45 protein-coding genes and 1 tRNA gene are annotated in these 48,500 nt (G+C 38.1%); 27 read left to right on the top strand and 19 right to left on the bottom strand.

Features of this window, described 5'->3' with window-relative positions; translation table 11 throughout:
* Nucleotides 1–384 precede the first annotated feature (384 nt).
* Together HRT50_RS05625 and HRT50_RS05620 are read right to left on the bottom strand one after the other, a co-directional pair.
* Complete coding sequence (locus tag HRT50_RS05625; RefSeq protein ID WP_291612195.1) at nt 385–1,056, bottom strand: GNAT family N-acetyltransferase; 672 nt, start codon at nt 1,054–1,056, stop codon at nt 385–387.
* 171 nt (nt 1,057–1,227) lie between these two features.
* Nucleotides 1,228–1,620 (bottom strand): DUF3192 domain-containing protein, encoded by a 393-nt coding sequence (locus tag HRT50_RS05620; RefSeq protein WP_291612193.1) that lies wholly within the window; start codon nt 1,618–1,620, stop codon nt 1,228–1,230.
* Nucleotides 1,621–1,812: 192 nt separating this feature from the next.
* Here HRT50_RS05620 and HRT50_RS05615 point away from each other — a divergent pair, with 192 nt between their 5' ends.
* Nucleotides 1,813–2,181, top strand: coding sequence for a hypothetical protein (locus HRT50_RS05615; protein WP_291612191.1), 369 nt, complete (start codon nt 1,813–1,815; stop codon nt 2,179–2,181).
* Nucleotides 2,182–2,200: 19 nt separating this feature from the next.
* Here HRT50_RS05615 and syd read toward each other — a convergent pair whose 3' ends face one another.
* Nucleotides 2,201–2,797, bottom strand: a complete 597-nt coding sequence (syd, locus tag HRT50_RS05610; protein WP_291612189.1) for a SecY-interacting protein — start codon at nt 2,795–2,797, stop codon at nt 2,201–2,203.
* A 55-nt stretch (nt 2,798–2,852) separates the two neighbouring features.
* Here syd and queF point away from each other — a divergent pair, with 55 nt between their 5' ends.
* Nucleotides 2,853–3,713 (top strand): NADPH-dependent 7-cyano-7-deazaguanine reductase QueF, encoded by an 861-nt coding sequence (queF, locus tag HRT50_RS05605; RefSeq protein ID WP_291612187.1) that lies wholly within the window; start codon nt 2,853–2,855, stop codon nt 3,711–3,713.
* A 93-nt stretch (nt 3,714–3,806) separates the two neighbouring features.
* Here queF and HRT50_RS05600 read toward each other — a convergent pair whose 3' ends face one another.
* Entirely contained in the window at nt 3,807–5,639 is a 1,833-nt protein-coding gene (locus HRT50_RS05600) for a M61 family metallopeptidase (RefSeq protein ID WP_291612185.1), read from the bottom strand.
* Nucleotides 5,640–5,894: 255 nt separating this feature from the next.
* Here HRT50_RS05600 and HRT50_RS05595 point away from each other — a divergent pair, with 255 nt between their 5' ends.
* The 6 genes from HRT50_RS05595 (at nt 5,895) to HRT50_RS05570 (ending at nt 14,467) form a co-directional block, all read left to right on the top strand.
* Nucleotides 5,895–7,505 (top strand): GGDEF domain-containing protein, encoded by a 1,611-nt coding sequence (locus tag HRT50_RS05595; protein ID WP_291612183.1) that lies wholly within the window; start codon nt 5,895–5,897, stop codon nt 7,503–7,505.
* Between the two features lie 93 nt (nt 7,506–7,598).
* Nucleotides 7,599–8,945 carry a nucleotide 5'-monophosphate nucleosidase PpnN gene (gene ppnN / locus HRT50_RS05590; protein WP_291612181.1) on the top strand — a complete coding sequence of 449 codons (1,347 nt, stop codon included), beginning with the start codon at nt 7,599–7,601 and terminating at the stop codon, nt 8,943–8,945.
* Nucleotides 8,946–8,947: 2 nt separating this feature from the next.
* On the top strand, nt 8,948–9,820 hold the full coding sequence (gene xni / locus HRT50_RS05585; RefSeq protein WP_291612179.1) for a flap endonuclease Xni: 873 nt from the start codon (nt 8,948–8,950) through the stop codon (nt 9,818–9,820).
* Nucleotides 9,821–9,840: 20 nt separating this feature from the next.
* Nucleotides 9,841–10,266, top strand: a complete 426-nt coding sequence (locus HRT50_RS05580; RefSeq protein WP_291612177.1) for a DUF3192 domain-containing protein — start codon at nt 9,841–9,843, stop codon at nt 10,264–10,266.
* Between the two features lie 305 nt (nt 10,267–10,571).
* Complete coding sequence (locus HRT50_RS05575; RefSeq protein ID WP_291612175.1) at nt 10,572–11,579, top strand: isocitrate dehydrogenase; 1,008 nt, start codon at nt 10,572–10,574, stop codon at nt 11,577–11,579.
* Between the two features lie 566 nt (nt 11,580–12,145).
* Complete coding sequence (locus HRT50_RS05570; RefSeq protein ID WP_291612173.1) at nt 12,146–14,467, top strand: methyl-accepting chemotaxis protein; 2,322 nt, start codon at nt 12,146–12,148, stop codon at nt 14,465–14,467.
* 115 nt (nt 14,468–14,582) lie between these two features.
* Here HRT50_RS05570 and rlmM read toward each other — a convergent pair whose 3' ends face one another.
* The 4 genes from rlmM to HRT50_RS05550 all read right to left on the bottom strand — a co-directional run bounded on the left by rlmM (nt 14,583) and on the right by HRT50_RS05550 (nt 17,907).
* Nucleotides 14,583–15,689, bottom strand: coding sequence for a 23S rRNA (cytidine(2498)-2'-O)-methyltransferase RlmM (rlmM, locus tag HRT50_RS05565; RefSeq protein WP_291612171.1), 1,107 nt, complete (start codon nt 15,687–15,689; stop codon nt 14,583–14,585).
* Between the two features lie 78 nt (nt 15,690–15,767).
* A complete protein-coding gene (locus HRT50_RS05560; protein WP_291612169.1) occupies nt 15,768–16,208 on the bottom strand; it encodes a DUF423 domain-containing protein in 441 nt (146 codons plus the stop codon).
* Nucleotides 16,205–16,975 carry an alpha/beta family hydrolase gene (locus tag HRT50_RS05555; RefSeq protein ID WP_291612166.1) on the bottom strand — a complete coding sequence of 257 codons (771 nt, stop codon included), beginning with the start codon at nt 16,973–16,975 and terminating at the stop codon, nt 16,205–16,207. The genes HRT50_RS05560 and HRT50_RS05555 overlap by 4 nt, the downstream gene beginning before the upstream one ends.
* Complete coding sequence (locus tag HRT50_RS05550; protein WP_291612164.1) at nt 16,975–17,907, bottom strand: transcriptional regulator GcvA; 933 nt, start codon at nt 17,905–17,907, stop codon at nt 16,975–16,977. Before HRT50_RS05550 ends, HRT50_RS05555 begins: the two co-directional genes overlap by 1 nt.
* 320 nt (nt 17,908–18,227) lie before the next feature.
* On the opposite strand from HRT50_RS05550, the gene HRT50_RS05545 reads away from it, so the two are divergent.
* Entirely contained in the window at nt 18,228–18,515 is a 288-nt protein-coding gene (locus tag HRT50_RS05545) for a hypothetical protein (RefSeq protein WP_291612163.1), read from the top strand.
* A 278-nt stretch (nt 18,516–18,793) separates the two neighbouring features.
* Here the strand turns inward: HRT50_RS05545 and kdsA are convergent, their stop codons facing one another.
* The 7 genes from kdsA to hemA form a co-directional block, all read right to left on the bottom strand.
* Complete coding sequence (gene kdsA, locus HRT50_RS05540) at nt 18,794–19,636, bottom strand: 3-deoxy-8-phosphooctulonate synthase (RefSeq protein ID WP_291612161.1); 843 nt, start codon at nt 19,634–19,636, stop codon at nt 18,794–18,796.
* Nucleotides 19,637–19,744: 108 nt separating this feature from the next.
* The gene (locus tag HRT50_RS05535) at nt 19,745–21,022 is read right to left on the bottom strand and encodes a DUF819 family protein (protein ID WP_291612204.1); all 1,278 of its coding nucleotides are present in this window, start codon (nt 21,020–21,022) and stop codon (nt 19,745–19,747) included.
* Between the two features lie 26 nt (nt 21,023–21,048).
* A complete protein-coding gene (locus HRT50_RS05530) occupies nt 21,049–21,870 on the bottom strand; it encodes a tetratricopeptide repeat protein (RefSeq protein ID WP_291612159.1) in 822 nt (273 codons plus the stop codon).
* Nucleotides 21,871–21,931: 61 nt separating this feature from the next.
* Nucleotides 21,932–22,297, bottom strand: coding sequence for a SirB2 family protein (locus HRT50_RS05525; protein ID WP_291612157.1), 366 nt, complete (start codon nt 22,295–22,297; stop codon nt 21,932–21,934).
* Nucleotides 22,298–22,416: 119 nt separating this feature from the next.
* The gene (prmC, locus tag HRT50_RS05520; RefSeq protein WP_291612201.1) at nt 22,417–23,274 is read right to left on the bottom strand and encodes a peptide chain release factor N(5)-glutamine methyltransferase; all 858 of its coding nucleotides are present in this window, start codon (nt 23,272–23,274) and stop codon (nt 22,417–22,419) included.
* Between the two features lie 17 nt (nt 23,275–23,291).
* Entirely contained in the window at nt 23,292–24,380 is a 1,089-nt protein-coding gene (gene prfA, locus HRT50_RS05515) for a peptide chain release factor 1 (protein WP_291612155.1), read from the bottom strand.
* A gap of 396 nt (nt 24,381–24,776) precedes the next feature.
* Nucleotides 24,777–26,045, bottom strand: a complete 1,269-nt coding sequence (hemA, locus tag HRT50_RS05510) for a glutamyl-tRNA reductase (RefSeq protein WP_291612153.1) — start codon at nt 26,043–26,045, stop codon at nt 24,777–24,779.
* 194 nt (nt 26,046–26,239) lie between these two features.
* On the opposite strand from hemA, the gene lolB reads away from it, so the two are divergent.
* The 8 genes from lolB (at nt 26,240) to HRT50_RS05470 (ending at nt 32,570) form a co-directional block, all read left to right on the top strand.
* Nucleotides 26,240–26,884: a lipoprotein insertase outer membrane protein LolB gene (gene lolB, locus HRT50_RS05505; protein WP_291612152.1), complete on the top strand. Its 645-nt coding sequence runs from the start codon at nt 26,240–26,242 to the stop codon at nt 26,882–26,884.
* Between the two features lie 44 nt (nt 26,885–26,928).
* Nucleotides 26,929–27,825 (top strand): 4-(cytidine 5'-diphospho)-2-C-methyl-D-erythritol kinase, encoded by an 897-nt coding sequence (ispE, locus tag HRT50_RS05500; RefSeq protein ID WP_291612150.1) that lies wholly within the window; start codon nt 26,929–26,931, stop codon nt 27,823–27,825.
* A 160-nt stretch (nt 27,826–27,985) separates the two neighbouring features.
* Complete coding sequence (locus HRT50_RS05495) at nt 27,986–28,930, top strand: ribose-phosphate pyrophosphokinase (RefSeq protein ID WP_291612199.1); 945 nt, start codon at nt 27,986–27,988, stop codon at nt 28,928–28,930.
* A 305-nt stretch (nt 28,931–29,235) separates the two neighbouring features.
* The gene (locus tag HRT50_RS05490; RefSeq protein WP_291612148.1) at nt 29,236–29,865 is read left to right on the top strand and encodes a 50S ribosomal protein L25/general stress protein Ctc; all 630 of its coding nucleotides are present in this window, start codon (nt 29,236–29,238) and stop codon (nt 29,863–29,865) included.
* Nucleotides 29,866–29,895: 30 nt separating this feature from the next.
* Nucleotides 29,896–30,480 carry an aminoacyl-tRNA hydrolase gene (pth, locus tag HRT50_RS05485; RefSeq protein WP_291612147.1) on the top strand — a complete coding sequence of 195 codons (585 nt, stop codon included), beginning with the start codon at nt 29,896–29,898 and terminating at the stop codon, nt 30,478–30,480.
* Nucleotides 30,481–30,542: 62 nt separating this feature from the next.
* A complete protein-coding gene (gene ychF, locus HRT50_RS05480) occupies nt 30,543–31,634 on the top strand; it encodes a redox-regulated ATPase YchF (protein ID WP_291612145.1) in 1,092 nt (363 codons plus the stop codon).
* 313 nt (nt 31,635–31,947) lie between these two features.
* Nucleotides 31,948–32,289: a DUF3718 domain-containing protein gene (locus HRT50_RS05475; protein ID WP_291612143.1), complete on the top strand. Its 342-nt coding sequence runs from the start codon at nt 31,948–31,950 to the stop codon at nt 32,287–32,289.
* A 204-nt stretch (nt 32,290–32,493) separates the two neighbouring features.
* Nucleotides 32,494–32,570: transfer RNA gene (locus tag HRT50_RS05470), tRNA-Met, on the top strand.
* A gap of 272 nt (nt 32,571–32,842) precedes the next feature.
* Here the strand turns inward: HRT50_RS05470 and HRT50_RS05465 are convergent.
* Nucleotides 32,843–34,036: an FAD-dependent oxidoreductase gene (locus HRT50_RS05465; protein WP_291612141.1), complete on the bottom strand. Its 1,194-nt coding sequence runs from the start codon at nt 34,034–34,036 to the stop codon at nt 32,843–32,845.
* A gap of 471 nt (nt 34,037–34,507) precedes the next feature.
* On the opposite strand from HRT50_RS05465, the gene HRT50_RS05460 reads away from it, so the two are divergent.
* From HRT50_RS05460 to lnt, 7 genes are all read left to right on the top strand, one after another.
* A complete protein-coding gene (locus tag HRT50_RS05460) occupies nt 34,508–34,993 on the top strand; it encodes a hypothetical protein (RefSeq protein WP_291612139.1) in 486 nt (161 codons plus the stop codon).
* On the top strand, nt 34,950–37,757 hold the full coding sequence (locus tag HRT50_RS05455; protein WP_291612137.1) for a hypothetical protein: 2,808 nt from the start codon (nt 34,950–34,952) through the stop codon (nt 37,755–37,757). The genes HRT50_RS05460 and HRT50_RS05455 overlap by 44 nt, the downstream gene beginning before the upstream one ends.
* 163 nt (nt 37,758–37,920) lie before the next feature.
* Nucleotides 37,921–39,363 carry a tRNA (N6-isopentenyl adenosine(37)-C2)-methylthiotransferase MiaB gene (gene miaB / locus HRT50_RS05450; RefSeq protein WP_291612135.1) on the top strand — a complete coding sequence of 481 codons (1,443 nt, stop codon included), beginning with the start codon at nt 37,921–37,923 and terminating at the stop codon, nt 39,361–39,363.
* Between the two features lie 147 nt (nt 39,364–39,510).
* Entirely contained in the window at nt 39,511–40,518 is a 1,008-nt protein-coding gene (locus HRT50_RS05445) for a PhoH family protein (RefSeq protein ID WP_291612197.1), read from the top strand.
* Nucleotides 40,518–40,982 (top strand): rRNA maturation RNase YbeY, encoded by a 465-nt coding sequence (ybeY, locus tag HRT50_RS05440; RefSeq protein ID WP_291612133.1) that lies wholly within the window; start codon nt 40,518–40,520, stop codon nt 40,980–40,982. The genes HRT50_RS05445 and ybeY overlap by 1 nt, the downstream gene beginning before the upstream one ends.
* A gap of 102 nt (nt 40,983–41,084) precedes the next feature.
* Complete coding sequence (locus HRT50_RS05435) at nt 41,085–41,963, top strand: HlyC/CorC family transporter (RefSeq protein ID WP_291612131.1); 879 nt, start codon at nt 41,085–41,087, stop codon at nt 41,961–41,963.
* Nucleotides 41,956–43,554 carry an apolipoprotein N-acyltransferase gene (gene lnt, locus HRT50_RS05430; RefSeq protein WP_291612129.1) on the top strand — a complete coding sequence of 533 codons (1,599 nt, stop codon included), beginning with the start codon at nt 41,956–41,958 and terminating at the stop codon, nt 43,552–43,554. Before HRT50_RS05435 ends, lnt begins: the two co-directional genes overlap by 8 nt.
* Nucleotides 43,555–43,641: 87 nt before the next feature.
* Here lnt and HRT50_RS05425 read toward each other — a convergent pair whose 3' ends face one another.
* Together HRT50_RS05425 and HRT50_RS05420 are read right to left on the bottom strand one after the other, a co-directional pair.
* Nucleotides 43,642–44,613: a GGDEF domain-containing protein gene (locus HRT50_RS05425; protein ID WP_291612127.1), complete on the bottom strand. Its 972-nt coding sequence runs from the start codon at nt 44,611–44,613 to the stop codon at nt 43,642–43,644.
* A gap of 89 nt (nt 44,614–44,702) precedes the next feature.
* Complete coding sequence (locus tag HRT50_RS05420; RefSeq protein ID WP_291612125.1) at nt 44,703–45,818, bottom strand: response regulator; 1,116 nt, start codon at nt 45,816–45,818, stop codon at nt 44,703–44,705.
* A gap of 183 nt (nt 45,819–46,001) precedes the next feature.
* On the opposite strand from HRT50_RS05420, the gene tpx reads away from it, so the two are divergent.
* A complete protein-coding gene (tpx, locus tag HRT50_RS05415) occupies nt 46,002–46,679 on the top strand; it encodes a thiol peroxidase (RefSeq protein WP_291612123.1) in 678 nt (225 codons plus the stop codon).
* A gap of 335 nt (nt 46,680–47,014) precedes the next feature.
* Entirely contained in the window at nt 47,015–47,467 is a 453-nt protein-coding gene (locus tag HRT50_RS05410; RefSeq protein ID WP_291612121.1) for an Hsp20 family protein, read from the top strand.
* Nucleotides 47,468–47,599: 132 nt separating this feature from the next.
* Here HRT50_RS05410 and HRT50_RS05405 read toward each other — a convergent pair whose 3' ends face one another.
* The gene (locus tag HRT50_RS05405; protein WP_291612119.1) at nt 47,600–47,953 is read right to left on the bottom strand and encodes an MGMT family protein; all 354 of its coding nucleotides are present in this window, start codon (nt 47,951–47,953) and stop codon (nt 47,600–47,602) included.
* A gap of 86 nt (nt 47,954–48,039) precedes the next feature.
* Here HRT50_RS05405 and HRT50_RS05400 point away from each other — a divergent pair, with 86 nt between their 5' ends.
* Nucleotides 48,040–48,495, top strand: a complete 456-nt coding sequence (locus tag HRT50_RS05400; RefSeq protein ID WP_291612117.1) for a YaiI/YqxD family protein — start codon at nt 48,040–48,042, stop codon at nt 48,493–48,495.
* Nucleotides 48,496–48,500 lie beyond the last annotated feature (5 nt).

Raw genomic sequence — 48,500 nt, 5'->3', positions numbered from 1 at the left:
AGTAAGTCCTTATGTCGCTGCAATTCCATTTTAGCAACATTGCATCTTCCCTAACCACGTTACAAGTAACGCTGAAGCCCCCTGCTCCTTGTCTTCCTGACACGGTTAATAATACACGTAAATCTTAGTTATCGAGGCTGGTTAACGGCCACTATTAGTATGTAAAAAAAATGTAACAAGTGAGAATAAGAATAACTCAATAAAAATCAATCATATAAAAAATTAACATTCTCGATTTCAGCAGGGATTGCCAATATGTCTCACAGTGACGTAAGACATGTCTCACAAAAAAAATAGCACTTTATCGGTGCTATTTTTTATTGGGGAAGTAAACAGGGGGAGATAAGGCTAAATATAGCCCTAGAGTAAGTCAATAAAGTGCAGTTATTCCGCTTTATCTCGATAATGAACCATGACAGAGCCACAAACATTTCCGACGGTGACTTCTTTTACCGTTTGATAATCAACATGTTTAAAGAACTCTTTAAATTTTCCTGAGGTAGCATAAACGGCAACCCCTTCACTATCTGGGTGTTCATCTAGCACTGTATTAACGGCGGCCATTAAGTAATGGCCAAAACCATGCTGCTGATGTAAAGGGTGAACAGCAATAAATGATAGAAAATGGAAAACCTTCATTGGTACTGCTGCCAATACGGTTTGCTCTTTTTGCATCATTTGCTTAGTACTAAAGTAACCAGAATTTAGCAGCATTTTAAGGCGCCAATGCCAAAAACGATCACTTGCCAACGTTTCATCTGGGCTGTTAATACAAGCAACGCCAACCATGGCTTCTCCAAGATACAAGCCAACCATGGGTTGTTTTGCTTGCCAAAAAGCATTTAGCTCTTCTCGAATAGCACCACGAAGGCGCTGTTCATAATCTTCTTTATCACTATTAAATATTTCTAAAAAAACAGGGTCATCATGATAGGCTTGATACAAAAGTGACGCGGCTAACTTTAACTCATGAGCACTTAAATACGTTGCTCGAATATTAACGTCTTGATCTAGGTTACTATCAACATTTTTTTCTACCGATACTGTTTCACTCATTATCTTCTCCTACTCTGACGGCGGATTATTTTTTAATCTAACAGTTCACCATAACAGCATAATTTAAAGTAGGTCAAATATAATGAGTTTAAACACTCATGATGGCCATCTTTTTTACATAAAAAAATACCCCGCTAAGCGAGGTATTTAGGGCTAAATAGCAGTAACTAATTAGTTTGCTTTAACCTTTTGAGTTTTCGAATAATCTCCACCATTACCCGTCTCTATTAACTTACCATTAATAAATTGTAAGTACGTACACTCATCTTTTGTGGTTAAACCATCTTTATGCTTTCGTTGAGTACGATAATATAAAACGCGTACCGTGTTATCACCGTCCGTATAAGTCTCAGAAAAATCAGCAACGCCTAACTTTTCCTGCATATCCATAAAAGAGCTACCTAGTTGTACTTTGGCAATTTTCTTACGGTTTTTGTAAGTTCGGTCTTCACTATCGCTGACAAAACCATGGTCAATACCGTCATCGTTTATTTTTATAACACAACCAGATAATGTCATGGCTAGTGGCGCTGCAATGAGTAAAGCAAGTATTGATTTTTTCATGTTTATCTTCCCTAGAGGTATAATGTAATAGTTATAATTTTTCTTTACTAATAACAGCAAAAAACAAGCCAACAACCTAAGTCGTTGAATTAAATTATTTTAAAAAATAAACTTTATGAAGTTAAAGACATTTTTAGTTATATTGGCTAAAATATAGTTAAATTAATTTATTATTTTTAATCAGTAAGTAAAATGACAATTATCGATGAAATTTTGACCTGTGCCAATCAGCTTGCCAATGCAGGAAAAAAGCCAACAGTGGCATTAGTAAAAGGAAAGCTGAGTCAAACTGTGCCATTAGCCACTTTAATAACCACCTTAAAAAACTGGCAGCACCAACCCGACTTTATTACGCCAATTAATGATAAGAAGGAGCAAGTTAATCAAGAGTTATCAACAAAAGATACCTCAGCCCTAATCGACTCTCTTCTTAAAAATGGTGCAATAAAGAAGATGATTCAACAGTCATTGGCGCAAGAGTTAACAGAGATGAAAAATGACTTAGCAGAAGTAAAAATTCTCATACTAAACTTAACTGAGCAACTTAATCAAAAGAGATAACCTTTTAGTTATTTAATTGCTACTCATTAACTAAACTCTTTGGTGTTAACTGAGCGATAAAGCTGGCTAATGAATCACTGAGTTTTTTATGTGGTTTACAGCCAACACGTTCCACCCAAACTTCGCCATTACTATTATCAACCGATATAATCATATCTTCTTCATCGGTAACAGCAAAGAAAACAGTTTCAGCTTGCTTCAATCTTTGCTTCATTAAAATATGACCAATGATATTTTCCTGTAATCGGTCAAAATCGTCCCTATTCCAAGCAAAAAGAAGTGACAACTCTCCTTCCTCACACACGGCTTCTATATCACCACTGAAAATAGTAGTGAAATAGGTCTTAATATCCTGATGCAGTGTCAGATCTAATGCCGACTCAACATTGTTAAAAGAGAGAGTTTCAGCATTTTGATCTGTTGCTGGCTCATCTTTCATAGCAACGGGTTGCCAATAATGGTGACTGTTGTCATGTGGACCGACTTCACAAGGAGATAGCCACTGTTCATCATGCTCCCTCGTAGGTAAGTGTCCAAGTTGCTCTATGTGCTGTTGACTAAAGTCTTCACTAAAGTTTAAAAGTGATTGCACTAAAGTTTTATTTGTAGATGTCATATAAAGAAAAGATCCTTTAAAATAGCAAGATACTAGCTCACTACTGAAAAAATTTATGGCCAATTATCAAAATGCGACAGAACTAAGCAAGTTAACACTGGGTAAAAGTACAGAATATTGCAGCGAATATACCGCAGAATTGCTGCAAGGAGTACCTAGAAGTTTAAATAGAGATGACTTAGCACTAGAATCAAACAATTTACCCTTTGTTGGCGAAGATGTTTGGTATGGCTATGAGCTTTCATGGCTCAATGAGAAAGGTAAGCCGGTAGTCGCTGTTGCTGAGTTTCGCTTTGCTTGTACCAGTGACAATATTGTTGAATCAAAGTCCTTTAAGCTGTACTTAAATAGCTTTAATCAAACGCGCTTTGCCAGCATTAAAGAAGTAGAACAAGTATTAACGAAAGATCTATCAAAAATTGCTGGCTCGCCAGCGAAAGTAAGTTTATTTGGTGTCGATCACTGTCCCGCTTTAGTGATTGCTAAAAACTTAGACAATTGCTTTTGTATCGACGGTGAAGATATCAGCATCGATAGCTATCAATATGATGCTCAACTACTGATACAAGCGCAGGAAAAAGGAGACAGTGCTCAAATTGAGGAGCATTTAGTGAGTCATTTATTAAAATCAAATTGTTTAATAACCAATCAGCCCGATTGGGCAAGTATTTATATTCACTACCGTGGTAAAGCCATAAATCATGCAACACTATTAAAGTATTTGATTTCCTTTCGCCAACATAATGAATTTCATGAGCAATGTATCGAAAGAATATACTGTGACTTGCAACAATATTGTCAACTTGAAGAGCTAACCATTTTCGCACGCTACACTCGACGTGGAGGTTTAGACATCAACCCGTTTAGAAGTAGTAATATTGAGCAAGCTCCCTTTGCCAGAACCTTGCGTCAGTAGCCTTTATACCTGCCTTTCTACATCCCTGCAGAAAAAAGCATTAAGCATTAAAACGAAATTATTTTATCGTTTTAATGCTTGCTCTGTTTATTATTATTTTTTTTCTGGAAAATCAATTCCTGTCCATGCTTTGAAAAAGGCTTTTTGTGTATTATTAGCTTTCTTCATCGGAATTATTTTTAACTTGTTTTTAGCAATGCTACCGAGTTTTATCGCAGCCGTTGCTAACTTATCTCGGCGAAAATATGTGATTTCAATGGTTTGCTCCGTTTTAAAATCTTTTAAACGATTTAGCAGATCTTTTTCTACCATGCGTAAGCCATCTACAGCGACAATAACATCCTCTGTAGTTAAGCCAGCATGCCATGCCGGACTATTCTTCTCTACCGAAGTAATCACTAAACCATGAGTACCTTGTTTAGTTTTAACGCCAGTCCATACTTTACTTTGTTTACTCGACTTGTCATCGCCATTTTTGGCATAACTCATTTCAAGACCGGCTTGAGCCAATAATGGGCTGAAGTCAATATTAGCTGTGCCGTGAATATTGTCTTGCCACCAAACTTGATAATCGCTAGCCGTAATTTGTTTTAGTATAGTGAGTACATCAGCTTCTTTATAACTTTGTGGTAAGCGATGTTGTTGATATAACTGGTTATGCACATTACGATAACTTTTGCTTAAATCAGTTTTAGTTAAAATATCAAAATCGAGTAACCAAGAAGCTAAAAATCCCTCAGCATAAATATTTACACTATGATTATTTCCGTAATCGCCCCCCTCGCTAATCCAAGCATCAAAACTTGCCTGCGCCACGCTTTGGCTAGTTTTTCCAGGTTTGTGAATATGTGCAGTAATACGTTTAGCCAGTGCAGTAAAAAACTCATCTGTCGTCATCAAGTTACCGCGTAATAGCAGTTGGTATTGTAAATAGCTTGTTGAGCCCTCTACCAGCCATAACAAGTTAGAATAGTTTTCTTGCTGATAATCATAAGGCACAATACCTTGAGGACGGTACTGTTTTACATTCCAAGTATGAACAAACTCATGGGCAGCAACGGCAATAAAGCTAAGGTAATCTTTACGGGTCGAAAATTTGAAGCGCGAGCGTTGAATAATAGTTGAATTAACATGCTCTGTTGCGCCGCGAGCACCGCTGGTTGCATGCACCATAAATACATAACGCTTAAAAGGGTAGTCTTGCCAAATATGCTTACTTTGTTTTACTAAAACTTGTAAGTCTTCTACCATTTTAGCACTGTCATAATTACCTTGCCCCCAGATAACCAATTCATATTGTCGATTATCAACACGAAATTCGTGGTGCTCGTTAATACCACTTTCAATGGGTGAGTCAATTAATTGGTCATAGTTACTGGCAATAAACTGATGACTATTATCACCTGCTTCAAGGCCAGAGAAACTGCGCCACAATTTAGGTACCAAAAGCTGGACAGTATGTTCTAAATCTCGACTGGCTTCACTGTACATAACCACGGCAGAGCTGTCTAAAAAGGCATGACTATCATCAATGTGACGAGTTCTCTTTGCTAGTTCATTGGCATAAACTTGATAAGTTAAATGCACTTTTTTATTTTTGGTGCCACTAACTTGCCAGGTATGTTTATCAATTTTACGCCAGCTAAGTACATTACCTTGGCTATCTGTAGCATTAAAATCACGAATGCCATTCGCTAGGTTTAGCGTCTGATATCGTCCGGTTCGCCACGTAGGTAAATAAAAATCGACCTGTTCTATATTATTTTTGCCGAATTGAAGTTCTACTTTAGCTAGATGATGCTCAGGTTGATCTATGTTAATGCTAACTTTTACGCTCGCATAAGCAGATATTAGTTGTGCAAAAAATAAAGATATTGCTATTATTAATTTGGTTTTATAGTTAAACACGCAAGTAAGTTCTCTCATTATTGGTAGACAAAGTACTGCCTTAAGATTTAGTTATTTTAACAACGAAGAAATACTCAATGCTATTAAAAGTTAACATCAAGTAATAAAAGTTGCTTTTTTTTCACATCAAGATTGATAAATAACGTTTTTATGGTATAAATTGTCTTATACTAAGAGCAAGTTACACGCCTTAAACTATTTCAATGGCGAAACAATAAACAAAGTAAATTACTTAGTACTAGACCTCACTCGACATTAGGATGAATCGGTTTTATGAATGACAGTTCTGTTGCCCAAAAGCAACTAGTTGCATTAAAAAGAAAGCTTGATGCCGCAATTGAGTCTCGAAGTTTACTAGAAGAAGATTTTAATCTGCAATCAAGTCTGCTAATTCAATTCATTGCTAAACTATCCCTCGTTTCCAAAGGTGTTGATCTTGAATTAGACAACCGCTTAGCTCAGTTAAGAACGTTATTCACCAAATCGGCTCCCATTAGCGATATAGAAGCTAAGATTGCTGTTATAAGTAAATTATTACAGCAACACAGCGTAACCAATGAGAAAAATATTTCTCATATGCATGAACAATTTAACCTAGCAGGTGAGAATTTACAGAAGATCAATGGACTACCGGGTGATTTACGCAGAGATCTGCGGGCGTTGTTAACCAAAACAAAACAAAGTAAAGACGCCTTAATCCAATATATTCCTTTACTAAGTCAATTATTAGCTTTTTATGATCACGCGCTAAAAGCCAAAAACGGTTTACCTAAGCAAGGCCTTTTACAGGCGCCTCAACTAACATCACCAGTTGCTCAGTTACCTAATGAAAATGAAGTCGCTATTTTTGACGCCAGTATTCTTGAAAAAATATCGGTATCACTTAGCTCTTTGCCATTATCGAAAGTACATACCAATGAGTTATTAGTGATTAAGAAAAAGCTAATGACTGATAAGTCAACTGATGAAGTACTCAATCACCTTATCGATATATTTGATGTCATAGTTGCCGACTTTAAAGATGAACATAATAGCGCAAAGAGTTTTTTAACGAATTTAAGTGCGACACTAACAACGGTGCAAAGCGCAGTAAAAGAAACGATAGTTACGCAAAAAAAATCTCAAAAAACCAATGAAAAAATCAATCAGAAATTACAAAGTCAATTGATTGATATGACGGGCACAGTAGAAAAAGCATTATCATTAAATCAAGTTAAAGAAGATATAAATGAAAAGCTACAGTTTATCGCCAGCACATTGGAGCAAAAATCAAAGTTTGAGCAACAAAGTCACCAAGAATTAGCGGATAAACTTAATGATATGTCTGCAAAAGTAGATCAACTAGAAGCGCAAAGCAGAATATTCGAAGAAAAGCTGATAGCGCAACAAAGAAAAAGTATGCTCGATGCGCTGACAAAATTGGCAAACCGAGCTGCCTTTGATGATTACTTTGCTAAAGCAATGGTACGTTTTCATCATAAGCCGTTCCAGCTAGCGTTAGTGGTGCTAGATATTGATGACTTTAAAAAGATTAATGACACCTATGGTCATACGGCTGGCGATAAAACGCTGCAAGTCATTGCTAATACCATTGTGAAAAATGTCAGTAAAGGGGTTTTTGTTGGCCGCTATGGTGGTGAAGAGTTCGTCTTAATTTATTCTAAAACCCAAGAGAAAGCCTTAACCCTAGAGCTAAATGCGCTGAATAAATACATAGCTCGGCTACCTTTTAAGTTTAAAAATAATAAGGTAAGTATTACCCTTTCAATTGGCGCGACCCATATAAAATCGGATGATAACATCCATATTGCTTTTGAACGTGCCGACCAAGCAATGTACAAAGCAAAAAAACAAGGTAAAAACCAAGTTATTTACGTTAAGTAACTAAAAAAAACAGTGACTTAAGTACCGCTTTCAATACCTCAAAAACAGCGATATTTTCATAATAATTGATAATCAGCATAAAAGGAGTGAGTTATGCATACTCAAATTAACCCTGTTGGTAATATGAACTTGCTTTCACAAGCCGAAGTAGATCAACTGCAGAAATCTGTTAGTAGCCCTTTATATACACTTTACCGAAATTGCTCTCTCGCCGTACTTAACGCAGGTTCAAATACTGATGATGCCGAAGAGATATATCAAGAATACCTTACCTTTGAAATACAGGTATTAAGGCGAGAACGTGGCGTAAAGATTGATTTAAAAAATCCTCCCACGCATGCTTTTGTCGATGATAAAATTATTCGAGGCATTAGAGAACATCTTTCCGCTGTATTACGCGACATCCTCTTCCTTCATAGCCGTTACAGAGCAATGCCAAGCTCGTCAGAAGCTATTACTGATGCAACCTTCGATATCCTAAGAAATGCCAATGCTATCCTACCCGAGACCGAGCCTAATCTAGTGACCTGCTGGGGCGGTCACTCAATCAAACACAATGAGTATAAATATACTAAAGCTGTCGGTTACCAACTAGGTTTACGAGGTTTTAATATATGCACCGGTTGTGGCCCTGGGGCCATGAAGGGCCCAATGAAAGGCGCTACTATTGGTCATGCTAAACAACGTAATAAAGAAGGCCGCTATATTGGCTTAACCGAGCCAAGCATTATTGCGGCTGAGCCGCCAAACGCCATAGTGAATGAATTGGTCATTATGCCGGATATTGAAAAGCGTTTAGAAGCCTTTGTCCGTATGTCACATGGCATAATAATTTTTCCTGGCGGCGCAGGGACTGCCGAAGAATTGTTATATATTTTAGGTATTATGCTCAACGAAAAAAATGCTGAACAGCAATTACCTATTATTCTTACCGGTCCGGCAAGTGCCATTGAGTACTTTAATGAAATAGATGCTTTTATTGGCGCTACCTTAGGTGAAAAAGCACAATCCTTGTATCAAATAGTGGTTGACGATGCTGTTAAAGTTGCCCAAGTGATGAAAGGCGGCCTAGATAAGGTACTTGCCCACAGAAAAAAAACCGGCGATGCTTATCACTTCAACTGGTCACTTTTGATAGCCGAGGACTTTCAACACCCCTTTGAGCCAACCCATGAGAATATGGCCAACCTAACCATTAGCCATGAACTTTCTACGGCTGAGCTAGCGGCTAATCTACGCCGTGCTTTTTCGGGTATAGTGGCAGGTAACGTAAAGTCAGGTGGCATCAAAGCCATCCGAGAATTTGGCCCTTTTGAAATATCAGGGGATAAAAAAATAATGGCATTAATGGATAAGCTACTTGCTTCCTTTGTAAAACAACAGCGGATGAAATTGCCTGGCAGTGAATATATACCCTGTTATAAAGTGATTGAGGGTTAACATTGGCCGCTCACTTAATACTTATTGATGCGCTAAATTTAATTCGTCGTGTGTACGCCGTTCAAGAGCGTCCCTTTATGCAAATAAAACAGCAACACGGCGATGAATTATCAACTAGCACACAAGAGCAGGTACTCTTTAACACGCAAAAAAACTGTGTAAATGCCTTGGTTAAGATTATCAACCAGCATGAACCAAGTCATGCGCTAGCTGTTTTTGATAGTCAACAGCCCTGCTGGCGTTACCAGCTTTTCGACGGTTATAAAAAAGGCCGAAAAAAAATGCCTGAGCACCTTGCACAGAAACTGACAAGTATTCAAGACGCTTTTATGGAGCAAGGTGTCGATTCACTAACCTCTGATGAAGATGAAGCGGATGATCTTATTGCTACCTTAGCGGTAAAGATGGCATTTCATGGACAAAAGGTAACTATAATTTCCACAGACAAAGGCTTCCTGTCTCTACTTAGCCCTAATATTTACCTTTATGATTATTTTAATCGCCGTTACTTAGATGAGGAACATGTGCAAAGTAAATTTAATGTTAAGTCTTCGCAGCTGATAGATTTTTGGACGTTAACGGGAGATAACACCAATAAAATTGAAGGCGTAAGCGGTATTGGCCAAGTTAATGCGGCTAAATTACTTAACCAATATGGTTCATTAAAGGCCACACTTAACGCCACAGACCTAAAGCCATCGCTTAAAGAGAAGTTAATAAATAGCACTGAGCAAATGGATTTAGCCAGAAAACTACTAACGTTAAAACAAGATATCCCTTTAGGATTTAATTTAAAAGATATCCGCTTAACTACGTCTTCACCTATCCCCGGAATTAATGATAATATAATTGCCATTAATGGCGATAGAAACTAAATGCAGAAAGATAAAAAACTATGAATAAAAAAGTAATCGGCCGAATTTTACTTGCGCTTGCAGTTTATGGCATATTTGTCGCTCTTGTTGTCACTTTTTACGATGACAGTCCGGATAAAATGAAGTGGGATGACAGAGAGGCGTATAACCGTCAGTTCATTGCTAAGGTTAAATTGGAACAATTCACTTTTGAACAAGCATTAACTCAGTTAGGTAGCCCTGATATTACCGAGGCGAGAACGGTTGATGAGGTTAGCTATCAAGTGATGTTTTACCGTACTCAGCATGTAAAATCTGATGGTATTACCACACAAGATGAATGCACCTTCTTGCTCTTTGTTAACGGCATTCTCAAAGAAATTGGTTTAGGTGATAATTACCCTGAGCAATGGGGCATCATTAAAAACCACCTTAGCATAGGTAACAACCTACCCATTATAGACTAAAGTCAAATTGATACTGACTTAGTAACCCTCTACTATCATTAGTTAACTTGTTAGTCCTGCAAAAGACACTACTCTTTTGCAGGTAACAATAAAAACATTCAAGCTCGCATACATAGCATTTCCATGATATAAAACGCCCAATTACGCACTGAGCGGACCACTTAGTTCCTCAGTTTTAACTGAGTGAATTTTCACTCAGCTATGTATTATGCATTTAATAAATATATGTCGTTGTTAAATAAATATAAGTAGACGACGTATTATTTCAAAGACTTCTTTCAAAATATGATGACAAGGTGAACTTAATGACTAAAAAAACCATCACGGTAATTCCTGGCGACGGTATAGGTCCGAGCATTATTGATGCCACTATTAAAGTATTGGATAAAGCAGGTTGTAATTTTGAATATGAATTCGCAGATGCTGGCTTAACTGCCTTAGAAAAGCATGGTGAATTAGTACCAGAAGAGACAATTAAGCTAATAGAAAAAAATAAGGTTACCTTAAAAGGGCCGTTAACGACCCCTGTTGGCGAAGGTTTTACTTCAATCAATGTAACCTTGCGTAAACAATTTAAATTATACGCAAACCTTCGTCCGGTATTGTCATTTAAAGGCACTAAAGCACGTTATGAAAATATTGATATTCTAACCGTACGTGAAAATACCCAAGGTATGTACTCAGGTGTCGGCCAAATCACCTCCGAGGACGGTACAGAAGCGCAAGCGATGAGTATCATTACCCGAGATGGTGCTGAAAAAATATTAACCTTTGCTTATGAAACTGCTCGCAAAGAAGGTCGTAAGAAGGTCACTGCGGTTCATAAAGCAAACATTTTAAAATCAACTTCAGGCTTATTTTTAAAGGTTGCCCGAGAAGTTGCTCAGCGTTACCCTGATATTGAGTCAACGGAAATGATTGTCGATAATTGCTGTATGCAGTTGGTGATGAACCCTGAGCAGTTTGATGTCATAGTAACAACGAACCTATTTGGCGATATTTTATCTGATTTATGTGCAGGTTTAGTGGGTGGTCTTGGTATGGCACCAGGCGCTAATATTGGTGAAGACTGTGCAATTTTTGAAGCTGTACATGGTAGTGCACCTGATATTGCTGGTAAAAACTTAGCTAACCCAACGTCGGTGATCTTAGCGGCAATTCAAATGCTTGAATACTTAGAGATGAGTGATAAAGCAGAAAAAATTAGAGCGGCTATTACCGATGTTATTGCCTCGGGTGATAGAACAACAGGTGATTTAGGCGGTACTCATGGTACTACCGACTTTACTGATGCTGTGCTTGAAAGACTGTAAATTTCGTATTTAAGTTTACCCCTGATCATAGGAGAGATAAACAAAGTAAGCACAATAAAAACGACCGATATTTATAAATTTAAGTATTGGTCGTTTTTTATCATTATACAGTCTCTAACCGCTATCACTTTTACCTTCCTATGTAGCCTCAAACCAGCGTAGAACATACTTATATAACTGTTATTTTCCACCTCCTTAACAAGTGCAGTTCATGCACTACACCGATTTTCAGCTAGCTAAAGTAATTCAAGTTTTATAAGAATTATTCATTAATTTTTTGTCTGCGTCGAATTCACTTACGATAGGAACTTTGCAAAGTATCTATCGCGACTTCAATAAGCTTATTACCTCTTAAGCCGAGTCAAGGTTTATTAAAAATAGCATCTTGCATGCTTTGTTACAGTTTCATGACAAAAACATAGTGTTTTTATTACAAACTGAAGATATAACAGACAGCAACTTTTCCATTACTCGGCTATACTTCCCAACACACCAAATACGAATAACAATCACTTACAAGATTGCGTAATTCTTCACTCCATGGAAAGTGAACTAAAGGACTTCTCATGAAAATCAAACATAAACTATTATTACAAGCGGTATTACTTGCACTAATTCCAGCAACAATCATTGCCATTGCCATCACGTGGCAAGCAAACCAGTCTTCATTTTCGGCGTTAGAAGAAAAAACCAAAGGACAATTAATCTCTCTCAGAGAACTAAAAAAATCACAAATAGATGACTATTTAAAGTTGGTTACTGGGCAAGTATCCACACTAGCTAAAAACCATTCGGTAAAAAATGCAGCGACTAGTTATATAAAAACATTTAAGCAACAGTCAATTTCGCCAACAGAATTAAGTGCTGCCGAGATGACATTACAACAATATTATCAAAATGAATTTACCCAGACATTTAATGAAAAAAATTCTGAAAAAGCCTATGCCAAAGGCAAATTCTCACAGCTAAGTAATAAAGCAAAATATTATCAAGCTAAATACATTGCTGATAATCACTTTGAGCTGGGAAATAAAGACAAATTATTAAATGCTGGTGATTCTGCTTATGATCAAAGCCATCAGCAATACCATCCAATGTTCCGTGAGTATTTACAACAATTTGGCTACTATGATATTTTCATTGTAGATGCCCAGTCTGGTCATATTGTCTATAGTGTTTTCAAAGAGCTTGATTATGCTACTTCCTTAAAGTCTGGCCCTTATGCAAATTCAGGTATTGCTAAAGCTTTTAAAAAGGCATTAACCCTTAGAGGCAATGATACTAGCGCTCTAGTTGATTTTGAAGGTTATTATCCATCATACGATCAAGCAGCTTCTTTTATTGCCTCACCAATAAGAGATAATAATGGCGTAGTCAATGCGGTATTAATTTTTCAAATGCCTATTGATGGCATTAACAAAATAATGACCAATAATAACCAATGGCAGCAAGTTGGTTTAGGTTTATCTGGAGAAACCTACTTAGTTGGCTCTGACAATAAATTACGCAGCGAAAGCCGCTTTCTAATAGAAGATAAAGAAAGTTACTACAAAGCACTTGCAACAGCTTCTCATCAACCTAACCTTAACAAGATAAAGGGTTATGGCTCTGCCATCGGCCTACAATTTGTAGAAACCTTAGGCACACAACGAGCATTAAGTGGCAGTACTGATTTTACTCAATTTATTGATTATCGTGGTGTCGAAGTGCTATCTGCTTATACACCGATAAAATATGGCGAATTTACCTGGGCATTGATGGCAGAGATTGATGTTTCAGAAGCTTTTTCCGCTGCAACAAAGTTAAGTAATAATTTATTATTCAATTGTTTAATTCTATTAGCCATTATTGCTCTGATCAGCATTATTATCGGCCTAATAAGTACTAATAAATTAGTACAACCGATTAACTCACTAGTCGCTAGCATTACTAACATAGCGCAAGGTGATGGCGATCTTACCGCCAAGCTTGATATAGCAAAACGCTCAGATGAAATTGGTGATATAGGTAAAGCCTTTAACCAGTTTGTCAGTAAAATTCGTCATATCATTATTGATATTGATCATCATGCCGTACAACTGGCTTCTTCATCTGAAGAATTATCTGCCGTGACCTTAGAAAGTAATAATATTGTGGTATTACAAAAAATAAAAACTGAGCAAACTAACCAAGTGATGTCTGAGTTTGGTGCTAGCATTAATGAAATTGCCGATAACTCCTTGCACACAGCCGAGCTAACCAATGAGGCGAGTGGTGAGTCTTTGAGAGTTGCCGATCTATCAGCGAATGCCCATTTAGCAATTAATGAGTTAGGAGAGTCAGTTAGCAGCGCTGCTAAAGAATTACAGCAGCTTAATAGTCAAGTTGAAGATATTAGCTCGGTATTGAGTGTTATTGATAATATTGCCGAGCAGACCAATTTATTAGCCCTTAACGCCGCTATTGAAGCTGCGCGTGCTGGTAAATCTGGCAGAGGATTTTCAGTGGTTGCCGACGAAGTACGAACGCTAGCAGGTAAAACACAAGAATCTACCATAGAAATTCAAGAGAAAATTAAGCGCTTAAAAGCATCATCTAGTCGGTCTGTTGCTGCAATGAAAAATGCCTCAGAAGAAGCTAATAAGGGCATAAAACTGGTGATGGAAACAGCGAGAAGCTTAAAAAACATTTCAGCGTTAGTTTCAAATGTTAGTAGTAAAAACAGTGCAAATGCTACGGTAGCAAAACAACAGAGTGTCAGTGTTAATGAGGTTCATCAAAATATTATTGATATTGCCGAATATACCGATAGTAGCTCAAGTGCCGCCCAACAAACCTCACAAGCATCTGAAGAGTTGGCAAAACTTGCCGTTAATATGTCTAACATAGTGCAGCAATTTAAGTACTAGTCGCGCCCAGCGAAAACTATGGACACAAAAAAACCATCAAGCTTATTTATAAACTTGATGGTTTTATATTATTTACCATTAGATTAGTTGTTAAATGTACAAACAATACTAATAATTAATCATTTTCCCTAAGCGGTGCTGGAGAAAGTAAACGTGCATGGACAGTGATTTCTTCACGATCATAATACAGGTGCTTGGCATAAAGTTCATATTTGACATTATGTTTAACAAACGCATCTTTTATCGCCTGTAGATCATTAGTCACTTGCTGGTAACGCCCTTTCATCGGCAATTTCAAGTTAAACATCGCCTCTTTGCAATAACCTTTAAGTAACCATTCACTCATCAGCTTAGCGACTCGCTGAGGCTTCTCTATCATGTCACACACCATCCAATGGACATTGTGCTTCATTGGTCTGTATTTAAAGCCATCCATCATTTTATGCTTTACTTGACCGGTTTCCATTAAAGACTCTGCCATAGGGCCATTATCTATTGCGGTAACCATCATACCACGGCGAACTAATTGATAAGTCCAACCGCCTGGAGCTGAGCCTAAATCCACGGCGTTCATACCCGATGTTAACCGTTCATCCCACTCATCACGAGGAATAAAATATAAAAAGGCTTCATCAAGTTTCAACGTAGAACGACTCGGTGATGCACTAGGAAACTTTAATCTCGGAATACCCATTACATGGGGTGAACTATTACGGGCTAATGAAAATCCTAAAATGACTTCCTGTCCAGTAAGAAATAGCGCATGTAAAATAGCACCATCGGGGTCATCTGCTGAATTATTACTTTTCTGAGTAAGCACTTTATTTTTACGCAATGCTTGACGTAAAGGCACAGAAAGTTTTCGACAAAATTTACTTAAAGCTTTACCGTCATTATCATCAGCCATTTCCATACGTAAATCGCTATATTGCCAATCAGAGCCTAACGCTTCAATAATAGCTTCAACACGATTGTAGTCAGGTAATGCTATTGTTTCAGTTACCGTAACAAACCACTGACGAGCGAAAATAAGTCGCTTAAGCGGCAGCTTATTCATTAATTCTTCGCCATGTTTACTTTCTTGTAGGTGAAAAAAAACGATGCCTTTATTTTTCTTTAGCTCTAAATAGCCATACATTTCATTCCAAGCAGCTTTTTCTTGGATTTCTGCGCCACACTCTTTTTCAAAGCCTGGACGACAAAATAATACGATGGAAGTCATATGTTGTTTTTACCTTGTATATCTTTCGGCCAAAATAGACAGTGAGCCAAAAGAGTATTAACACTACAACGAGTGTAGTTAAAAATTATTTTTACTTTCAATTGCGAGTAATAGCCAAGCTAACGCAAACGCAATACCACCGAAGGGGGTTAACTTACCGATAAGTGCAAGTTCAAAAAATGATTTAATATATATTACGCCGCAAAAAAGCAAAATTCCGGTAACAAAAGCAATACAAGCACTAAGTAATACCTTAGAAGGCTTAGTTACTTTCAGCCAAACTAATGTTACTAATAACGCAAGTGTATGAAAAAATTGATATTGTAGTGCGGTTGCTAAGCTAGATTGTACCTTTACTGGTAATGATTGACCGCCATGAGCCAGCCAAGCGCCGAATAGTACAGAAAAACAGCCACTGATACCAACAAAAATCATCATACTTTTGAGTAAAGTACTGCTAGCCGCTAATTTTAGCTGCGGCTTCTTTATATTAGTGCTGCTTATATTAGTACTGCTCATAACTTTTCCTCATTCACGGCTTTATTATCGACAAGCACCTGATTAATAAAGTGGACAATTTCCTCAACAGCGAGCTTCATATGAGCCTGAAAAGTAAAACCTGACTTAACTCTAGGTTTGAAGCTGTGATCGCCATCGGGCAAAAAGACACACTGACAGTGCTCAGCCAGTTGATAGCTGATAATTTCTTCTTTATTTCCCAAGGTATCGCGGTCACCCTGAACAATGAGGACTGGCTTACGCGCACCAAACAAAGGTTCAAGACGAAGATTTTCTGGTTTTTTCGTCGGGTGAAACGGATAGCCTAAACAAATAACAGCAGAGATTTTATTGAGTAAATTGGCTTTTAATACCTCAGGATCCGCCACTAAACTTGCAGCTACTCTAGATCCCATTGATTTTCCGCCAATAAACAAAGGCAGACCCTTACAATTGCCATGTTTAACTACATGCTCAATAACAGCTTCATAGCAAGGTAACAACTTAGGCATTCTATCTGGGGGATATTTTTTACCCGTGAGTGCCCTTTTATCCATAAAGGGAAAATTAAAACGTATTACATTGATGCTTGCCTTATTAAGTAATAAAGCAATTTCAGCCATAAACTCGTGAGTCATATTAGCACCAGCACCATGAGCAAAAATCACCTGTGCTGTAGGGTTGTCGACAGTATCCCAAATTATATTGATATCACTGCCATCGACGCCACTTATAACTTGTGGTTTTACTTGAATATTTATTTGTCTCTTTTCTTGCATTGATGCCATTAACTTATTTGTCCATCGGTGATTTGCTCTTGCTCTGCTTCAACCATGTCTAACATCCACTTTCTAAAGGCAGCAATTTTACCATTATCTTTCTGGTTTTCACGACAGACAATAAAATAAGCATTTTTACTCACTAACACATCATTAAAAGGACAAACTAATCGTCCCGAATCAATATCGGGCTTAGCTAATACACTATAAGCCAAAGCAACCCCTTGCCCGTGTAAAGCTGCTTGTAAAACCATAGCTGAATGACTAAAAATAGGCCCGTGATTAACATTAGCTCCTTTAACGCCAACTTGTTTGAACCAGCGTTTCCAATCTCTACGAGAGGTGTCATGGAGTAAATTGTGTTTTGATAAATCATCTAATGACAACAGTGGTGGTTTACCATTAGCAGCATTTTCTTGCATTAATAATGGCGAACAAACGGGAATAAGATATTCAGTATTCAACTTATCAGCATGAATGTTTGGCCAACGTCCCCGACCATAATAGATCGCAACATCAACATCTTCGGTAAGTGAGTTCTCCGCTTGATCGACAGCTTTAATCCTAACATCAATATCTTCATGTAGAGCATTGAAGGTCGTTAACCTGGGCACTAACCATTGAATAGCAAAACTCGCTTGTGAACTGACCGTTATCGCCCCTTTAGCACCACGCGCTAATAAACGCTCAGTGGCTTCATGTATAGCGCTGAAAATATCTTTTATATCCAAATAATATGACTGCCCTTCCTCGGAAAGGAGCAGGGCTCGATTTTTTCGCATAAACAATTTAATGCCTAAATGCTCTTCTAAAGATTTAATTTGATGACTTATTGCCGCTTGGGTGACAAAAAGCTCTTCTGCAGCTCGGGTAAAGCTCAGCTGCCTTGCCGATGCTTCAAATGCGCGCAAAGCGTTTAGTGGTGGGAGTCTATTAGCCAAAATTCACCTAGAACCTTTCCATATAATTAAAAATTCGCACTTTAAAAGTGCATAAAAACCTACAAACTAAGCATAACAATTATCCATTAGTTTTTCTAATGAATAACATTAATTTAAGTCATTTTTATTTTTTCATCAACTTGCGTATTATTCACACCGTAGATGAAGGACATCATCTCAACGTTTTATGAAACTCAGGTACGGCGTGTGCTCCCAACCCACGCGCTTTATTTTGAAGAGTAAAACCAGCGCGAGAAAAGGTCCTAATAAATCTACAGGGAATAAAAAATTTATTATTAGGTTATATACAGGACATAAACATGAAACAAAGCATTAAAAAAACTAACTTACTTGTCGCATTATTCGCCACTACTTTATTGAGTACTGCAGCCACAGCTGCGCTACCAAAATCGGCACTTGTTAAAGCTGAGCCAATTAATCAAACTCAACTGACTAGTGCCGCACATAACAGCCTAAAGCTTTATTTAGCGCCAATTAAAATCAGCTTTACTCAACAGACAACAGACTCCGGCCTTGCTAAACAAAAGCAAATGGCGAACCAAAATAAGTCTGTTACCTTAACTAAAGCAAGTTTAATTGCTGAATAATTAGATTGAGCTACACTGTGATGATAGCAACATTAGCATCACAGTATTGGTTCGACTAATGTAGTTATCCTCGGCTACCAGAGCCCTTTGAAAGGTACTCTTGAGCCTTAATTAAAAGTAAACATACTAACATATTTCACAATGCTCGCACATTACTGAAGTAAGATCTTAATATTTAAGATCGACCAATAAAAAAGGTGTCCTAGGACACCTTTTTTATTGGCTGGATTATTCTTCACTCCAACCTTATTTACTCAAAGCTCGGCTAGCCCGTTAAGCTAATCTGTAATTAGTGGCTTAAAACCCTTCACTAAATCATCTATGGCTTTCATTTGAGCTAAGTAAGGTTCAAGCTTATCAAGAGGTAACGCACAAGGACCATCGCATTTAGCTGCACTAGGATCAGGGTGAGCTTCAATAAACAAACCTGCTATACCTATTGCCATGCCACTACGGGCTAACTGTGCGGCTTGAGCACGACGACCATCAGCACTATCACTGCGACCACCAGGTTTTTGTAAAGCGTGGGTAGCATCAAATATCACTGGCGCGTAACTTTTCATCTCATCCATTGCTAACATATCAACGACAAGGTTGTTATAACCATAACAACTGCCACGCTCACATAAAATAATGTTCTCGTTACCCGCTTCAGAAAATTTGGTGATGATATGTTTCATCTCATGAGCGGCAAGAAATTGTGGTTTCTTAACATTAATGACAGCACCTGTTTTAGCCATGGCGACCACCAGATCGGTTTGTCTGGCTAAAAATGCTGGTAATTGAATGACATCAACAACTTCACTTACCGGCTGAGCTTGGTAAGACTCATGTACATCAGTGATAATCGGTACATTAAAGGTTGCTTTGATTTCTTCAAAAATTTTTAAACCTTCATCTAAGCCTGGACCACGATAAGAGTTTACCGAAGATCGATTAGCTTTATCAAACGAAGCCTTAAATACATAAGGAATGCCAAGTTTCTGGGTAACTTCAACATAATGCTCAGCAATTTTCATGGCAAGGTCACGTGATTCAAGTACGTTCATACCACCAAAAAGTACGAAAGGTTGCTCATTAGCAACCTCAATACCTTTAACCGAAACTGATGTAATTGTCATAATTTAATCCTAGATATAACAAAGCGTAAAATATCACTCTATTTTACGCTTTTAGTAAAAGTCATTCAGTAGTTGTTAGCTTACTGTAACACGTTAAATAGTTAAAGATTAACTACCAATAATTCGTAATAGTTGTCCACATATCCAAGCCATGTAAGTACCTAATGCATAGCCTAGTACGGCAAGTAACACACCAACAGGCGCTAATGATGGATGGAAAGCCGAAGCAATGACCGGAGCCGATGCTGCTCCACCAATATTTGCTTTACTGCCTACGGCTAAATAGAAGATTGGAGCTTTAATCATTCTACCGACGATAAACAATAAAATAATGTGTATTGCCATCCAAATTAAACCAATAACCACGTATTTAGGTGCTTCGGCAATTTGCGTGATATCCATGTGCAAACCGATGGTGGCAACTAAAATATATAAGAAGCTACTACCCACTTTTGAAGCACCAGCATGTTCAAGCTGTCTTACTTTAGTAAATGACAATGTTAAGCCGATAGTGGTTACTACGACAATAATCCAGAATAACTTGCTGTGTAAGCTGAATTTTTTCAACTCTGGGTAGTTAAGTTGGAAAAATGGTACCAATAAGTCAGCTAAGAAATGTGCAAAACCAGCCGCACCAAAAGCGACGGCAATAATAAGCATAAAGTCTTTTAGCTCTGGCGTTCTTTTATGCTCTCGTTCATTGGCTTCCACTGTGGCAATAAGTTTGTCAATACCAGAGGTATCAGCGCCACTTTTAGCATCAATAGCCTTATGGTTAGCCGCAATATAAAGTAAACAAGCCATCCAAAGATTTGCCACGACAATATCTACAGTTACCATGATGGTAAATATTTTACCGTCGGCTTCAAAAATTTCTTTCATCGCCAACATGTTTGCGCCGCCACCAATCCAGCTACCGGCAAGTGCAGCCATACCACGCCAAACAGCTTCAGGACCGGTAACACCTATTAACTCTGGCCAAATTGCCGAGACAATTAATAAAGAAATTGGCCCACCAATAACAACGCCAACGGTACCGGTTATGAACATAATTAACGCTTTACTACCTAGCCCTACAATAGCTTTAATATCAATACTTAATGTTAACAGCACTAAACAAGCTGGTAGCAGGAAGTATTTTGCCACGTCATCAACTTTACTAACTTCGGCACTCACGATGCCAAAGGTATTTAATAGCGAAGGCAATAAGTAACACATTAATAATGCAGGTACGTACTTATAAAATTTTTGGCAAACAGAGTTTTTACTATTAGAGGTATAGAATACAAAGCCCAGAATAAGGGTCAAAATACCGAGTACTACTGCGTCATTGGTAATGAGTGGCGCATTCGCCACAATATTGTCTTGCATCATTTTACCTTTTATTTTTATTTTTGATGATGTAAAAAAAATTAGTGAAGGACGTTATTACCGACATCAATTTTTTCAAGTTGAATTTTTAATATTTTCGCTGCGGGATCTTTAGGACATTGCTCAACAAAGTATCGGTAATCATCCACCGCCACTTTAAAACAATCAAGCTGGTGGAGCAAAAAACCACGATCTCTACGTTGCAATGGGTCGTCCGGAGTTAATGACAAGATAACGTCAACACAAGTTAGCGCCTTATCAAATACCTGCTCACGAATGAGAGTGTTTTTCAGAGCAGAAAGGTGTTCAACCAAGGCGACATTATCATCTATAGCTTTTAAATCTTGCTCGCCTGGGTCACCGTCTAAGTCCTCTAAACGTATATCCAACTCAGTCCAGTCTAGTGACTCGCCCGTTACCGCATCAAAAATAATAGCGTACTGCTCATCACAGCATAGGCGCATCATAATTTTATTTGGAATAAACACTAAGTCAATTTCAAAGCCACAAGCGATAATGATCTCTTTGACCAAAGCTGCCTTAACAATGGGTGACATAGCGCGTTGATTCAAACCTTTGGCGACACTGTAAGCAGAAATAGGCCAACGAGTTTGATACCTATCAATAAATAAATGCTGAAAGTACAATTCATTAAGTAAAGCTTCAGCTTTCTCTACTGGCGATTCAATTTCACTAACGACAGCAACACACTGACTGATAATTGTTTCTAAACTATCGAGTGATGCCTCCGTTTGGTCCGGAACTTGCCCATTACCGGCAAAAATATGCTCTTCAAGTAAAACAAGTTTTTGCAGTAAATCTTTATCTACTGACTTTAATTCTGATAAAAACAATTCATTCATAACAGCTTATTACATGACCCCGTTCTTTACTTGTTTTATAGACTCTGCTGCACGCTAACAATTAGATGAAAAAAACCGACTCTCTGGTCATAGCTAGACGTACTATCAGCATTACCCAGCCGATTGCGCCGAGAAAGCCAAGGATTCTCATTGGCTTATTACGCGCTAATTTCAAGGTGTAATATCCGGTAAAGATATAAGCAAACAAAGCTAAAATCTTTTCAGCTAACCACATTTGCTCCATTGGATTGAAATGTAGCTTTACTGCCAACGAAATACCGGCAATAAGTAAAAAGGTATCAATAACATGAGGGCTAATCTTCAGCCACTTACGATCAAGCTTTTCGGATTCAATTAAAGTTAAAATAAAGCGATAAGTAAATAAAGCGACGCTTAGTACTGCTAGGGTTATATGTAAGTGTTTCAATGGTTTTCCTTTATTGCTCGCCTATAAATGTGCAAGCTTAAGTTATCAAATTATTTAAGGTTAAAACGTTAAATGATTTATAAATGATGAATAAATGATTTAAAATCGATAAATCCATACTAAGAATCAGGCGAAGTAGCCCAAGTAATGCGTTCATGGCCGTTCAGGTCTCTTACCGTTTGGGCATTAGCATACCCTAAATCGGTTAATATATTGCGTACTGCTTGACCTTGTTCAAAACCATGTTCAAAAAAAAGTGCACCTTGAGCTTTAAAAAATCTTAGTGCTTGTTGCGCAATATGCTTAATATCACCGAGGCCATGTTCACTAGCAACCAAGGCTGATTTAGGCTCAAAACGCACATCGCCTTGACTTAGGTTTTCGTCCAAGTCATCGATATAGGGAGGATTGGAAACAATCACCTCATACTTACGCTCATTAACTGCACTAAACCAATTACTCTGAAAAATATTGACTTGCGTTAATTGTAAATTCTCAGCATTTTTCTTGGCAAGTTGCACCGCATCAAGGCTAAAATCGATAGCATCAATTTCCCAGTTAGGTTGCTCTGATGCAAGTGCTAGTGCTATTGCGCCAGTCCCCGTACCAAGATCTAAGCATTGTAATGATTTTACCTCGCCAAAATTCTCGAGCACTGATTCAACCAAAATCTCAGTGTCTGGACGGGGAATAAGTGTTGCGGGTGAAACCCAAAAAGGCAGTGACCAAAACTCCTTTACTCCAACGATATAGGCAATTGGCTCACCTAAAAAACGTCTTTGCAATAAGGTTAGGTACTGCTGTTCAACTTGCTTAGCAAGCTCTTTTTCAGGCCAAGTAAGCAAGTAACTGTGTTCTTTATTTAGCACAAAAGCCAAGAGGATTTGCGCATCGAGCTTAGCACTATCTGAACTATCAGCTAATTGCTTCTGCCCATGCGCTATGCAATTGGCTATGGTGATATTTTTCTCTGGCATGACTGACAAAAGTAAAACTAATTTTGGCTAGCTAATTCAGCTAATAAGTCAGCTTGGTTTTCCTGCATTATCGGTTCCATAATCAAATGCAAGCTGCCTTCCATAATTTCGTTTAAACGATATAAGGTTAGGTTGATACGATGATCACTCATACGACCTTGCGGGAAGTTATAGGTACGAATACGTTCAGAACGGTCACCACTGGCAACTAAATTACGACGTGATGACTCTTCCGCACTACGGCGCTTTTCATCTTCAGCTTGTTGAAGGCGTGCTTGCAGCACAGACATCGCTTGAGCTCTGTTTTTATGCTGTGAACGTTGTTCTTGACACTCAACCACAACGCCCGAAGGGATATGGGTAATTCGAATAGCAGAATCGGTTTTGTTAACATGCTGACCACCCGCGCCTGAAGCACGGAAAGTATCAATTTTCAAATCTGCTTTATTGATTTCAATGGCATCTGCTTCTGGCATTTCAGGCATAACAACCACGGTACAAGCGGAGGTATGTACTCGACCTTGAGATTCAGTTTCTGGTACACGTTGTACACGATGACCACCCGATTCAAATTTCATATGGCCGTAAACGCCTTCGCCATTGATTTTCATGATCATTTCTTTATAACCGCCCTGCTCACTTTCGTTGCAGTTCATTACCTCAATTTTCCAGCCTTTCTTTTCTGAATAACGACTATACATTCTAAATAAATCGCCAGCAAAAAGAGCTGCTTCGTCGCCACCAGCACCGGCACGAATTTCCACAAAACAGTTGTTATCGTCCTTTGGATCGCGTGGTAGTAATAAGATTTGTAATTCATCGGCAATATTCGCAACCGCTTTTTTCGCGTCTTTGTATTCTTCCTGGGCCATTTCTCGCATATCAGGATCTTCATCTTTAAGCATCATCTCAGCAGTCTCGAAATCACCTTCAGCACTTTTATAATTATTAAAAACTGAAGTCACGGCATCAAGCTGTTTAAACTCTTGGGATAAAGTACGAAACTTGTCTTGATTGCTAATAGTTTCAGGATCGGATAATAAGGCTTGCACTTCTTCGAAACGCTCTACTAGCACTTCAAGTTTTTGATAAACTGATGATTTCATTAAAATGTTCTTATACTTAAAATAAGGAAAAACTAAATTATTGTTATTCTAACACAGTAGTAATGCAATCCACCATGCTCGAGTAAAAATGTAGCTAGATAGACTGTTGCCTGAGTCAGTAATACTTACACTAATTCCATTAAGTTTGTGGTCTTGTTGTGCACCGGAAAAACAAATCAAAGCAAGGCACTCGATTACTCACTCAATAGCTCAATAGCTGACGTGCGTGAAGAAAGCAACACCGCTTTGAGTATTTTACCCCGCACAAGTGGGTAATAATTTATTGGTATTAGCTTGTATAGCCGTTACCCGTCAAAATCAAGGGGATAAGTGGCAATTAAAATGACTTTTGCCAAGAAGTGTATTTAAGTAATAGTAAGGATAGTGGCTAAGGTACTAGTCTTGCGGATCAATATTAAAAATATCGCGCAAATAAAGTAGTTTATCAAGCTCACCACCTTGGGCAGCGGACTGGAGAGCACTGGTAGGAGCGTGCATAAATTTATTAGTGAGTTTAGTGGCAAGTTCACCTAGAACGGCTTCAGAATTTTTACCATTTTTTAATTGAATCAGTGCTTTTTCAAGTAAAACATCACGATTGTCTATACATTGTTTACGATAACTAATAACCGTATCTTGAGTATTTAAACCACGTAGCCAAGCCATAAAATTATCAGACTGGCTATTAACGATACTCTCTGCTTCTACAGCGGCTTTACGGCGATTTTCTATATTTTTGGCAATAATGCCTTGTAAGTCATCAACGGTATATAAAAATACATCTTCAAGCTCTGAAACTTGTTCTTCTATATCACGAGGTACGGCAAGATCAACCATAAATATAGGTTGATGTTTACGCGATGCTAAAGCTTGCTCAACCATACCTTTACCAATGATAGGTAAAGTAGAACCAGTAGAGCTGATAACAATATCTGCATGACACATATGTTCTGGTATTTGCGCTAAGGTGATGACATCTGCACCAATTTTTTTAGCCATATTTTCAGCACGAGCCAGTGTTCGATTAGCGACTGTGATTTTGCCGACATTATTTTCGTATAAATGCTTGGCAACTAACTCAATAGTATCACCCGCACCAACAAGTAATACTTTAGTTTTTTCAAGACCGCCAAAAATATGTTTGGCTAAGTTTACTGAGGCAAAAGCAACGGAGACCGCACTAGCACCTATTTCGGTTTCGGTGCGAACTTGCTTTGCCACACCAAAAGTACGTTGGAATAACCGTTCCATAATCAATGACATAGAGCCAGCAGCTTTAGCTTGACTATAAGCTTGTTTCATTTGACCGAGGATTTGTGGCTCACCTAAAACAAGCGAGTCTAAACCACAGGCAACGCGCATCATATGATTAACGGCTTGCTGATCTTTATGCCAATAGAGGCTAGGTAAAATGGTTGAGGCGGGTACGTTATGATATTTTTCTAGCCATTGAATAAGGCGTTGCTGAGTAACATCAAAGTCGCCATCTTGTACTAGGTATAATTCTGTTCTATTACAGGTAGAAAGTATCGCAACTTCACGGCATTGCACGGCTTCCAGCATTTCTTTTAGCGCGGTAGAAAGTTTATCTGGATTAAAAGATATTTTTTCTCTTACCGCTACAGGCGCAGTTTTATGATTAATTCCAACAGCAACTATGGACAAAGTAATAAACCTATTTTGTAAACATTTCCGACAAGTTTTATAAAACTTGTTTTAACTCGTGCCGCAAGTATAACCCAAGATCCGCTATTAAAATATGATCTGTGATAAAAGACCTTAAAAATACTACTGCTATTTACAAAGGCCAAAAAGCTATGTTCAAATAACAATTATCATCGTTTTAATGACTTACCTTAATGATTAAACTTTTTAATACTGCCCTATATCCACCTTACTTATTTACTCTGGCCTTGTTTACCCTGGTACTTTCAGGCTGTAGCACTTTGACCGGTGAAGAAAAGCAGGTGTTAATAAAGCAAACACCTCAACAAAGAATTGCCAGACTACAACAATTACAGCAATGGAAAATAACAGGAAAAATAGCCTTTATTGACAGCAACTCACGTCGTAGCGCAACATTATCGTGGCGAGTTAACGAAAAAAAAGACCAACAACAGCTCAGTTTAACCACTTTTTTAGGCATCAATGTTTTACAACTCGACTCGAATGCTAACAATCATACAATCCAAGTAGACGGCAAAACCTATCATGGCAAAGATCTAGCAGCACTTATTCACTCGATTGCCGGTTTAACCCTACCGACACAAGCATTAACATATTGGCTTAAAGGTATTCCCTATCAAGAAAGTGATGATATTGGTTATCACAAATCTACGCAGCTACCACAAACCTTATCAAGCCATTATAATAATGATTTATGGCAAGTCAGCTATGGTAACTACCAGCAAATTAATGGCTACACCTTAGCCACTAAATTTTCTATTAAAAAAGATGACCTATTAATTAAAATTTCCGTTAACAATTGGTCCGTAGCCGATTAATAACCAAGCCTAGTAACTTACACCTTAAAAAGTAGAACTTCTAAATGACTAGCTCTTCAAACTCATTTCTCAATAAAGCCATTGAATTCCCATCCCCGGCAAAAATTAATTTATTTTTACATATTGTTGGACAACGTGATGATGGTTACCACAATTTAGAAACACTGTTTCAATTTATAGATCACAGCGACACGCTCACGTTAACTGCCACCGAGAAACCAACCATAGATTTATTGACCCCTATTGAAGGCGTTAACAATGAAGATAACTTAATTGTAAAAGCTGCGCGATTATTAAAGAAAAAAACTAATAGCCCTTTGGGTGTGCAAATAAGTATTAATAAAATACTGCCTATGGGAGGCGGTTTAGGCGGTGGTTCATCCAATGCAGCTACCGTTTTAGTTGCGCTTAATACATTATGGCAGTGTCAATTATCAACCAGTGACTTAGCGACATTGGGCTTGAGCCTTGGTGCTGATGTGCCTATATTTATTCATGGTTTTTCCGCTTTTGCCCAGGGAGTCGGTGAAAAGCTCACAGTGATGGATCCCGAAGAGCCTTGGTACTTAATTACTAAACCTGAATGCAGCATTTCTACACAACAAGTTTTTACCGCTGCAGACCTTCCCCGAAAAACCAAGAGATTATCCCCTTCAGCCCTTGATACTCGTGACTTTATCAGTGATGAATTCCATAATGATTGTCAAACATTAGTAATAAAACACTATCCTGAGGTTGCCAAGTTGCTGGCTTGGTTGGTAGAATACGCACCCTCAAGAATGACAGGAACGGGTGCGTGTGTTTTTAGCCGCTTTTCTAGTCAGCAAGAGGCGCGTTCATTACAAGCGAATCTTCCAAAAGGAGTAAGCTCTTTTGTCGCGCAGGGGCTTAATAAGTCGCCGTTATGTTCTGTAATAGCAAAGCTATCATTGAGCATATAAATAATGACCAAAATTTGCGAACTTGACTATAACAGCTATTTTTAAACACACTATTGTGTGTAATAAGACAGCCATAGTTAAGTAAGCGTTATACTGCTCGATGATTACTTATCAATCAAAGAGTCTACTATTAATGTCAAATATTTCTGAGGAATCGAAAGTGCCTGACATGAAGATTTTTGCGGGTAATGCCACCCCTGAACTGGCCAAGAAAATTTGTGATCGCCTATATATGCCTCTAGGCGATGCTACAGTCGGTAGTTTTAGTGATGGTGAAATTTGTGTTGAGATAAATGAAAACGTCCGTGGTGCGGATGTTTTTATTATTCAATCAACCTGTGCTCCAACCAATAATAACTTAATGGAATTAATTGTAATGATAGACGCTTTGCGTCGTGCCTCCGCTGGCCGTATCACTGCTGTAATCCCTTATTTTGGTTATGCTCGCCAAGACAGACGTGTACGTAGTGCTCGTGTACCAATTACTGCAAAAGTAGTTGCTGACTTCTTATCAAGCGTTGGTGTTGACCGTGTACTAACGGTTGATCTACATGCCGAGCAAATTCAAGGCTTCTTTGATGTGCCTGTTGATAATGCTTTTGGTACACCAATATTATTAGAAGACATGAAAAGCCGTAAGTTAGACAATCCTGTGATTGTTTCTCCTGATATCGGTGGTGTTGTGCGTGCTCGTGCAGTAGCTAAACTTCTTGATGACGCTGACTTAGCCATTATCGATAAACGTCGCCCGAAAGCGAACGTTGCGCAAGTTATGCATATCATTGGTGATGTTGCTGGTCGTGACTGTATTATTGTTGATGATATGATTGATACTGGCGGCACGTTAGCCAAAGCAGCTGAAGCATTAAAAGAACATGGCGCAAAACGTGTTATTGCTTATGCTACTCACCCAGTATTATCAGGTAATGCAGCACAAAACCTTAGAGACTCTGTTCTTGATGAAGTAGTAGTAACTGATTCAATTCCACTTTCTGATGAAATCAAAGAACTTAAAATGGTTCGTCAATTGACTTTAAGCGGCATGCTTAGTGAAGCGATTCGCCGTGTAAGTAATGAAGAATCTATATCAGCAATGTTTGATTAATTCCTAGCGAATAATTACTTCTATTGCGAAAAAGCAGCCCTATAAAGGCTGCTTTTTTATTTTCTCCTTTGCACTATTTATTACCTCCCCTCATATAAGCACTCATCACAAACGCACATAATTAATCTCTTTATTTAATAGCTTTTTCCTGGCCTAAATGTTATTGTACCGCGCCTTTTTTATCTAATGCTTTAGTTATTTATAACTTAGCTTACTTAGGTAAAATGGTGTCTCCTTGTTTTTGGTCGCAAAAAACAAGACTTAATTTTTAAGTTTTATAACTTATATAACAGAAGAGTATTAAAATGACTGATTTATTAACATTAGAAGCTGAAGTACGTACTGATTTAGGGAAAGGTGCGAGCCGCCGCCTACGTCACGCGGACAAAGTTCCTGCTATCCTTTACGGTGAAAACAAAGAATCTGTATCTTTAACTTTAGCGCACAAAGATGTATTCCGTGCTCAACAAGAAGAGACATTCTACACGCAAGTATTAACATTAAACATTGCTGGTGAGCCAGTTGAGTGTTTAATTAAAGACATGCAACGTCACCCGTTCAAGCAATTGGTAATGCATTTAGATTTCATCCGCATTGATGCAAACCATGTTGTTCATGCAAAGACTGCTATTCACTTCATTAATGAAGATGAAGCAGCTAAATCTGGTGCGAACATTGCTCACCACATGACTGAAATCGCTATCACTTGTTTACCAAAAGACTTACCTGAGTTCATTACAATTGACTTAGCCGGTTTAAAACTTGGTCAAACTTTACATTTATCTGATGTTACCTTCCCTGCAGGCGTAACTTCTGACGAATTAGCAAAAGGCGAAGAGCATGATTTAGCTGTTGTTTCTGCTAAAGCACCTAAAGCTGCTAAAGTAGTTGATGACGAAGAAGCTCCAGCAGCAGAAGCTCCAGCTGCTGAATAATAGCTACATTCATTTATAATATTATAAATAATGACTATTAAACTAATTGCGGGGCTGGGTAATCCTGGTCCCGAATATAGCAAAACACGCCACAATGCAGGTGTTTGGTTCGTCGAAGAACTAGCACGTAGCCATAACATATCCCTCCGTCCCGAAAAAAAGTACTCTGGCCTTTATGGTAAAGGGTTAATTGCGGGAAACCTTGTCCACTTATTAATTCCAACCACGTTTATGAATCGTAGCGGTCAAGCAGTTGCACCATTAGCTAATTTTTATAAAATGTCGGTAGATGAAATCCTTGTTGCCCATGATGAATTAGATATGCAACCCGGAGTTTGTAAAATTAAAAAAGGTGGTGGCCACGGTGGTCATAATGGCTTGCGCGATATTATCGATCGCATGGCTAATAATAGAGATTTTTACCGGCTACGTATTGGCATTGACCATCCAGGTCACCGCGATAAAGTAACGGGTCATGTACTGGGTAAAGCGCCGAGTGCAGAACAAGCAAAAATTGAACAAGCAATCGACGAAGCCAGTCGATGTTTGGATATTTGGTTAAAAGACGACTTAAAGAAAGCGCAAAACCGCTTACACTCTTTTAAAGCCGAATAAATATACACAAGTAAATACACGCTAGTAACTATGTGTTAGCAACTAATCAGTAGGTAAAAATTATGGGTTTTAAATGTGGTATCGTTGGCTTGCCTAACGTCGGTAAATCAACACTATTCAATGCACTTACCAAAGCAGGTATTGAAGCGGCAAACTTCCCGTTTTGTACTATTGAGCCAAATACTGGCGTAGTACCTGTACCCGATCCTCGCTTAGATAAATTAACCGCAATAGTAAAACCTGAGCGTGTCTTAGCCACCACAATGGAATTTGTTGATATTGCCGGTCTTGTTGCTGGTGCATCAAAAGGTGAAGGTTTAGGTAACAAGTTTTTAGCTAATATTCGTGAAACTGATGCCATTGGCCATGTTGTACGCTGTTTTGATAATGACAACATCATTCACGTTGCCAATAAAATTGATCCCGCAGATGATATTGATGTGATCAATACTGAATTAGCTTTATCTGATATGGACACAGCAGAGCGCGCAATTTTTCGTTTAGCTAAGAAAGCTAAAGGCGGAGATAAAGACGCTAAATTTGAAATGCCTGTATTACAAAAAATATTAAAACATGTTGAAGACGGTAGCATGATTCGTTCATTGGAGTTATCCAAAGAAGAAAAAGCGGCGGTCGAGTACTTAAACTTTTTAACAATCAAACCGACTATGTATATCGCTAATGTCAATGATGATGGTTTTGAAAACAATCCCTACCTTGATGTAGTACAAAAGATAGCGGATGCAGAAGGTGCTATCGTTGTTGCTGTTTGTGCTGAAATTGAAAGCGAATTATCTGAAATGGATGATGAAGACAGAGCTGAATTTATGGCTGATTTAGGCTTAGAAGAGCCCGGTCTTAATCGTGTTATCAATGCCGGTTATTCTTTACTACACTTGCAAACTTATTTCACTGCGGGTGTAAAAGAAGTACGTGCATGGACAGTCAAACAAAATGCTACCGCACCACAAGCAGCTGGTGTTATTCATACGGACTTTGAAAAAGGCTTTATCCGCGCTGAAATCGTTGGTTATGATGACTTTATCGAGTTCAATGGTGAGTCAGGTGCTAAAGAAGCTGGTAAGTGGCGCTTAGAAGGTAAAAGTTACCTCGTAAAAGATGGTGATGTGATCCACTTCCGTTTTAATGTGTAACTTAGCTATTAACCAGTAAACAATTTTATTGTTTAAAAGGGCTCATCTTTGATGGGCCTTTTTTGTGCCTGTAAGGTTCTAGCGAGTATAGCTTCTAAACAGGAAACTTTAAGTTAAGCACTAGTTAACTGTGATAACATATCAATAAAGGCTTGTTTTAATTGTATATACAACTAAAATACCGTCTGTTATATCAAAGAAATTAGCAATATAGTCAAGGTTAACTCTACTCACGAATACAATAACTAAGCTTATGAACTACAATTTCTTTGTTTCAATTAATTTATAAATTAAAAAATAATAAGGTACAACAATGAAAAAATTTATTTTATTACCCATCCTATTAGCTACAAGTGTGATTACCGCAGCACCTGCTCAAGCAGATGGCTTATCGTTGCGTATTTGCGAATATGTTCAAGCAAATGATAAAAGTCGCCTAAGGTCATTCTTAAAGCAAAATAAACTAAAAATTCGTAATATTTATAAAAGGCTTGAATGTAACGGCAATACTTTATTAATATTTGCCGCTAAATCTAACGCTTTAGAAGTTGGCGAATTCATTATTGGTAAGTTACCTTCTAAAAAAGTTAAAGCAGAAATAGATAACTTAGCAAAATATTCCGCACATTTAGCTGAAGAAGCAAGAGATAGATAAGCAGCTCCTATTCCTTATATATAGAAACGCAATATCCGTTCCAATAGATAATGTGTTTCTCACCTTTTCTTGCATAGTTTACCGTCATATCGCACAAGCAATAAGCAAACAAATAAAAAATACAATATTTTATAAAAAAACGGTTGACGGATGGAAGGTAGGTCAGCATAATACGCCGCACTTGCTACAGAGCAGGTTGGTAAAGGCTACATAGCTCAGTTGGTTAGAGCACATCACTCATAATGATGGGGTCCCAGGTTCGAGTCCCGGTGTAGCCACCATTTTATTCAGTAAAATCAGTTTATCAATATCCCCATAAAATTAAAAAACATCTAAAAAAACTCCTGTAATCTCTCAGTTACACTGTAACTATCCTTTAAAATTAATAGCACTACAAAATCATTACAGCTTAGATCTACTCACTAAATCCATTTATTGCTTTCTCGGTTATGTTAAAAGCTCTGGTTATAATGTTTTATTTAATGTGAGGGTTCAACTCCCCCCTATAGAAAAATAGAGAAAGAATTAAACCTTTAACCACCAATCACAGCCCCTATAGACCACAAGCATAAGCCAGTGCTTTATTTTTTATTGTACTGTTTAGGAAAGGGACTTTATTGACGGCTAATAAAGCTAAATTACGTGCCGCTTTAATCACTGGTGATGGGTGACTAAAGCCCGCATATAAGGCGTCCATAGTAGACATCATCAGCAAGTTCTCTTTACGTCTCTTTTGCTCATATCGTGCTAGCACAGCTTCATCATGCCAGGCTTCGCCATGCGAGATAGCGTCGGCAATAACATGTTGTAAAGCGATAACATCTTTAAAGCCTAAATTGACTCCCTGCCCCGCCATCGGGTTAATAGTATGAGCCGCATCTCCTAACAGCAGCACACGCTTATGTTGATAAGTATTAGCATGCCTACGTGTTAAAGGAAAAGCACCTTTAGCCAGCACCTTAATTTCACCTAACTGCTTGGGGAAATGTTTAAGTACTTCTTCTTGGAGTTGGCTATTAGTTAATGACGCTAGGCGAGTGATCTCATCACGTTGGTGGTACCAAACTAATGAGGCATAACCACCTAACGAACTTTCTCCGGCTAAAGGTAATAAAGCAACGGGCCCTGTTGGGGAAAATTGTTGCCAAGTAATATCTTGCTGGCTCATTGAGGTTTCAACATTAATCAACATAGCGGACTGTTGATAATCCCAGCCAGTTATACCGATCGCTGACATTTGTCTAACTTTTGATTGTGCTCCATCAGCGCCAATTACTAGGTTTGTCGTTATCGAGCTATTTGTTAGTATTAAAGTCGCTTTGTCATTATCTTGCGTTAAAGAGACTAAGCTATCAGGGCAAAAAGCACGAATATTCCTCATAGCGTTAATTTGTTGCCAAAGCGCAAGTTGAATTAAGCGATTTTCAACGATATGACCTAGATAACGTTGTTCAATATCATCAGCATTAAATTCAGTGTAGGCACTTTCATGCTCCCAAACACCAAGGCGTTTATAAGGGCAAGCGCGCCATTCATTAATTTGTTGCCAAGCGCCAATTTGGCTGAGTAAGTTTTGTGAAGCCAAAGAAATAGCTGAGACACGTAAATCAAAGCTTTGCTCCGCAGAATAGTCTTTTGGCTGGTACTGCTCAACCAAGGCTACCTGTAAACCAAGCTGTGCTAAGGTCAGCGCACTTGCTGCACCCACCATGCCACCACCAATAACCACACAATCAAAATGTTCCATGCTTTATAGTTCACAACAATATTCTAAGATGGCTTTATTTTACCCAAGCGTAACGCTATTTTCGACTGCTTTATTACATTAATCTCACAAGTTTATCATTTTAACCCTCACCACTTAGGTGAAGTAGCTAATTACGGGCATAAGTGTTCAGCTAAGACGGTAAATAAAGTATCAACAGTGCACGAATAGTATAATTCACAAGCAAGTTTTTTGAACATTACAATTGATGTCATTACTCTAGCGTAAAAAGGAAACAGTAAGGTGTTCGGCATGGACGCTAACATGAGCGGAATTAAACAAATTGGTTTGAAATCAAGATAGTTAAACAAAGCTTGTTTGTCAGTAAATTTCAGTTATAGTGCAATGCCAAGCTATTGAGGTTGCAAGGAAATATTGGCCTAGATACTAGGGGTTGTTATAGGTACAGTAGTCATAAATACAAATCATTTAACTAATCAATAAGGAAGCACTATGTCTGCACAAGCACAGAAGTCTGCAACGGAACTAAATACAGAAGAAAGACGAGTAACTAAGGATATTAATTTAGTGTATGATTTTACTGAAAAGCCAAATCGTACTCAGTTAAAAGCACGGAGCGATCGCGCCGTTGTAGCCAAGTTAAGAGCAGATTTAGTTTTACCGAATGATAAAATATTAACCGTGGATATAGATTTTGATACAGCAAGCGGATACCATAACAACACTATGTTGGTTATGGATGATTTTGGTGTAGAAATGCTAGTCACGGCCTTCGCAGTAAAATACGGCCAACAATTTGCTGATAAAATATCTAACGCTTGGGCAGAGAAACAACATCAAGATGATCTTCGAAAACCCACTTACTTACTGGTACAAAAGCCAATCATTGAGGGTGATATGCCTAAAATCTTTGCCGTCTGTGGCGATAGAAATCATGATAAAGATGGTACGAAAAGTACGCCACAAAGTATCGTTTAATATTAATTCTATGTTAGGTTTTCAGGCTAAGTTCATTGTATTTTTAACGCTTAGCCTGTTCAGTTTCACCAGTCACTCCTACAATACCACACCTCTTAACACGCTTAGTAACGTCACTAAAGTATTACAAGATAAACGTGGTTTTATCTGGCTCTCGAGCCAACAAGGATTAACGCGCGTTGATGGCAACAATAACATTACTTTTTCGCGCAGTAATCAAGAGTGGCCGTTACCTTTTTCGTGGGTACATGATATTGAAGTCGTTGATAACAAGCTGTTACTGGCCACTGAAATGGATGGTTTATGGCTATTTGATACCCGTAATGGGGAAGTGGAAAAAATAATCACTGATATATCAGAACCAAGCCACTACAACGCAACACTATTTAAAAATAACTATTATAGTTATGCCCCAAATACAAATAAGTTTTATCGCTTCAACCCAAGCGATAATTTATCCCAGATAATTCATCAAAATATAGCCATTAAAGTGCTAATTCATACCCCAGAACAACTATATATTTCCAATCGCGATGGTTTATATCAATTACAAAATGATAATTTAGTACAAGTCATTAACGAACCCATCACCGCCTTAACTGCATTATCAAACGCGGTAGTAGCGATAACAGCTAATAAGATTTATCGATTAGGTGATGATGGTAGTCAATCAAGTATTCAACATAGTCAAAAACTGTACGGTTTAACAAAAGCCTATGATAATGATAGTTTTTTCACCGTTAGCTTAAAAGGAAAAGTGAGTAAATATGACGGTGCTACATTAACGCCCCTGCCTCATTATTATGGTGATAGTGAGCCTGTACGTCTTAAGAGTGCCTTTCATGATGCTTCTGGTGTTTTATGGCTTATTAGCAGCCATGGTATTGAACAACTAAACGAGAGTTATATTAAAAATCACAACCTTATTTTTGATATTCCCATCAATGGCAATGAAATAGCCTTATTTGATAATGAAATTATTATTGGCAGTTATGGCGCAGGTTTGCAAAACTTTTTGCAGCCGGTATTTAATCAAGAGAGTAATGCCGGTTTTACCAGAAAAGGCTTGAAAATAGTTGACTTACTAGAGATAAATAACAGCCTATATATCGGCTGTTTCGATGGTTTATGGCGTTATGATAAAGGTACAAACCAAGTGACTAAACTTGATGTTGTTGCAGATAAGATCATATTAAAACTCGAACAAAAAGATAATTTACTCTATATAGCCACTGATGGTTATGGTCTATATGTCTATGACTTAATAAGTGAAGAGATCATTAACCATATCGATGATAGCATTGGTTTACAGAATCCTGAAGTTATTGATGTATTACCGCTAGATAATGGCAAGATATGGATTGCTCATAATAACAACATCAGTATTTATCAGCAAAATAGCCATACAGTTACTACAGTTAACACGCCAAATAGAAGTAAAGTCATTTCACTGGTTATTGCCGGTAATAAAATTTTTGCTTCTACTTTAGGTGATGGCATTCTGGTTTTTAACCAACAAGGTGACTTATTAGCCCAGCTATCTACTGGTCATAGTTTCACTGAAATGTTATTAGTTAATGATGTGATTTGGGCCTCAGGTAAACCTGGACTATATAGGATTTCACCAACTAACTATCAAGTAACCATGATAGAAAACACTCAGCAGTATTCTTTTGTTAGCAGTATGTTAGTCAAAAATGACATCCTTTACGCTATCCATTACAGTGGCGTTTTGGCGCTCGATCTTTCTGAAAAAAAGCAATTTAATCCTAATGTCGTTATTAGTAAAACCACCATTTCGGGTAAGTCCTATTTGCTCAATAAAACCATAGAGATTGAAAGTGGTAACGATGTTATTACCCTTGATTTAGCTAGCTTAGACCATAGACCTGGTCTACATAAAAAGTTTCAGTACCGTATTAACAATAGTGATTGGCAGCTAATGAATAATAACCAGCTAACCCTCACCGGCCTTGCTTCCGGTGATTACCATATTGAAATTATGGCAACCAATAGCTTAGGTCAATGGAGCGACAATAAAGCATATACCGAAATTCATGTTGCTTATCCATGGTATTGGACGGTAGAACTGAGAATCCTCTATGTCATATTAATATCATTTATCGTGTTATTGGCTTCTTGGTTACTTTTTTTACGGGCAAAATCAATTAAACGTATTCATCATTTACTCAAAGATGACATGCGAAATTACGGTCGAGTGATGAAAACCATTCAACGAAATTTGCAACTGACTTCCACTTCACTAGCAAGTAATGACCTAGAACAAGGTAAGCAATTAATTGAGAATACTATCTCGATACTTAAAGAGAGTATTATTAGCCAAGAGCCTGACAACCTTGCCGGAAAAACGTTAGCAATAGCGATTCCTTTTTTAGCTGAGTATATCCATAGCAAATACGAAATTAACTTGCACGTTAATCTTGATGATAAAGTGGATAGCCTTACCTATGAACTAAAGGCTGATGTCTATAAGGTGATATTTGAAGCAATCATGTCTGCCACCTTCAAAAGCGAAGCAGAAAACTTTAGCCTGACGTTAAAAGAGGTCAAACAAAAACTATGGCTTACTGTTAATAGCAATAATGACTCTTTTAACCAACTCACCAGTAAAGTTGATTTCGATCTTGCTAGCTATACTATTCGTCAAATCATCAATAAAAATCACGCTTCGCTGAATACGTTCTCCAACGATGACGGTAGTAGTCAGCTGGTGATAAGCTTCCCACTAATGACCTTAAATTAGTTTATCATTTCCATACAAAACTCAAAATAATGAAGACATTTACAACTAGTTGCCTTATTAATTCGAAATTAGTCCGCAATTGGTATAAAATACGCCTCCTTTTATCTGTGCTGGGATTGCTTAGGCATTTTCCAGGACAATTTGTGCGTGAAGAGTGAAGTAAATGAGTAAGAAGCTATATATCAAAACTTGGGGCTGTCAGATGAACGAGTATGACTCGCAAAAGATGGCAGAATTGTTGGATTCAACCCATGGATACTCCTTGGTTGACGAAGCGGAACAAGCTGATGTTATTTTGCTTAATACTTGCTCTATTCGCGAAAAAGCACAAGAAAAAGTCTTTCATCAACTAGGTCGCTGGAAACGTTTGAAAGAGACTAAACCTGATTTACTTATTGGTGTAGGTGGCTGTGTTGCCTCACAAGAAGGTGCTGCAATACGTAAGCGAGCACCTTTTGTCGATATGATTTTTGGGCCTCAAACCCTACATCGTTTACCTGAAATGATTAATCAAGTTCAACAGTCAAAGAGCCCCGTTGTTGATGTTAGCTTTCCAGAAATTGAAAAGTTCGACCGTTTACCTGAGCCTAAAGCTGACGGTGCTAGTGCGTTTGTTTCTATCATGGAAGGTTGTAGTAAATATTGTACTTTCTGCGTAGTACCTTACACCCGGGGCGAAGAAGTTAGTCGTCCTCTTGATGATGTGCTCTATGAAATCGCGCAACTTGCTGAGCAAGGCGTACGTGAAGTAAACCTACTAGGTCAAAATGTGAATGCTTATCGTGGTGAAACACATGATGGCAGCATCTGTCGTTTTGCTGACCTGGTACGTTTGGTTGCTACTATCGATGGTATCGATCGTATTCGTTATACCACCTCACATCCGGTTGAATTTACTGATGACATAATTGAAGCCTATGCTGATGTGCCTGAACTAGTAAACCACCTGCATCTTCCAGTACAAAGTGGTTGTGATCGCATCCTAACGCAAATGAAGCGTGGTCATACCGCTCTTGAATATAAGTCTCAAATTCGTCGCCTGAAAAAAGTTCGCCCTGATTTGTCTATGTCTTCTGACTTTATTATCGGCTTTCCCGGTGAGAGTGATGAAGATTTCATCGACACAATGAACCTAATTAAAGCTATTGATTTTGATATAAGCTTCAGCTTTATCTACAGTGCTCGTCCTGGTACTCCTGCAGCCGATTTACCCGATGATATTAGCGATGAAACCAAGAAACAACGCTTAAAGCTGTTACAAGACCGAATCACCCAACAAGCATTACGTATCGCTAGACAAATGTTAAATACCGAGCAGCGCGTTCTGGTTGAAGGTCCGTCAAGAAAAAATCCGATGGAATTACGGGGTAAAACAGAAAATAACCGTACCGTTAACTTTGTTGCCCCGCATAGTGTTATTGGCCAATTTGTCGATATCAAAATTACTGATGTAGTTGCCAACTCTTTACGTGGTGACTTAGTAAGACAAGAAAAAGACATGGGTCTTCGAATTGCCCATTCTCCTGCTGATATTTTAGCGAATAATCACCACACGGCAACGCCAAGTAACCTAGATGAATTAGGTGTCGGTACTTTTACACCATAGCAGCCCATTGGCAGTATTAAGCACTTTAAATTTAAAAAAGCGGAAATGAATTTGACCACAGCAACGACTAAGTCACGAAAGTTAAGCCGAGAAGTATTCAACTTGGAGCCTGTAGACAATCATAGGCAAGCAAACTTATGTGGTCCTATGGATGATAACTTAAAAACTATCGAACGCCGCTTAGGTGTAGAGATAAGTTACCGAGGTCATGAGTTTACTGTGGTTGGTAAACCGTCAAATTGTCAAGCTGTGGTTAAAGCTCTCAAAGGCCTTTATCTTGAAAGCCAAGAAGTAAAAGGTGATAGTAATATCATCTCTCCTGAGATGGTGCATTTAGCCATTCTAGAAGCTGATTGTCTCGAGCAAGAGCCTGTTAAGGATCAAATATCGGCCGAGTTAGATAATCAATTAGATAAAAAATTCGATGATATGGTAACCATTAAAACCAAGCGTGGTGTCGTTAAACCACGCAATGGTAACCAACAAGCTTATGTGCAAAACATCATTACCAATGATATAACCTTTGGCGTAGGTGTTGCAGGTACGGGTAAAACCTATTTAGCTGTGGCCTGTGCGGTAGATGCATTAGAGCGTCAAGAAGTACGTCGTATTTTACTCACTAGACCTGCCGTAGAAGCAGGTGAGAAACTAGGTTTCTTACCTGGCGACTTATCCCAAAAGATAGACCCTTATTTAAGACCCCTTTATGATGCTCTTTTTGAAATGCTTGGCTTTGAAAGAGTTGAAAAATTGATAGAACGTAATGTCATAGAGATTGCACCACTTGCTTATATGCGTGGCAGAACCCTGAATGATGCCTTTATTATTTTAGATGAAAGTCAAAACACCACGGTTGAACAAATGAAGATGTTTTTAACCCGTATTGGTTTTAACTCGCGTGCTGTTATAACAGGTGATATTACGCAGGTGGATTTACCTCGTCATCAAATGTCTGGTCTTCGCCACGGCATTGAAGTTTTACAAAATATCCCCGGCATTAGTTTCAACTTCTTCCAGTCTAAAGATGTCGTCCGTCACCCCGTTGTTGCCAGGATTGTTGACGCATATGAGAGTTATGAGCAAAAGATAAATAGACAGAAGCAAGAAAAGAAAGATGCACAACAAGCAAGTAATGCTAAGAGTAATTTAAGCTAGTGGCTCATGTAATAGATCTACAAATTGCATGCGAGAAAATCGAGTTACCCACTAAAGCGCAATTCCAACTATGGGTTGATAGTGCTTTAGCAGAAGTGACGAGTGAGCCTGAGCAGGAGTTTGAACTGACCATTCGTTTGGTCAACAGTGCCGAGAGCCAGCAATTAAATAATCAATATAGAGGCAAAGATAAACCAACCAATGTATTATCTTTTCCTTTTGAAGTTCCTGATGGCATAGAGCTTAACTTATTAGGTGACTTGATTATTTGCATTGAAGTTATGAAGCAAGAAGCACAAGTACAAAACAAAGCCTTGTTTGATCATTGGGCACATCTTGTTATTCATGGCTGCTTGCATTTAGTTGGCTTTGATCATATAAGTGACAGCGAAGCCGTTGAAATGGAATCTATCGAGATTGCTATTTTAGAAAAGTTAGGCATTAATAACCCTTACTTAGAATAGTAAGTTTAACTATTAATTAAACAAATATACTTAACGAAAAGCTTAATTCATAACGTGTTTAATAACATGTTATGAATATAATAAAGGAAGAATAATAGCTCCATGAGCGTTGACAACCCCCACTCTAGTAACGGTTCAGCCAGTAAGTCCTTATTGCATAAAATTATGCAAGTTCTAACACCTGAGCCGAAAAACAAAGATCAATTGGTAGATGTATTAAACAATGCTCAAGATAGAGACTTGATCAATCCTGAAACTAAACAAATGATCAAAGGTGTTTTAGACGTTTCTAAATTGCGTGTTCGAGAAATAATGATCCCACGCTCACAAATGGTTACTATCGATATTAACCTTAGCCTTGATGAGTTCCTACCAATTATCCTAGAGTCTGGTCACTCGCGTTTTCCCGTTGTTAATGAAGATATCGATCACGTTGAGGGTATTTTATTAGCAAAAGATTTACTCGCTTTTGGCTTTAGTTCACAACATGATAACTTCAGGCTCAGCGACATCATTCGACCTGCTATTATTGTTCCCGAAAGTAAAAAAGTAGAACCCTTATTAAAAGAGTTTCGTTCTAACCGCTATCATATGGCTATTGTTGTTGATGAGTATGGCGGTGTTTCAGGTGTTATCACTATCGAAGATATTTTAGAACAAATTGTCGGCGAAATAGAAGATGAAACCGATGACGAGATTGAAGAAGAAATTAAACATCTAGCCGGGAATGTTTACTTAGTAAAAGCCCTTACTGAACTGGGTGACTTTAATGACTACTTCAATTGTAGCTTTAATGAATCCGACGCGGGTACCATTGGCGGTATTGTTTTACGTCAGTTTAACCATTTACCGCAAAAAGGTGAGCTATTTACTTTAGGACATTTCGAATTTAAAGTACTGGTTGCCGATAGTAGACGAATACAGATGCTACAAATTAGTGTGGCTAAAGATCACGAAATTAACGGTAAAGTGAGTGACTAGTATTAGCAAAGGCTCTATTTTTCAATCAATAAGAAACAAACTACTAAACCCAAACCATTGGTTATGCTTCCTTAGTGGTTTTTTCTTAGTTTTTGCTTATGCGCCATTTTCCTATTGGTGGCTAGCATTAATATTACCTAGCATAATGCTACACCAAGTCAGCCATGCTCCGCCTAAGTTAGCCGCTAAAAAAATGGCTTTATTTGCCTTTGGTTGGTTTAGTAGTGGTATTAGCTGGGTGCATGTCAGTATTGACCAATTTGGTGGTTTACCACTGATAGTCTCTTTGCTACTGATGCTTGGCTTATGTACTTACCTAGCTTTATTCCCGGCACTTGCTGGCTACTTAACAGCACGTTTTTCTAAAAACAAACAAGTAAACTTGTGGCTATTGCCGCCTATTTGGCTTTTTTGTGAATATTTACGTTCAGTGGTATTAACCGGCTTTCCCTGGTTATCACTGGGCTACAGCCAAATAGACAGTCCATTAGCAACCTTTGCGCCTATTATCGGTGAGGTTGGCCTTACCGGCATCGTGTTGATAATAAATATCTGCTTGGTCAAAGTTTACAATATTTTGTCGCCCTTATTTAAAGAGCAGAGCCAATACACAAATACCCCCACATCTAGCAAAGGGTTGATTTTCCCTGTTGCCTTAGCGACAAGCCTTATTGTTACTAGTTTGGTGTTGAGCCAAGTTAGTTGGACAATGTTAACTGGAAAGAGCGCTAAAGTAGCGCTCATTCAAGGTAATATCGCTCAATCAATAAAATGGCAACCTGAACAAGAATGGCCAACCATGCTCAAATATCTCGACTTAACACGAGTAAACTATGATGCTGACCTTATTATTTGGCCTGAATCAGCTATTCCAACACTTGAGCCAGCAGCTCAAGATTATTTAAGCACCGTTAACCGCTCGGCCATCTTAAATAATAGCGCCATTATTACCGGTTTAATTAATTATAATTTTGAAAGCAAAGAGTATTTTAATGCTCTGCTTGTTCTAGGTAAAAAGAATGCAAAAGACCAACAAGGTTATTATTACAATCACAGTAATCGATATTATAAAAGCCATTTGCTGCCTATTGGGGAATTTGTCCCCTTTCAAGAGTGGTTACGCCCATTAGCGCCCTTCTTTAACTTACCTATGTCATCTTTCACTGCAGGTAATTATGTCCAGCCAAATCTAGTGGCTAATGGGTTACATATCTTACCACTTAACTGTTTTGAAATAGCCTTCCCAACACAGTTAGCGGCTAACTTAACCAATAAAACCGATATGATCCTCACGGTAAGCAATGATGCTTGGTTTGGTGACTCTCATGGCCCACATCAGCATTTCGAAATTGCTAGAATGCGCGCGCTAGAGTTTGGTCGCCCTTTAGTTAGAGCGACAAATAATGGCGTTACCGGTATTATTAATCATTTAGGTGAAGTTACCGCCATAGCTCCACAGTTCGAAGAAGTGGTACTTAGAGGTACTGTTGAGTTTGTCACTGGCGATACGCCATACAGTCGATGGCCAAATTTAATTTTATGGCTAATGATACTATTGCCACTGATGACACTGAAAGGTTTTAAGCATTAAGTTTTCGTAATGAATGTAAAAGTGGCTAGATAAGCCACTTTGCTAGAGATCATCTTTTATAAACAGTAACTGCTAAAAATTGCACTTTCATTTTTTGGTTTGTTTAGGGTGAAGAGATATTTTATTACGACCGCTTTCTTTTGAGCGATACAAGGCTGCATCAGCACATTCAATCCACACTTCATGGTTTTCAATACTCTCATCAACTTCAGCTATGCCCATACTAATAGTATAGTTAACCGTAATATCGTTATAGCTGACAATAGCTTCACTGACTTCCTTACGCAGTCGGTCAGCAAATACAAAAGCATTTTCAATCGATGTATCAGACAATAAAATGGCAAATTCCTCACCACCATAGCGGCCACAAATATCAGTTTCTCTAACATGGTGGCGAATTAAGCCTGAAATGTGACGAATAACTTCATCGCCAACAATATGACCATAGGTATCGTTGATATTCTTAAAGTGGTCAATATCAATCATAACCAAAGAGCTTGAGTGCTGGCTACGGCTCCAGCGTTTATGCTCTGCTAATAAACATTGCTCCCAGTGCGTTCGGTTGAATAATTGAGTTAAGCCATCGGTTTGACTCAATATGGATAATTCTTCATTCGCTTTTTTCAGGCTTTGTTTATGCATTGCTGTATCGGTGACATCATAAACAAGTAAACATAAGTGACTTACTTCACCCGTTGCAGACAGTAGCGGGATAAAAGTAGTATTTTGATACATAAAGTCTGCACTACCCGTTACAGGACGGTAACTATCGAACTTGAATAAGTAAGGTCTTTGCTCCCATATAGTAAATGCTTTATTTTTCAGTAAAAACACCGATTCAGCTTTACGGGTAAACCACTCTCTAGGTATCTCGGCAAACAGATCAAATATCAGCTTACCTTTCGCTTCGCGGGGAAATAATCCACTATGGTTTTCCATAAAACCATTAAATATCTGGATATTAAATTCTTTATCTAGCACTACCAAGCCAACATCAATGTTATGCAACATTTCCATTAACCAATGCAGTTCATTTAGTTGTGATTTTTCTATGGTCATAAGCCATTCCTGTCAGTACTGTCTCGCGCTTACTTGTGTCACTTGTTAATAGCAACAAGCTAATTAATTTACTGCCATTAACTCAGTCATTAATCAATCAAGTAGGCTAACTTATTATTAAGTGTTGTCATTGATTTTTCTGTGAAAAGTAATAACAGATCACACTTAATTGGGTAGTTTTCTATGCTATAGCTAATTTCAATTGCTAAGGTTTTTTTCCATTTACTGGCATTGTTAGCAATTAAGTCAGAGATTTTTCTATGTTGTCCCAATACCTCTGGATGCCCTTGACTGAACTGAATATCAAGTTGCTCTGATACCCCTTTTAAACAAGCGCCAATAAGTACATTAGCCAAATCCATTAATAATTCTAATTCGGTGCCCATATCAGCATCATATTGATAGTTCATCAATGACGCGACATCTTTAAAGCTTGAATCATTTAGGATTAATAAAGCCTCCCCTGAAATACCAGCGCTGATAAAGCCTTGGCAAATACCTGAGGTACTTTCATGGTTTTCGATATCTTTTAACGCCATACGAAGTTCACTCACTTCGATGAAGTTAACATTAGGAATGGGTAACTCAACAAAAACATTGAGTAAACGTGCCAGTAGATCCCCTGCCCGCCCCATAGCAACATTGGCAATTTCTTGGTAACAATCACGCATCTCCGCTGATAAAGTCATCTCTGGCTCAGTGCTCACCGGCTCACTTTCAGCGGTAGAGACATCAAGCTGATTAGAAAGAAGCGCTTCCTGGATATCAAATTTTGCAACCGGGGGCTTAGTTGGCGCTATATTGAGAACGGATTCTGGCTCTGTCGCGGCCAGTTCTTTGGAAAAGACCCCGTAAGAAGATAATACCTTGGTAAGAATTTCTTTATTAACCGGTTTTTGGATAAAATCTAGTGCGCCCAAGCGGGTAACACGTTGATGAGCTTCGGGTTGAATATCACCCGATATCACTATGGTAAGTGTCGGTAAGTCTTGTGACAAAATCTCTTCAAGCACTTGATAACCATCCATTTCCGGCATATTTAAATCAAGTAACAGTACATCTCCTTTGCCTGCCTTTATCGCCTCAATTCCTTCTATACCATTGGCGGCAAAACTTATCTCTACATCCCAACCATCAGGTAATGAACGCGCCACTTGTTTGCGCGCCATATTAGAATCATCACAAATTAATAATTTAGTGGTCATATTAATCTTGAGCCTTACATAAACGATAACTAAACAACTACAACGGCGAGTAAAATTATATCTAGCCTCTATAGATAACCATAGAGTATCCAACATAAAACACAATGATAAAGTTCTATTTATAGAATTTATATCGTTAAACCGCTAATATCAGTTCACCTTAACCATTATTTTCAATAAATCATGAAATTTTCTACTTCAAACATCAACTTATATGCTTTTTTAATCGCCACTTTTACCCTGACATTTAACTGTCAGGCATACTCTTTTGATCTGGATAAGCTAAAACAATCCAATAATTTGGTCAAAGCTGGCGACAAATATGTCACCCTTTTAGGAGAGCAAGTAAATGTTGGTGAACAAGCACCACAGTTTAAAGTAGTTGATAAAAACTTTGCGCCAGTCACACTTAAAGATTTCCAAGGACAAACCTTACTTATTTCTGTGGTGCCGAGCTTAGATACCGGAGTTTGCTCTATTCAAACCAAGCGTTTTAATGAAGAAGCGGCCAAGTTACCGATAAACATTACTGTTTTAACCATCAGTAATGATCTTCCTTTTGCTCAAAAACGTTTTTGTGATGTTGAAAAAGTCGATAATATTAAAGTATTGTCAGATTCAGTTTGGCGTGACTTTGGCGTTAACTATGGTTTATTAATAAAAGATATGGGTTTGCTTACCCGTGCGATATTTATCATTAATGATCAAGGCAAGGTTGTATACAAAGAACTTGTTGCCAACATATCACAGCACCCTAATTATGATAAAGCCCTAGCAAAGGTGAAATATACTGCCCCGGTAATTGTTGTGGATGGTGCAGCCATTAAAAAATTAGCAGTAAAAGAAACTAAAAACAATTAAAAATAATTAAAAATAATTAAAAATAATTAAAAATAATTAAAAATAATTAACTTAAAATACCAATAAAAAACAATCAATTAAAATAACACTCATATATTTATTCAACTTTTTTCTTGAAAAGTCAATAAACAATCCCATCTCTAATTGTGTAGTCGCCGTAAGGGGCTACACAAAAAACATAGCCTGTTCATTGTGAAAGGCTGCATTATTTTAAAAAGATATGTTTATCGTAGTTCTATTCTAGGCAATATAGTTTTGCTAGAAAATGACTCAACAGATAACGTCACTATTTATAATAATAACCATTTTATTGCTATATATTAGGATAACTTATTATGCGTAACTCTCCAGATTTCAGTCCACTATACCGTTCATTTATTGGTTTTGACCACCTAGCTGGTTTAATCGATAAAGCTGCACGAGCTGACAAACAATCATCATATCCACCTTTTAATATTGAACTTCTTTCACAAGATAAATACCGAGTATCAATGGCTGTCGCAGGCTTTAGTGAGCAAGAGTTGGATATCGAGACCAAACAAAATAATTTAATTGTTACAGGCACAAAGCCGGTAATTAAAGACCAAGCAGAGAAAAAATTTCTGCATCAAGGTATTGCTGAACGGAACTTCGAGCGTAAGTTTCAATTAGGTGACCATGTTAAAGTCATAGGCGCCTTTATGGAAGATGGCCTGTTACATATCGACCTTGAAAGAGAAATTCCAGAAGCATTAAAACCACGTAAGATAGCCATTAATGGCAAAAGCTTACTTAATGCTGAGAGTTAAGTGGTGATATTTAAACCTTAACTTCCTTTATGTTTCTCCTTTTATTTTTGCCCAGTCTGTGACTGGGCTTTTTTTGTTTTAGTCGTTCAGGTCAAACGCTCAAACAGCTCATCAAGCAAACACGGTCAACGCTTAAAACTCCAGAGAAAACAAGATTTCAGCTAAGTCTGGCTGCCATTGAAAATCTTTAAGCTTTATTTTACTACCAAGCACTACTACCTGTTCATCTTGCAAATGCTGTTTTTGCTTAGCAAAGTATTCACTGCCTGATGGGAAAGATATTTTACCTTGTGAGTTAATCACTCGAAACCAAGGTACACTTTGTCCGCGCCAACCCTTTTTTGGTACCTTACCCAAAGCTTTGCCAACCAATCGAGCCCGACCAGGTAAACCGGCCAAATCAGCTATTTGCCCGTAACAGGCAACCTGACCTTGAGGGATTAATTGTACCGTTTGCCATATTTGTTGGTAATGAATATTCTGCATTGGTTGATTTAATTACCAAGATTTTTAATTGCTGGGACAAGTAGGTTATCATAGCGGTTCGAGTACGAACAATACTAAGGAATTACATGAAAATTTTGGTGGATGCTGATGCCTGTCCCGTGGTGATCAAAGAAATATTATTTAAAGCGGCGGATAGAACAAAAATAGCTATCACCTTAGTGGCTAACCATTATATTCGTGTACCACCCTCACCTTTTATTAAGTTTATCCAGGTACCTAGTGGTTTTGACATTGCTGACGATGAAATAGTTAAGCTAGTTGAAAAAGGCGATTTAGTTATCACCAGTGATATTCCACTGGCGGATGAAGTAATAGAAAAGTCGGGGCTAGCCCTGAGTCCACGTGGCGAGATTTTTACTAAAGAGAATATCAAGTCACGGCTCAACATTCGTGATTTTATGGATACTATGCGCGCTAGTGGCGTGCATACTGGTGGGCCCCCCGCGCTAAATCAAACCGACAGGCAAAACTTTGCCAATCATCTTGATCGTATTATTACTCAGTTTAAAAAGTCTCATTAAGCAAT

It is taken from the genome of Colwellia sp., from assembly GCF_013215345.1.
In the GTDB taxonomy this organism is placed as follows: domain Bacteria; phylum Pseudomonadota; class Gammaproteobacteria; order Enterobacterales; family Alteromonadaceae; genus Colwellia.
This window is presented reverse-complemented; position numbering and strand designations above follow the sequence as displayed.

Coding starts and splice junctions, on each gene's coding strand:
- HRT50_RS05625 (WP_291612195.1), bottom strand. CDS start 1,056: ATGAGTGAAACAGTATCGGTAGAAAAAAATGTTGATAGTAACCTAGAT.
- HRT50_RS05620 (WP_291612193.1), bottom strand. CDS start 1,620: ATGAAAAAATCAATACTTGCTTTACTCATTGCAGCGCCACTAGCCATG.
- HRT50_RS05615 (WP_291612191.1), top strand. CDS start 1,813: ATGACAATTATCGATGAAATTTTGACCTGTGCCAATCAGCTTGCCAAT.
- syd (WP_291612189.1), bottom strand. CDS start 2,797: ATGACATCTACAAATAAAACTTTAGTGCAATCACTTTTAAACTTTAGT.
- queF (WP_291612187.1), top strand. CDS start 2,853: ATGGCCAATTATCAAAATGCGACAGAACTAAGCAAGTTAACACTGGGT.
- HRT50_RS05600 (WP_291612185.1), bottom strand. CDS start 5,639: ATGAGAGAACTTACTTGCGTGTTTAACTATAAAACCAAATTAATAATA.
- HRT50_RS05595 (WP_291612183.1), top strand. CDS start 5,895: ATGAATGACAGTTCTGTTGCCCAAAAGCAACTAGTTGCATTAAAAAGA.
- ppnN (WP_291612181.1), top strand. CDS start 7,599: ATGCATACTCAAATTAACCCTGTTGGTAATATGAACTTGCTTTCACAA.
- HRT50_RS05580 (WP_291612177.1), top strand. CDS start 9,841: ATGAATAAAAAAGTAATCGGCCGAATTTTACTTGCGCTTGCAGTTTAT.
- HRT50_RS05575 (WP_291612175.1), top strand. CDS start 10,572: ATGACTAAAAAAACCATCACGGTAATTCCTGGCGACGGTATAGGTCCG.
- HRT50_RS05570 (WP_291612173.1), top strand. CDS start 12,146: ATGAAAATCAAACATAAACTATTATTACAAGCGGTATTACTTGCACTA.
- rlmM (WP_291612171.1), bottom strand. CDS start 15,689: ATGACTTCCATCGTATTATTTTGTCGTCCAGGCTTTGAAAAAGAGTGT.
- HRT50_RS05560 (WP_291612169.1), bottom strand. CDS start 16,208: ATGAGCAGTACTAATATAAGCAGCACTAATATAAAGAAGCCGCAGCTA.
- HRT50_RS05555 (WP_291612166.1), bottom strand. CDS start 16,975: ATGGCATCAATGCAAGAAAAGAGACAAATAAATATTCAAGTAAAACCA.
- HRT50_RS05545 (WP_291612163.1), top strand. CDS start 18,228: ATGAAACAAAGCATTAAAAAAACTAACTTACTTGTCGCATTATTCGCC.
- kdsA (WP_291612161.1), bottom strand. CDS start 19,636: ATGACAATTACATCAGTTTCGGTTAAAGGTATTGAGGTTGCTAATGAG.
- HRT50_RS05530 (WP_291612159.1), bottom strand. CDS start 21,870: ATGAATGAATTGTTTTTATCAGAATTAAAGTCAGTAGATAAAGATTTA.
- prmC (WP_291612201.1), bottom strand. CDS start 23,274: ATGCCAGAGAAAAATATCACCATAGCCAATTGCATAGCGCATGGGCAG.
- prfA (WP_291612155.1), bottom strand. CDS start 24,380: ATGAAATCATCAGTTTATCAAAAACTTGAAGTGCTAGTAGAGCGTTTC.
- lolB (WP_291612152.1), top strand. CDS start 26,240: ATGATTAAACTTTTTAATACTGCCCTATATCCACCTTACTTATTTACT.
- ispE (WP_291612150.1), top strand. CDS start 26,929: ATGACTAGCTCTTCAAACTCATTTCTCAATAAAGCCATTGAATTCCCA.
- HRT50_RS05490 (WP_291612148.1), top strand. CDS start 29,236: ATGACTGATTTATTAACATTAGAAGCTGAAGTACGTACTGATTTAGGG.
- pth (WP_291612147.1), top strand. CDS start 29,896: ATGACTATTAAACTAATTGCGGGGCTGGGTAATCCTGGTCCCGAATAT.
- ychF (WP_291612145.1), top strand. CDS start 30,543: ATGGGTTTTAAATGTGGTATCGTTGGCTTGCCTAACGTCGGTAAATCA.
- HRT50_RS05475 (WP_291612143.1), top strand. CDS start 31,948: ATGAAAAAATTTATTTTATTACCCATCCTATTAGCTACAAGTGTGATT.
- HRT50_RS05465 (WP_291612141.1), bottom strand. CDS start 34,036: ATGGAACATTTTGATTGTGTGGTTATTGGTGGTGGCATGGTGGGTGCA.
- HRT50_RS05460 (WP_291612139.1), top strand. CDS start 34,508: ATGTCTGCACAAGCACAGAAGTCTGCAACGGAACTAAATACAGAAGAA.
- HRT50_RS05455 (WP_291612137.1), top strand. CDS start 34,950: ATGATAAAGATGGTACGAAAAGTACGCCACAAAGTATCGTTTAATATT.
- miaB (WP_291612135.1), top strand. CDS start 37,921: ATGAGTAAGAAGCTATATATCAAAACTTGGGGCTGTCAGATGAACGAG.
- HRT50_RS05445 (WP_291612197.1), top strand. CDS start 39,511: ATGGATGATAACTTAAAAACTATCGAACGCCGCTTAGGTGTAGAGATA.
- HRT50_RS05435 (WP_291612131.1), top strand. CDS start 41,085: ATGAGCGTTGACAACCCCCACTCTAGTAACGGTTCAGCCAGTAAGTCC.
- HRT50_RS05425 (WP_291612127.1), bottom strand. CDS start 44,613: ATGACCATAGAAAAATCACAACTAAATGAACTGCATTGGTTAATGGAA.
- HRT50_RS05420 (WP_291612125.1), bottom strand. CDS start 45,818: ATGACCACTAAATTATTAATTTGTGATGATTCTAATATGGCGCGCAAA.
- tpx (WP_291612123.1), top strand. CDS start 46,002: ATGAAATTTTCTACTTCAAACATCAACTTATATGCTTTTTTAATCGCC.
- HRT50_RS05410 (WP_291612121.1), top strand. CDS start 47,015: ATGCGTAACTCTCCAGATTTCAGTCCACTATACCGTTCATTTATTGGT.
- HRT50_RS05405 (WP_291612119.1), bottom strand. CDS start 47,953: ATGCAGAATATTCATTACCAACAAATATGGCAAACGGTACAATTAATC.
- HRT50_RS05400 (WP_291612117.1), top strand. CDS start 48,040: ATGAAAATTTTGGTGGATGCTGATGCCTGTCCCGTGGTGATCAAAGAA.